General features: G+C 36.6%; 61 protein-coding genes and 1 pseudogene (1 of these 62 running past the window's edge). 14 read left to right on the top strand and 48 right to left on the bottom strand.

Annotated elements, in window-relative coordinates; genetic code table 11:
- The 4 genes from ACYQ73_RS26175 to ACYQ73_RS26160 all read left to right on the top strand — a co-directional run.
- Positions 1–273, top strand: partial view of a Ger(x)C family spore germination protein gene (locus ACYQ73_RS26175; protein ID WP_460015136.1) — the end only. Its footprint begins 885 nt before the window's first position; only the last 273 of its 1,158 coding nucleotides appear in the window; its start codon lies off the left edge, out of view; its stop codon occupies positions 271–273.
- A gap of 832 nt (positions 274–1,105) precedes the next feature.
- Positions 1,106–1,867, top strand: a complete 762-nt coding sequence (locus ACYQ73_RS26170; protein WP_460015135.1) for a TerC family protein — start codon at positions 1,106–1,108, stop codon at positions 1,865–1,867.
- A 189-nt stretch (positions 1,868–2,056) separates the two neighbouring features.
- Positions 2,057–2,689 carry a Bax inhibitor-1/YccA family protein gene (locus tag ACYQ73_RS26165; RefSeq protein WP_460015134.1) on the top strand — a complete coding sequence of 211 codons (633 nt, stop codon included), beginning with the start codon at positions 2,057–2,059 and terminating at the stop codon, positions 2,687–2,689.
- Between the two features lie 106 nt (positions 2,690–2,795).
- A complete protein-coding gene (locus ACYQ73_RS26160) occupies positions 2,796–3,305 on the top strand; it encodes a ferritin (protein WP_100543800.1) in 510 nt (169 codons plus the stop codon).
- Between the two features lie 52 nt (positions 3,306–3,357).
- On the opposite strand, the gene ACYQ73_RS26155 is transcribed toward ACYQ73_RS26160, so the two are convergent.
- From ACYQ73_RS26155 to ACYQ73_RS26125, 7 genes are all read right to left on the bottom strand, one after another.
- The gene (locus tag ACYQ73_RS26155; protein ID WP_460015133.1) at positions 3,358–4,665 is read right to left on the bottom strand and encodes a DUF4179 domain-containing protein; all 1,308 of its coding nucleotides are present in this window, start codon (positions 4,663–4,665) and stop codon (positions 3,358–3,360) included.
- On the bottom strand, positions 4,666–5,175 hold the full coding sequence (locus ACYQ73_RS26150; protein WP_460015132.1) for a sigma-70 family RNA polymerase sigma factor: 510 nt from the start codon (positions 5,173–5,175) through the stop codon (positions 4,666–4,668).
- A gap of 376 nt (positions 5,176–5,551) precedes the next feature.
- The gene (locus ACYQ73_RS26145) at positions 5,552–7,090 is read right to left on the bottom strand and encodes a M56 family metallopeptidase (RefSeq protein WP_460015131.1); all 1,539 of its coding nucleotides are present in this window, start codon (positions 7,088–7,090) and stop codon (positions 5,552–5,554) included.
- Between the two features lies 1 nt (position 7,091).
- Positions 7,092–7,460, bottom strand: a complete 369-nt coding sequence (locus ACYQ73_RS26140; RefSeq protein WP_460015130.1) for a BlaI/MecI/CopY family transcriptional regulator — start codon at positions 7,458–7,460, stop codon at positions 7,092–7,094.
- Positions 7,461–7,673: 213 nt separating this feature from the next.
- Positions 7,674–7,892 carry a helix-turn-helix domain-containing protein gene (locus tag ACYQ73_RS26135; RefSeq protein ID WP_460015129.1) on the bottom strand — a complete coding sequence of 73 codons (219 nt, stop codon included), beginning with the start codon at positions 7,890–7,892 and terminating at the stop codon, positions 7,674–7,676.
- 10 nt (positions 7,893–7,902) lie between these two features.
- On the bottom strand, positions 7,903–8,388 hold the full coding sequence (locus ACYQ73_RS26130) for a DUF2975 domain-containing protein (RefSeq protein WP_460015128.1): 486 nt from the start codon (positions 8,386–8,388) through the stop codon (positions 7,903–7,905).
- Positions 8,389–8,586: 198 nt separating this feature from the next.
- The gene (locus tag ACYQ73_RS26125) at positions 8,587–10,014 is read right to left on the bottom strand and encodes a beta propeller repeat protein (protein WP_460015127.1); all 1,428 of its coding nucleotides are present in this window, start codon (positions 10,012–10,014) and stop codon (positions 8,587–8,589) included.
- Positions 10,015–10,292: 278 nt separating this feature from the next.
- Between ACYQ73_RS26125 and ACYQ73_RS26120 the strand changes: the two genes are divergently transcribed.
- Positions 10,293–10,901 (top strand): transglutaminase-like domain-containing protein, encoded by a 609-nt coding sequence (locus ACYQ73_RS26120; protein ID WP_460015126.1) that lies wholly within the window; start codon positions 10,293–10,295, stop codon positions 10,899–10,901.
- Between the two features lie 116 nt (positions 10,902–11,017).
- Here ACYQ73_RS26120 and ACYQ73_RS26115 read toward each other — a convergent pair whose 3' ends face one another.
- The 13 genes from ACYQ73_RS26115 to leuB form a co-directional block, all read right to left on the bottom strand.
- On the bottom strand, positions 11,018–12,199 hold the full coding sequence (locus ACYQ73_RS26115; RefSeq protein ID WP_460015125.1) for an iron-containing alcohol dehydrogenase: 1,182 nt from the start codon (positions 12,197–12,199) through the stop codon (positions 11,018–11,020).
- A gap of 17 nt (positions 12,200–12,216) precedes the next feature.
- Positions 12,217–13,062 (bottom strand): AhlS family quorum-quenching N-acyl homoserine lactonase, encoded by an 846-nt coding sequence (ahlS, locus tag ACYQ73_RS26110; RefSeq protein WP_460015124.1) that lies wholly within the window; start codon positions 13,060–13,062, stop codon positions 12,217–12,219.
- Complete coding sequence (locus ACYQ73_RS26105; protein ID WP_460015123.1) at positions 13,019–13,177, bottom strand: hypothetical protein; 159 nt, start codon at positions 13,175–13,177, stop codon at positions 13,019–13,021. The genes ahlS and ACYQ73_RS26105 overlap by 44 nt, the downstream gene beginning before the upstream one ends.
- A gap of 13 nt (positions 13,178–13,190) precedes the next feature.
- Positions 13,191–14,612 (bottom strand): aldehyde dehydrogenase family protein, encoded by a 1,422-nt coding sequence (locus tag ACYQ73_RS26100; RefSeq protein ID WP_460015122.1) that lies wholly within the window; start codon positions 14,610–14,612, stop codon positions 13,191–13,193.
- Between the two features lie 106 nt (positions 14,613–14,718).
- Positions 14,719–15,690, bottom strand: coding sequence for a LacI family DNA-binding transcriptional regulator (locus tag ACYQ73_RS26095; RefSeq protein ID WP_460015121.1), 972 nt, complete (start codon positions 15,688–15,690; stop codon positions 14,719–14,721).
- A gap of 108 nt (positions 15,691–15,798) precedes the next feature.
- Positions 15,799–17,031: an RtcB family protein gene (locus ACYQ73_RS26090; RefSeq protein WP_460015120.1), complete on the bottom strand. Its 1,233-nt coding sequence runs from the start codon at positions 17,029–17,031 to the stop codon at positions 15,799–15,801.
- 140 nt (positions 17,032–17,171) lie between these two features.
- Positions 17,172–19,022 (bottom strand): dynamin family protein, encoded by a 1,851-nt coding sequence (locus tag ACYQ73_RS26085; RefSeq protein WP_460015119.1) that lies wholly within the window; start codon positions 19,020–19,022, stop codon positions 17,172–17,174.
- A gap of 232 nt (positions 19,023–19,254) precedes the next feature.
- On the bottom strand, positions 19,255–20,136 hold the full coding sequence (gene rbsK, locus ACYQ73_RS26080; protein WP_460015118.1) for a ribokinase: 882 nt from the start codon (positions 20,134–20,136) through the stop codon (positions 19,255–19,257).
- Between the two features lie 92 nt (positions 20,137–20,228).
- Entirely contained in the window at positions 20,229–20,402 is a 174-nt protein-coding gene (locus ACYQ73_RS26075) for a hypothetical protein (protein ID WP_427505557.1), read from the bottom strand.
- A complete protein-coding gene (locus ACYQ73_RS26070; protein ID WP_460015117.1) occupies positions 20,399–21,610 on the bottom strand; it encodes an MFS transporter in 1,212 nt (403 codons plus the stop codon). Before ACYQ73_RS26070 ends, ACYQ73_RS26075 begins: the two co-directional genes overlap by 4 nt.
- A gap of 533 nt (positions 21,611–22,143) precedes the next feature.
- Entirely contained in the window at positions 22,144–22,734 is a 591-nt protein-coding gene (gene leuD / locus ACYQ73_RS26065; protein ID WP_460015116.1) for a 3-isopropylmalate dehydratase small subunit, read from the bottom strand.
- A gap of 30 nt (positions 22,735–22,764) precedes the next feature.
- Positions 22,765–24,174 carry a 3-isopropylmalate dehydratase large subunit gene (gene leuC / locus ACYQ73_RS26060; RefSeq protein ID WP_460015115.1) on the bottom strand — a complete coding sequence of 470 codons (1,410 nt, stop codon included), beginning with the start codon at positions 24,172–24,174 and terminating at the stop codon, positions 22,765–22,767.
- A 16-nt stretch (positions 24,175–24,190) separates the two neighbouring features.
- A complete protein-coding gene (leuB, locus tag ACYQ73_RS26055; protein ID WP_460015114.1) occupies positions 24,191–25,291 on the bottom strand; it encodes a 3-isopropylmalate dehydrogenase in 1,101 nt (366 codons plus the stop codon).
- A 27-nt stretch (positions 25,292–25,318) separates the two neighbouring features.
- On the opposite strand from leuB, the gene ACYQ73_RS26050 reads away from it, so the two are divergent.
- Positions 25,319–25,447: a hypothetical protein gene (locus tag ACYQ73_RS26050; RefSeq protein WP_460015113.1), complete on the top strand. Its 129-nt coding sequence runs from the start codon at positions 25,319–25,321 to the stop codon at positions 25,445–25,447.
- Positions 25,448–25,480: 33 nt separating this feature from the next.
- On the opposite strand, the gene ACYQ73_RS26045 is transcribed toward ACYQ73_RS26050, so the two are convergent.
- The 7 genes from ACYQ73_RS26045 to ACYQ73_RS26015 form a co-directional block, all read right to left on the bottom strand.
- Positions 25,481–27,019: a 2-isopropylmalate synthase gene (locus tag ACYQ73_RS26045; RefSeq protein WP_460015112.1), complete on the bottom strand. Its 1,539-nt coding sequence runs from the start codon at positions 27,017–27,019 to the stop codon at positions 25,481–25,483.
- A complete protein-coding gene (gene ilvC / locus ACYQ73_RS26040; RefSeq protein WP_100543809.1) occupies positions 27,006–28,040 on the bottom strand; it encodes a ketol-acid reductoisomerase in 1,035 nt (344 codons plus the stop codon). Before ilvC ends, ACYQ73_RS26045 begins: the two co-directional genes overlap by 14 nt.
- Before the next feature lie 98 nt (positions 28,041–28,138).
- Positions 28,139–28,654, bottom strand: a complete 516-nt coding sequence (gene ilvN / locus ACYQ73_RS26035; RefSeq protein ID WP_049664470.1) for an acetolactate synthase small subunit — start codon at positions 28,652–28,654, stop codon at positions 28,139–28,141.
- Entirely contained in the window at positions 28,651–30,417 is a 1,767-nt protein-coding gene (gene ilvB / locus ACYQ73_RS26030) for a biosynthetic-type acetolactate synthase large subunit (protein ID WP_460015111.1), read from the bottom strand. The genes ilvN and ilvB overlap by 4 nt, the downstream gene beginning before the upstream one ends.
- A gap of 463 nt (positions 30,418–30,880) precedes the next feature.
- Positions 30,881–32,551, bottom strand: a complete 1,671-nt coding sequence (ilvD, locus tag ACYQ73_RS26025; protein ID WP_460015110.1) for a dihydroxy-acid dehydratase — start codon at positions 32,549–32,551, stop codon at positions 30,881–30,883.
- A 344-nt stretch (positions 32,552–32,895) separates the two neighbouring features.
- On the bottom strand, positions 32,896–34,218 hold the full coding sequence (locus tag ACYQ73_RS26020) for a D-arabinono-1,4-lactone oxidase (RefSeq protein WP_460015109.1): 1,323 nt from the start codon (positions 34,216–34,218) through the stop codon (positions 32,896–32,898).
- A complete protein-coding gene (locus ACYQ73_RS26015) occupies positions 34,206–35,381 on the bottom strand; it encodes an amino acid deaminase/aldolase (RefSeq protein WP_460015108.1) in 1,176 nt (391 codons plus the stop codon). Before ACYQ73_RS26015 ends, ACYQ73_RS26020 begins: the two co-directional genes overlap by 13 nt.
- Before the next feature lie 415 nt (positions 35,382–35,796).
- On the opposite strand from ACYQ73_RS26015, the gene ACYQ73_RS26010 reads away from it, so the two are divergent.
- From ACYQ73_RS26010 to ACYQ73_RS26000, 3 genes are all read left to right on the top strand, one after another.
- A complete protein-coding gene (locus ACYQ73_RS26010) occupies positions 35,797–36,342 on the top strand; it encodes a cysteine hydrolase family protein (RefSeq protein ID WP_460015107.1) in 546 nt (181 codons plus the stop codon).
- 192 nt (positions 36,343–36,534) lie between these two features.
- On the top strand, positions 36,535–36,792 hold the full coding sequence (locus ACYQ73_RS26005) for a GlsB/YeaQ/YmgE family stress response membrane protein (protein WP_460015106.1): 258 nt from the start codon (positions 36,535–36,537) through the stop codon (positions 36,790–36,792).
- A 171-nt stretch (positions 36,793–36,963) separates the two neighbouring features.
- Positions 36,964–37,176 carry a hypothetical protein gene (locus ACYQ73_RS26000; protein WP_460015105.1) on the top strand — a complete coding sequence of 71 codons (213 nt, stop codon included), beginning with the start codon at positions 36,964–36,966 and terminating at the stop codon, positions 37,174–37,176.
- Positions 37,177–37,184: 8 nt separating this feature from the next.
- Here ACYQ73_RS26000 and ACYQ73_RS25995 read toward each other — a convergent pair whose 3' ends face one another.
- Positions 37,185–37,880, bottom strand: coding sequence for a lytic transglycosylase domain-containing protein (locus ACYQ73_RS25995; RefSeq protein ID WP_460015104.1), 696 nt, complete (start codon positions 37,878–37,880; stop codon positions 37,185–37,187).
- Positions 37,881–38,053: 173 nt separating this feature from the next.
- Between ACYQ73_RS25995 and mscL the strand changes: the two genes are divergently transcribed.
- Entirely contained in the window at positions 38,054–38,443 is a 390-nt protein-coding gene (gene mscL, locus ACYQ73_RS25990; protein WP_460015103.1) for a large conductance mechanosensitive channel protein MscL, read from the top strand.
- Positions 38,444–38,509: 66 nt separating this feature from the next.
- Here mscL and ACYQ73_RS25985 read toward each other — a convergent pair whose 3' ends face one another.
- On the bottom strand, positions 38,510–39,040 hold the full coding sequence (locus tag ACYQ73_RS25985; RefSeq protein ID WP_460015155.1) for a Rossmann-fold NAD(P)-binding domain-containing protein: 531 nt from the start codon (positions 39,038–39,040) through the stop codon (positions 38,510–38,512).
- A gap of 206 nt (positions 39,041–39,246) precedes the next feature.
- On the opposite strand from ACYQ73_RS25985, the gene ACYQ73_RS25980 reads away from it, so the two are divergent.
- Together ACYQ73_RS25980 and metC are read left to right on the top strand one after the other, a co-directional pair.
- Positions 39,247–40,380: a methionine biosynthesis PLP-dependent protein gene (locus tag ACYQ73_RS25980; RefSeq protein WP_460015102.1), complete on the top strand. Its 1,134-nt coding sequence runs from the start codon at positions 39,247–39,249 to the stop codon at positions 40,378–40,380.
- Complete coding sequence (gene metC / locus ACYQ73_RS25975; RefSeq protein ID WP_460015101.1) at positions 40,364–41,530, top strand: cystathionine beta-lyase; 1,167 nt, start codon at positions 40,364–40,366, stop codon at positions 41,528–41,530. The genes ACYQ73_RS25980 and metC overlap by 17 nt, the downstream gene beginning before the upstream one ends.
- 82 nt (positions 41,531–41,612) lie before the next feature.
- On the opposite strand, the gene ACYQ73_RS25970 is transcribed toward metC, so the two are convergent.
- On the bottom strand, positions 41,613–42,041 hold the full coding sequence (locus ACYQ73_RS25970; protein ID WP_460015100.1) for an NUDIX hydrolase: 429 nt from the start codon (positions 42,039–42,041) through the stop codon (positions 41,613–41,615).
- A 90-nt stretch (positions 42,042–42,131) separates the two neighbouring features.
- Between ACYQ73_RS25970 and ACYQ73_RS25965 the strand changes: the two genes are divergently transcribed.
- Positions 42,132–42,599 carry an N-acetyltransferase family protein gene (locus tag ACYQ73_RS25965; protein ID WP_460015099.1) on the top strand — a complete coding sequence of 156 codons (468 nt, stop codon included), beginning with the start codon at positions 42,132–42,134 and terminating at the stop codon, positions 42,597–42,599.
- Between the two features lie 45 nt (positions 42,600–42,644).
- Here ACYQ73_RS25965 and ACYQ73_RS25960 read toward each other — a convergent pair whose 3' ends face one another.
- From ACYQ73_RS25960 to ACYQ73_RS25905, 12 genes and pseudogenes are all read right to left on the bottom strand, one after another.
- The gene (locus ACYQ73_RS25960) at positions 42,645–42,983 is read right to left on the bottom strand and encodes a cupin domain-containing protein (protein ID WP_460015098.1); all 339 of its coding nucleotides are present in this window, start codon (positions 42,981–42,983) and stop codon (positions 42,645–42,647) included.
- Between the two features lie 17 nt (positions 42,984–43,000).
- A complete protein-coding gene (locus ACYQ73_RS25955; RefSeq protein ID WP_460015097.1) occupies positions 43,001–43,525 on the bottom strand; it encodes an N-acetyltransferase family protein in 525 nt (174 codons plus the stop codon).
- Between the two features lie 12 nt (positions 43,526–43,537).
- Positions 43,538–44,173 carry a YwqG family protein gene (locus ACYQ73_RS25950; protein WP_460015154.1) on the bottom strand — a complete coding sequence of 212 codons (636 nt, stop codon included), beginning with the start codon at positions 44,171–44,173 and terminating at the stop codon, positions 43,538–43,540.
- Positions 44,112–44,417 carry a DUF1963 domain-containing protein gene (locus ACYQ73_RS25945; protein ID WP_460015096.1) on the bottom strand — a complete coding sequence of 102 codons (306 nt, stop codon included), beginning with the start codon at positions 44,415–44,417 and terminating at the stop codon, positions 44,112–44,114. Before ACYQ73_RS25945 ends, ACYQ73_RS25950 begins: the two co-directional genes overlap by 62 nt.
- Before the next feature lie 143 nt (positions 44,418–44,560).
- The gene (locus ACYQ73_RS25940) at positions 44,561–44,713 is read right to left on the bottom strand and encodes a YpzG family protein (RefSeq protein ID WP_082172689.1); all 153 of its coding nucleotides are present in this window, start codon (positions 44,711–44,713) and stop codon (positions 44,561–44,563) included.
- Positions 44,714–44,803: 90 nt separating this feature from the next.
- Positions 44,804–45,589 carry a nucleotidyltransferase domain-containing protein gene (locus ACYQ73_RS25935; protein ID WP_460015095.1) on the bottom strand — a complete coding sequence of 262 codons (786 nt, stop codon included), beginning with the start codon at positions 45,587–45,589 and terminating at the stop codon, positions 44,804–44,806.
- A gap of 28 nt (positions 45,590–45,617) precedes the next feature.
- Positions 45,618–47,267, bottom strand: coding sequence for a sensor domain-containing diguanylate cyclase (locus tag ACYQ73_RS25930; RefSeq protein WP_460015094.1), 1,650 nt, complete (start codon positions 47,265–47,267; stop codon positions 45,618–45,620).
- Positions 47,268–47,529: 262 nt separating this feature from the next.
- Positions 47,530–47,778, bottom strand: a complete 249-nt coding sequence (locus tag ACYQ73_RS25925) for a hypothetical protein (protein WP_460015093.1) — start codon at positions 47,776–47,778, stop codon at positions 47,530–47,532.
- Positions 47,771–48,274: pseudogene (locus ACYQ73_RS25920) on the bottom strand (RNA polymerase sigma factor). Before ACYQ73_RS25920 ends, ACYQ73_RS25925 begins: the two are co-directional and overlap by 8 nt.
- A gap of 7 nt (positions 48,275–48,281) precedes the next feature.
- A complete protein-coding gene (locus tag ACYQ73_RS25915) occupies positions 48,282–48,665 on the bottom strand; it encodes a group-specific protein (RefSeq protein WP_460015092.1) in 384 nt (127 codons plus the stop codon).
- A gap of 8 nt (positions 48,666–48,673) precedes the next feature.
- Complete coding sequence (locus tag ACYQ73_RS25910; RefSeq protein WP_460015091.1) at positions 48,674–49,423, bottom strand: ABC transporter permease; 750 nt, start codon at positions 49,421–49,423, stop codon at positions 48,674–48,676.
- Entirely contained in the window at positions 49,420–50,142 is a 723-nt protein-coding gene (locus tag ACYQ73_RS25905) for an ATP-binding cassette domain-containing protein (RefSeq protein ID WP_460015090.1), read from the bottom strand. The genes ACYQ73_RS25910 and ACYQ73_RS25905 overlap by 4 nt, the downstream gene beginning before the upstream one ends.
- A gap of 266 nt (positions 50,143–50,408) precedes the next feature.
- On the opposite strand from ACYQ73_RS25905, the gene ACYQ73_RS25900 reads away from it, so the two are divergent.
- On the top strand, positions 50,409–50,996 hold the full coding sequence (locus tag ACYQ73_RS25900) for a hypothetical protein (protein WP_460015089.1): 588 nt from the start codon (positions 50,409–50,411) through the stop codon (positions 50,994–50,996).
- 276 nt (positions 50,997–51,272) lie between these two features.
- On the opposite strand, the gene ACYQ73_RS25895 is transcribed toward ACYQ73_RS25900, so the two are convergent.
- From ACYQ73_RS25895 to ACYQ73_RS25870, 6 genes are all read right to left on the bottom strand, one after another.
- Complete coding sequence (locus ACYQ73_RS25895) at positions 51,273–52,376, bottom strand: C45 family autoproteolytic acyltransferase/hydolase (RefSeq protein ID WP_460015088.1); 1,104 nt, start codon at positions 52,374–52,376, stop codon at positions 51,273–51,275.
- A gap of 87 nt (positions 52,377–52,463) precedes the next feature.
- Positions 52,464–53,312 (bottom strand): MerR family transcriptional regulator, encoded by an 849-nt coding sequence (locus tag ACYQ73_RS25890; protein WP_460015087.1) that lies wholly within the window; start codon positions 53,310–53,312, stop codon positions 52,464–52,466.
- A 239-nt stretch (positions 53,313–53,551) separates the two neighbouring features.
- Positions 53,552–53,932, bottom strand: a complete 381-nt coding sequence (locus ACYQ73_RS25885; protein WP_460015086.1) for a hypothetical protein — start codon at positions 53,930–53,932, stop codon at positions 53,552–53,554.
- A gap of 380 nt (positions 53,933–54,312) precedes the next feature.
- The gene (locus tag ACYQ73_RS25880; RefSeq protein ID WP_460015085.1) at positions 54,313–55,596 is read right to left on the bottom strand and encodes an alpha/beta hydrolase; all 1,284 of its coding nucleotides are present in this window, start codon (positions 55,594–55,596) and stop codon (positions 54,313–54,315) included.
- A 12-nt stretch (positions 55,597–55,608) separates the two neighbouring features.
- The gene (locus ACYQ73_RS25875; RefSeq protein ID WP_460015084.1) at positions 55,609–56,688 is read right to left on the bottom strand and encodes a DUF1648 domain-containing protein; all 1,080 of its coding nucleotides are present in this window, start codon (positions 56,686–56,688) and stop codon (positions 55,609–55,611) included.
- A gap of 7 nt (positions 56,689–56,695) precedes the next feature.
- Positions 56,696–57,073 carry a GntR family transcriptional regulator gene (locus ACYQ73_RS25870; protein WP_460015083.1) on the bottom strand — a complete coding sequence of 126 codons (378 nt, stop codon included), beginning with the start codon at positions 57,071–57,073 and terminating at the stop codon, positions 56,696–56,698.
- Between the last annotated feature and the right edge of the window lie 598 nt (positions 57,074–57,671).

Here is a 57,671-nt window from a genome sequence, read left to right as displayed (position 1 = left end):
TTCAAAACTAATATTTCAGAAGATGAAATTAGAAAAAAGATTATAAAAGAAGTGAAAAAGGAAATTAGAAGAACATATGAAGAAGCATTAGCGAAAGATATTGATATTTATCGCCTTTCTGAACATCTATACAGAAAAAATGTGAAAGTATGGAAAAAACTCGAGAAGGATGGAAAGATCCCATTAACACCCAGTACTATCAGTAAATTAGAAATAGACGTTCACCAAGTAAATTCTGGCCGTAAAACATTTACAGGAACAATTAATGAATAAACTAGAAATATCCCCTTAAATGTACATAACTATTTAAGCGGATATTTTATTTTAAAGATTAAACTTTATTTATTCATTTTCGCATTCCAATTTTTCGGGTATTCACCAAAGGTTGTGCTCATCATAACGTATGGCTGATTTCCATTCCGACTGGGCGCTTTCGCACAGAAAACATCCGCTTCGTTGCAAGGTCTCCGGTCAACAGATGTTTTTTGCGCGTAAGCGAAGCGGCAGCAACGTGTTTTGACTGTGCGAAAGCAATGCGACAGCAACAGCACGATGTTGCTCCTAAGGCGTTATCATAGGACGTGATTTTAGCCTTCTTTCCTCTATCGCTATTCCTAGAAGTCGCCCAGCCGGAACGAAGATCAACTTATGGCAATATCCTGCGATATTGTCTTAATAATTATAGTTCATAAGGAATGCTTATTTATATCCAATCCTCAAAAAATTATATTAAATAGCCTTCCCAGACAACAACCATCAAAACATTTAACATATCTTCACATTTTGATTTGCAATTGACAATCAGCATGCTATAATTCATATATAAAGAATTGAATAGCTTTTGACAGTTATGTCAAAGGGGAGTAGCTAGCAGATGTAAACAAAGCATCTGATTTCACATTCGTCATTACATGGTTATTTACCATCGGGTGTGAAGGCATATCTTGGCGTACAGATATTTTTCTGTGCAATAACCAATTAATTAGCTTAGCAAGACCTTTGCCTATTTTTTAGGCAGGGGTCTTTTTATTTTGCCTAAAAAAGCAAAGAATAAGTTAAAAGCAGTTTATTCATTTCTGTTCAAAGTATAAAGGAGGAAATACATTTGGAGGCAATTATACTAGAATACGCATGGGTCCTCGTCGTATTAATTGTACTGGAAGGTTTATTAGCTGCCGATAACGCCGTTGTTATGGCCGTTATGGTTAAGCATTTACCAAAAAATCAACAGCAAAAAGCATTGCTATATGGTTTAGTGGGAGCATTTGTCTTCCGCTTTGCTGCACTATTTCTGATTACAACGCTCGTTAACTTTTGGCAAATTCAAGCTCTAGGTGCTGCTTATTTATTAATTATGTCAACGAAGCATATTTATGATTCGCGAAAAGCTGCACAAAATCCCGAGGAAATTCAGGAGACTAAAAAACAATCTGGTTTCTGGATGACCGTATTGAAGGTTGAGTTTGCTGACATTGCCTTTGCCATAGATTCAATATTAGCTGCTGTCGCCATTGCAGTTACACTACCTCATATCGGAAATTTCGATGTTGGCGGTATTAATGCCGGGCAATTCGCAGTGATGTTTTTAGGTGGTATTATCGGTGTTATTATGATGCGTTTTGCTGCTCGTTGGTTCGTGAAAATACTCGATAATTATCCATCACTTGAAACAGCTGCCTTCTTAATCGTTGGTTGGGTTGGTGTAAAGCTGGCTGTTCTAACATTAGCACACGAAAAACTAGGTATAATTCCACATGAATTTCCACACTCAACAGTATGGAAGGTCATTTTCTGGACTGTCTTAGTTGGAATTGCCCTTGGTGGTTATTTAGTCGGCGTAAAAAATCAAAGGAAACATGCAAAATAATGCCTGAAAATATTACTCGGTCCTAGCGAGGACCGGGTAATATTTGTATCACTATACCGTGGATACTTGGTAACCAATCAGTAACACTTTATGGAAATAATACATATTTTTTTATGGTTGAATCTTTTTCAAAGTTGATTCGTATGTTACTATATAAAAGTTATTTTACAAAAGAAAGGATTCTTCTATATGGCGTATGCTAAAAACCAAAACTTAAATAAGATTTTAAGACACTTTGCTTTTATGTGGGTATTGACAGTTGTCGGAATGTACATAGCAACTTTATTACCTCCAGCGATTGTCATGCCGCTATCTATTATTACTATTATACTTCTTATCATTGCCTGCTTTGTGAGAAGTATGAAGCTTGCTAATTCCATTATGTATACAATCCCCTTTTTAATGGGAATTTTACTATTTTGGACAACACAATTTTACATTGTGGAGCTAGGACAACAGCTTGTTTTACTTGTTTTCGTAGCAACCGTAGCTATTTTCATTGTGCTAGCACTGATTGGTATGATGATGAATAAAGACATTTCAAATTGGGGAAGCTATTTATTCACTGTCCTAATTGTCGTTATTGTATTTTCATTAGTCTTTATGTTTTTCCCTGTTAGCAACTTGGTCGGATTGATTATTGCGGGAATTACTGTACTACTTTTCAGTCTCTATACTGTTTATGACTTTAACCAAATCCGACATAATCACGTTTCAGATGCTGAAGTAGTAGGCATGGCTTTAAATCTATACTTAGATTTCATTAATTTATTTGTCAATCTTTTAGAAGTCATTTGGCGTTTTAAAAATGAATTTGATTAAATATCCTAATTGAGAATAAAAATCAATTAAATTGCAACACTACCCTTCTTCGCTGTATACTATAAGAGATGCAGAAGGTATTTACTGCAAAGGGAGGAAAACTTTTATGTTATCTGAAAAACTACACACAGCACTAAACGAACAAATGAATTTTGAATTTTACTCTGCACATGCTTATATGGCAATGGCGGCATACTGTACAGATCAAGATTACGATGGCTTTGCCAACTTCTTTTTAGTACAGGCTGAAGAAGAACGCTTCCATGCGATGAAATTTTATAATTTCCTAAGTGATATGGGCTACCGTGCAACAATCCATGGCTTCGACAGCCCTGATAATCATTTTGAGTCTATTTTACATGCCTTCAAAACTGGCCTTTCACACGAGAAAGAAGTGACTCGCCGTATTTATCATTTATCGGATATCGCTTTAGATGAACGCGAGCACGCGACAATGGCTTTCTTAAAATGGTTCATTGATGAGCAAGTAGAAGAAGAATCAACATTCGACACGTTAATTCGTAAAATAGAACGCATAGAAAATGATTCTAACGCTATCTTTATGCTAGACGCTGAATTAGCAACACGTTCATTTACACCAGATGCTGAAGCTTAAAATTTAATGTAAACAAAAAAGAATCTGTATGAGCAGATTCTTTTTTGTTTGACTATTTTAATGGAATATCAACTGTTTGAGTTCCATCTAAAAAGTTTTCATAATGTGAGAAATAGATGCGGACTGGATTGACAACTCCCTTTATGTCATATGTTTCTGTTTGTTCGATTTCATATTCATCAGGTCTATGATAACTTCCTGAATTACTATAAATAGTTTCGCCATCTGCATCTATTGCTGTACCAAGTAAACTGATATTTTTATTTTCATAAGAAGTTGGAACATTTAGTGTTACCATGTGCTTATTAACTTGAACATTTAAGCCTGGGAGAGGTGGTTTAGATAGCACTTTCTTTTGATTAAAATCTACCTCGATAAAATCCTGACCTTTTGGCAATGCTTTTACTTTACCAATGGATAAGGTCAACTTTTTGGGCTCCCTAAAATAATTACTTTGCATAAAGAATGTTTCTTCTTCATCTAGTAGATTACCTGTAGCTGTTAAGCCATTATTGATTGTCGTCCATTCCTCCCCTTTTTCATCCAATAGACGAATATCATCAAATCCTAAAATACGCTGATCATTATGTGGATTGAGAGCGATTGTTATACTTGTACGGAGCGGTGAAATAGAGACAGACTTAATGGTGATTTGCTGACCTTCAAAGCTCATTTTTTCATTCAATACATAGGTCTTCGTTTTCGCTATTGGCTTTTTAAGTGAGAATGGGATCGTAAACTCAGTTTGTTTTTCGTCTGCAAATTGGATATATAATTCAAAATTAGCATTGTCATAATTGATAGGATTTTTAAATGAAGCCACAAATTTATCTTCAATCAAAGTTGTTTCTTTTTCGCTATACCAGCTGTAACTTACTCCAGCGGGTAATACCTCACCATTTAAACGGAGCTCCATTTTCTTAGTTTTTACATCATGAACATCGAACGGCGCTGAAAATGTATAAGGCAAAATCATACCTGTTTCATCAGCAATAACTCCTTGAAGTGTAAATGATAAACCATTTTTCGTTTGTGACAGTCCTAGTTCCTCATAATAGTTATTATGGAGTATATCTTTGACCCCTTTATCATACGTAATCATCTCAACTAATGGAGCAAAGCCTGGGATTTTTGCGATAGCACTAGCAAAAGCTGGAGAAACACGGATGGACGTTACAAAAAATAACAGTAATGCACATGTAACAGCAATGCTTTTCCATGTACGTTGTCGATTACGCTTTTCTTTTCGAAAGCGTATGACACTTTTCCTACGTGACTCTTCTAATTGCTCATGTGGTATGTCTATTTTCGCTAGTTCCTTGACAAAAATATCATAGTCATGCTTTTCTACCTGTTTCATCTATAGCTCTCCCCTCTCCGTAAAATATAGTTTTAGTTTTTTCAATGCTGCATGTAACCTTGACTTCACAGTTCCTTCAGGAATATTTTGAAGCATAGCAATATCTCGATTTTTATAATCTTGAAAATATTTTAGAAAAATAAGCTCTTGCTGCTCTTTTGGTAGCTTTGTAATGATATCTGTCATTTCAAAGCGCTCGTGATTGGGGGCATTATCGCTGATTTCTATGTCTTCCTGTAAATCAAGACGTCTTCTTCTTTCACGCATATCATGACAAATATTGAGTAAAATTCGGACAAGCCACGTACTAAAATAACCTGGTTCTTTTACGGTATGTATCTTTTTTAGGCTTCGATATGTAGCTTCTTGTACCGCTTCAATGGCATCATGTTCATTTTTTAAATAAGTAAATGCCATACGGTACATCGTCTGTTCATATTGTTGTATTAGATGTAAAAAAGCATCTTCGTCCCCAGCTATCGCACGCTTCACCAATGCTTGTTCATCCATCACATTCACTCCCTTCTACTTATTAGACAGTCGAGCTGACATTTTCGTTCGATTTATTTTCAACAATTTAATCAATTGTAACAAATTTCATTTTCATCATAATTTTACATTCTGTATCCAAAACCACTTCATAGAAATATTGAAAAATTCTTCTAAATGATTGTTGCTGTTAAAACCTACAAAATGTGTAGAATCAACTCTGTTTTTATGTTTCGTAAATCGAATATTTAACTAAAGCACCCCGTTAGCCACACATGTAGCGCAAAAATTAGCACTTCACCACAGAAAATGAAAGATGATTAAGTTGTTTCATGGGAGTTGAACAAGATGAACACAACCTTTTTGCTATTTTACCTAAATTTATCCTTCTCAATTTCTATGGTGTAGACTTCATATATCGTGGTGTAGTACCTATAGGATTCTGACTTGAGAAAGGCAGATGCTCATTGTTCGTTACCCAGCCACCAAAACGAAATGTGAATTCCACTCGTGCGTCTGTATTCTGTGTATCAATATCTCGTATATAGTCTTTCAACCTATTATCTAGGTAATTCGGTGTGATGAAATCTGCATAGGGTATAGACTTTAACTCATTAAAAGGCAACAAATAGGCTTCGATAAGGGTATTGAGCTCATCAGATTCGACAGGTGCTAGTAGCTCATAGTCATATTCAATATGAATTACCGTTGTATATTTTTGTCCATTCTGTTTATGAACAATTTCAATCGGGTATTGGTATCTTGCTTCAGTTCCAATGACACCCGCTGAAAACACATCACGATAGAGCTCTTTGTTTATAGTAGGCTCAGGTGGCACAGTTTTTCTATCCCTCATATTCTTTGGGTAAATAATAAATTTGTCTGTTGCAAAGTTGCCTCTTGATGCACCATTTATAATGGATTCTTTCATAAATGGTGCGTCTAAAGAGTTCAACGGCTTACTGGAAATAGCACATGCTGAACTGACAGCCATTCCACCTGTAGAAAGTAAAATTAATAGTGCCATCACAACGATTCCGGATTTCTTCTTACGCATATCCATAATGGAGAGTATTCTCTTTTTTAGAATTTGTATACTCCCTAGAAAATTTGTAGATAAAACACCTTCTCCTCTTTTTAATTTCTCAGCATGTAGTATCGTCTGACTATACGTTTTTCTAAGTTGGATGTCAGTATTTTTTACTACTTCTACATCACAAGCGTGTTCACAAAGGTTGTCCAGTTCTTTAGCGAATAGATAGAACAATGGATTGAACCAATGAATACTACTAATCAGCAATACAAAAGCTTTATACCATAAATCCTTTCGTTTAAAATGAACTAACTCATGCTTCAATATTATGTTTAGTTCTTCTTCTCGATAAGCATTATTAGGTAGCCAGATAGTATTTTTAGTAAATCCCACTAACATGGGGGAATAGATAAATCTACATTCTTTCAATGTGATTTCCTTAGTGATATTCATTTCACTTTTACCTTTTTCAAGCAAATGAAGGGTTTTCGGTTCAGTTATCGTTTGCCCCCATCTTTTCACCATGTACATAAAACGATAATGTCTTACAAGACAAACTGCCAAAAATACAACGATTCCTAAAATCCAAATTATCATCACCATCTGCCAAACAGAAAGTGCTGTCACTGTATCTACAGATGATGACACAAGCGTTATCTGACTACTGTTAGTTGGAACAGGTTCTTTAAATGGTACTTGCACCGATTCTGATAGATTGACAACTGGGGTCGATATATTGGTTGTAAATGGTAAAATAAAACCTGCAAGGATAGCGAGCCAGCCATAATAAAGCCATCTAGCACTGTATCGTTTTAAAAGGAAAGGTGTTACAGCTATAAAGAGTAGTCCAATAAAGGACATAACTACTGATTTAAAGAATAAACCTACCATGATACTGTGCATATTAATCCCTCTTTTCTTCCACCCATTTAATTAATGAAGCTAAATCTTCATTAGAAATAGGATCGGATTTATAGAGTGTACCCACTAAATTCATAAAGGAGTTTTTATGATAGAGCTTCATAAAATGCTCTGTTTCAAAACTTAGATAGGCATCTTTTTCTACTATAGGGTAATAAAATCTCTCCTTACCTTTTTTCTCACTGCGAAGAAATCCACGTTCAGTTAATCTTTGCATAAGGGATACTACGGTTTGGATTTTCCAACCTTTCTCATTTCCTATTTCTCTCATTATTATACCTGTAGTAATTGGAGGATTACTTTCCCAAACTATCTTCATAATCTCAAATTCTGCTTCAGGCAATTTTTTCATATTTACTCACCCCTTCCATTTAAGTCAATTGTCTTACTCGTATAATATATCTTTTTTGAAACAGCGTAAAATTTTGTTATAGATGGTGGATCTCACCTTTTCTTCTATTATATTTCTTAGAATTTATCAATTTATTAGATGATTTTTTAGAAACGCAAAAATAACCTCTAAAGGGCAAAACCCAAAGAGGTTAAATAAATTTGTTGTCTGTTTTTATTGAGTGTCTTCGTCACCTTTGTACTCCAAAATATCACCTGGCTGACAATCCAAAGTCTTACATATCGCTTCTAATGTTGAAAAACGAACCGCTTTTGCTTTCCCATTTTTCAGAATAGAAAGATTCGCCATAGTAATTCCAACCCTTTCCGAAAGCTCCGTTACGCTCATTTTTCGTTTTGCTAACATCACATCAATATTAACAATAATCGCCATACTTTCCACCTCAGACCGTCAAATCATTTTCTGATTTTATATTAATCGCTTCTTGTAAAAGCCGTTGGAGGATAGCAGCAAATACAGCGATAATCAACGAAGCAAAAATGATGATGAGTCCCATTATTCCAATAGGAGGGTCAACTTTCTTTGCTATAAAATGGAAGAGTGGCAAACCTAATACATACAAACCACTGATTATAATCGCACAGCACTTTATGTTCTTTAACGCCTTTACAGATAATTCCGAGAACGCTGTGTTCTCGTCAATGTACCGTAAAAGATTAAAAGCCTGATAGAGAGCAAAGTAAAAAGGCACAGCCGATCCATACATCACGATGAAAATGAGATATTTCATTAGGGAAATATTTGGATATAATTTTGATGCGAAATTCCCCATATGGGGTACTAAAAATATACATAAAGCAAGAACTGCAATTCCAGCCAGAAAAATAATTACCTTCAAGAAAGTTGTTGAACCTCGTTTAACATTCATATTAAGCACCTCACTTATTTAATAACATTATAAATTTACCACAAATTTTATCGTTTCGCGATAAATCCGTATTGTTTTTAATTATATTATTATTGTTATTTATATATCCTTTTAATTTTGACATTCATTAAAATATTCACAATAAAAAACTCGACCCATAACTAATGGATCGAGTTCATGGATATACACTTCAAACTTTTACCGTCTCTGCGGAATCGTCATTTCTTCCCACGAATAATCGGGTATAGTTGCAATCCATAAAGTATCACCCATGATATCCACATCCCAAACGATGAAATCCCTCGCATCAAACACTTTTTCAGATTTTCTTTCATCTTTCGTGTTGATGAAATAAATAGCTTCACCTCTATGTGTAGCTCCGAATAATTTCTCTCCTTTTTTAACGAATTTAACTACCTCTTCATCAACTTTAATTTTTCTCCAGTTTCCCTCTTGAAGATCTCGGATCCAAATTCCACTTTGTGTGGTAATAAATAGCCTATTATTAATCATTTTCATATCTAGAGGTTCATCATTTCTATTCGGCATAGTTATCTCGTTCCACTCATCATTTGTCTTTTGAAGAATCTTCCTTTCTTCTGTAAGTCCTACCAAATCACCATCATCCGATATTTGAACAACATAAAATAGTTTAGGTACTATAGCTTGTTCCCAACTCTTCCCTTGATTGGTCGTATAGTAAACCTTTCCATTTGATAGCACAGCTATATGGTTGTTGATTGAATAATCGATTTTCTCGATCGATTGGTCTAATGAAAGAATTTTCGTTCCTTTACTTTTTGATGTACTACCTGCCCATAATTCTTTTTCCGTAGCTACATATAATTGATCGTTTATATCAAACCACGCGTGTGTTACATAATTATTAGCTTGGAGTTCTGTCCATGTTTCTCCATTGTTATGGCTCCATTCAATAAAAGGTTGCTTGGTTGTACTAAATTGTGTTGGCTTTTTGTCTCCCCATACCACTAAATTGTTGTTTCCAGCGACAACCCCCGTAATCGCCATCCCTTTTTTTGTTAGGTTATCGATGCCAATGCGTTTGGATATTAATCCTCCACCGTATGGTAATTTATGAATGGCACTGACCACATCTCCGTTTTGGGCATTGAATAAAATTCGAGTAAAACGGTTATCTCGATCATTTCCAAACACTGTTAGAATAGGCATACCATCGATACTATCAAGTGTAAAATGATATCCTGTTGCCCAATCTTTTCCTTGTTTTAGTCCGAATTTATCCTTTGCCAGTTGGATAACATCAGAGCTATCGAACTTAATCTCATCATAGGGTATTGTTGGAACCTGAGATTGCTTGCTCGGTCTAAACACAGTAATTTTCTTTTCTGAGATACCGATTAGTACATAATCCTCTGTACCTGGAACCATAAAGATCATAAACCAATTAAAGCGTTTCCCTTTTTCTCCTCTCGAGCCTCCCATCTTTTCATCCACACTGTTTACACTTATAAGTGTTGCTTTTTCATTCCATTCTTTTGCTCTCTGTAATCCAATAGTAATCGCTTCTTTTAACGTAATTTCACCATCTGAAGCGATTCCTTCACTACCAATCAAATTTACAAAAACTAAAAAAACAATTAACAAACAGGAGATTTTTTTTAAGAAGCTCAAATTAACACCATCCCATAACTAAATAGGTATATTAATCATATGATCAATATGCCTATTTAGGATGGAGTAAATTCTTTGTTATATGCCCTCTTAGAACCGATATAACAAACAAAATACTCCATTTATCAGAGAATCCATCTTGCACTAACCTGCACCGTTAGTTGGAAAAAAATATATACTAATTACCTCTCTTTGTTGTATATTAATACTTAACTACAAATAAAAATACAATGAAAAGGGGTTGATGGTTTATGGGGTTTGTATTTGAATCTGAAAATTTAGGTGATTATTTACTTGAATTAGATGTGGTTGATTACTCTAATTCAATTATGAAAGAAAAAATTGAGGAACTATTTAACTCAACTCACACAGAAATTCAAAAAACAAAAATTGCTTTTGAATTTGTTCGTGATGAAATATCACATTCTTGGGATATTCAAGGGAAAAAAGTTACTTGTCTCGCATCGGATGTATTGAAGTATAAACAAGGTATTTGCTATGCAAAATCAAACCTTTTGGCAGCACTATTACGCTCGCAAGGAATTCCAACAGGTTTTTGTTATCAGCGTTTAATGTTGTTTGATACTCCAAAAAAAGGATATTCGATTCACGCTTTGAATGCTGTTTATGTAAAGTCCCATAATAAGTGGATACGATTAGATGCTCGCGGAAACAAAAAAGGTGTTAATGCTCAATTTTCATTAGATGAAGAAAAATTAGCTTTTTCAATTAACAAGGAACTTAACGAAGAGGATTATTCTATTATTTTTGCAAAACCAAACCATAAAACCATTGCTGTATTAAAAGAGCATACTGATGCATTGGAAATGTATAAACATTATTTGCCTGAAAGTATATAGTTATTTCACTAACAAGGACTTTGTTAAATTTTAGATTCGAGAAATATCCATATAATCTTTGTGAAAACAGCCTAAAAAAAGAGAAACGCCCGCAATCAACGTTTCTCGTTTCTTCTTTATAGTCGCTGAGGTTCTCGAACTTCTCCATCAAATGCAGCTCGATAAATAGTATAAATGTCTTTTCGTTCAAGCGGCATCGGACTACGTGCTAAGATTCTTGTTTGCTTTGTCGCATCATCAGTTAGTAGTTCCAGTGCTAATTCTGGTATATTAAATCCTTTTAATGTGGACGGAATATTAACATCTTGAACAAGTTGCTTTAATGCATCTACACATTTATAGGAAGCCTCTTCTTGCGATAAATACGTAGATGAAATACCCATGGCATCTAAAATATCTTTCATACGTTTTTCGCAACTTTGACGAATATAGCCCATTACATATGGTAATAGCACTGCGTTGGAATCTCCATGAGCAATATGGAACTGGCCACCAAGAGGATAAGCTAAAGCATGTACTCCTGCAACACCAGCATTAAAAAAGGCTAAGCCTGCCAAATAACTACCATAACTCATATCCGAACGAGCCTGCTTATTCTGACCGTCATGCACTGCAGTTCGAATAGAGCCACTAATTAATTTAATGGCTTGTAATGCAAGTGCATCCGTTACTTCATTGGCATTTACAGAAACATAAGCCTCTATTGCATGTGTTAAAGCATCTACGCCTGTAGCGGCGGTCACTTTTGGTGGTAAGGAAATCGTTAACGCAGGATCTACAATGGAGATATCTGCTAATAAGTAATCATGTGTAACAACATCCTTAGTTGTTTCAAGTGATAGTACGGATATATTTGTCACTTCTGAACCTGTTCCAGATGTAGTTGGAATTAAAATCTTAGGTAACCCTTTATTTTCAAGATTTTTTGTTCCCGTTAAGTTTAAGTACTCTGCCACTTTTCCATCATGTGTTGCTAAAACAGCGGCAAGCTTCGCTAAGTCTAATGCACTTCCTCCCCCTAGACCAATGACTAAATCAAACTGATGCTTTCTTGTAAAATCAACTAGTTTTTCACCAATTGCGAGCGGTGGCTCAGGAGCAATATCGGTATAAATAGTTGTAGAGTACCCATTGTCTAGTAAAGGCTTTTCAATACTATCTGTTAAACCTAACTCTTTTAAAAATGGATCCGTGATAATTAAAATATTTTTCACCTTTAATTTTTCTACTTCTACTAATAACTGATTCAAACAACCCCAGCCTGTATAACTTGCTGGAGTAAAAGTTAATTTATGCATAATTGTTATGCTCCTATCTATTCATAATAACCTTCTGTCGATTTTCTAAATGACTTAAATTGGACGGAATCATGGCCAAACCAAACTTGTGAATTTGTTTCATTTGCTAATCTTCTAATTCGTTCAACCGTAGAATTATAGCCAACAGAATCATATAGTATTCCAGGTGGCTTGACAGGTGGCCCAAAGCTTTCAGCAGTATAAATGGCATCTGAAGCTAAAATAATTCCACCCGTTTCTGGCATATTAATATGCAAACCTAGCATCCCCCAAGCATGACCGCTACCAAAATTCAAAACTTGGATTCCTTCTGCAAGCTTCACATTATCCTCACCACGCTTAATTAAGCGCCATTGTAAGTTGTTCTTTATCCACATATCAATGTCACTCCAAATATATGCACCTTCTTTTACATTTCTCGCATACGTTTGTAAAGTTCCATTGAATTCATCTTCCTGCACAATTATTGTTGCATTCGTAAAAAGTTCTAAACAGCCTGCATGATCTAAGTGTAAATGTGAAGCAACAACATATTTAATATCTTCTGTACGCACATTTAACTCTTCTAAACGATGATGTAAATAGCATTCTTCTGGCATATTAATTGGGAATGCTTTTTGAGTAAATTCACCCCAGCGTCCTTCAGGTCCCATTGAGTTTGGGTTACAAGCTGTATCAAACAATATTTTTCCTTCTGGATGATCAATTAATACTGTATAAACTGGAAATTCAACAAACTCATTTGGCTCGTTTGGATGATCAATCGTTGCAGGGTTATGCATGGCAATCATATAGTTTTTATCCATTCGCATTGTTCCATTATCTATAACATACAATTTCGGGTGCTGTTTGATTATGTTCATTTACAACCATCTCCATTTCCGAATCATTTATGCCTCGACATAATTGTACCTGTCGCTTTGCTTTCGCTACATAAAACATTTGTAGCTGTCGCTTTGCTTTCGCTACATAAAACATTTGCTGAAAGAAGTTAATTGTTATTCCAAATCACTAGCTTCATTTCTGTCATTTCTTCAACTGCATATTTGATTCCTTCTCGACCGGTTCCGCTTTCTTTAATGCCGCCATATGGCATATGGTCAACACGGTATGTCGGAACGTCATTTATAATGACACCCCCTACTTGTAATTTCTTTGAAGCTTTAAAGGCCATCTCGATTGAAGGTGTAAATATTCCTGCCTGTAAGCCATAATTTGAATCATTGACAGCATCAATGGCTTCTTCTATTGAAGAAACAGTATTGACAATTACAACAGGTGCAAATATTTCCTCACATGATACACGGCTACGAGAGGATACGTTAAATAATACTGTTGGAAGTAAAATATTATTTTCAATACGCCCACCCGTCACTACTTCAGCACCTTCTGCTACCGCTTCTTCTATCCATGTGACAGCACGCTGTTGCTCTGTTTCTGAAATCATCATCGCTACATCTGTTGTTGCATCTAGTGGGTCACCTATTGTTAGTTGTTCTATTTTTGCTTTTAGTTTTTCTAAAAATATATCCATTATATTTTCTTTTACATATATACGCTGTAGGGAGATGCAAACTTGGCCTTGATTTGAAAAAGCCCCCATAACAATTCGGTCCATGATTTTATCAAGTTGAATTCCTTCATCAACAATAACACCAGCATTCGAACCAAGTTCTAATGTGACTTTCTTTAAGCCAGCGCGGTTACGAAGAGAAATACCTACAGCAGGGCTCCCAGTAAATGTAATCATTTTTACTTTTGGATGTGCTAAAAATGCATCCCCTACTAATTTTCCCTGCCCAGTTACTAAGTTAAATGCACCTGCTGGTAAATTTGTTTGTGCCAATAAATTTGCTAGAAAATGAGCAGATAAAGCTGTTTGTGTTGCAGGTTTTAAAACAATCGTATTTCCGGCTGCTAATGCTGGTCCAACTTTATGGGCTACTAAGTTTTGTGGAAAATTAAAAGGTGTAATAGCCGCAATAACGCCTAATGGTTCGCGCATTGTATAGGCAAATCGTCCTTCCCCATTTTTAGAAGCATCCATTGGAATCATTTCACCAGATAGCCGTTTCGCTTCTTCTGCTGCAAATTTGTAAGTTTCAATCGTTCGATCAATTTCAGCATACGCATACTTCAAAGGCTTTGCTGACTCTAATGAGATAATATTAGCTGCCTCATCTCTATTTACTGCAAATAGTTCCGATAATTGTTCTAAAATTTCTGCTCTTTGGAATGCTGTTAATGCTGCCATTTCAGACTCTGCTGAATGAGCACTTTCAATCGCACGCTGTACATCGTCTTCAGTTGCCATAGCAAATTGAGCAATGACCTCTTTTGAGTAGGGGGCTTGAACCTCCATAAATTCATCTGTCATTTGCCATTGTCCATTAATAAATAAGCTCTTTTTCAAGACCTGACTCACTCCTCTTTCAGAATGGTTACGTATTCATTTCTGAAAATAAAAAAATGAATACGTAACCATTTTAGGTTTTAAAAAATAAACTGATAACCTCAGTTTATTTTTTACAAGTTGTATTTCTCGGGAAAAGTTTAACAGATTCTGTTTGTTGGATGCAAGCACTTTTTTTCTCCATTACCTCAAATAATTTTTCAATAGCAATAAATCCAAGGTTTTTTTCGGATTCTAAACCTACTGTTGTTAAAGCAATTGAATGGTGCTTACTGAGCTCAACATTATCAATGCCAATAACATTAAAATCTTTAGGAACATGAAAGCCCCTCTCTAAGCAAAGGTTTAAAATTTCAATAGCAATTGCATCTGTTGCGGCACAAATAGCGGTAGGTCTCGTAGAAAGCTTAAGTATTTCTTCAAATATTCGTTCAATATCGTCTTTTTTAGTATTTGTAAAAAATGCTGGCACTGTATTTATATCTATACCGCTGTCCTTTAATGCATCTTTAAAGCCTTTGTGCCTTCCATAAAAAGTACTTATTTCATGTGGACCGCCAATCCAGCATATGTCACGATGACCTAAAGATAAAATATGATTCGTCGCTATATAACCAGCTTCCACATTATCAATTTCTACAAAATACCTGTTTTCTTGATGCTTGCGATTATACATGATAAAAGGTATGCCTCGTTTTTCAAGCTTAAAAAACAAGTCATCTTCATATAACATAGACGATAAAATAATCGCATCAGCCTTGGTTTCCAAGACAGAATTATAAATAGAATCTAAATTATCTTCCGTACCAAAATAAACATTTACTTTATAGCCCTGAGCATTAACATAATTGACGATTGCAGTTGTTGTATCAACAAAGAAAGGATTATGTAAAGGCCCCGATATCAATGTAATAATGCCTGTTTTTTTCTGGACTAGCGATCTTGCAATATCATTTGGAATATAGTTTAATTCCTCAATTGCTTGCATCACTTTTTCAACAGTCTTCGGCTTTACAAGTTCAGGAGTATTTAACACCCTTGAAACCGTTGTTTGAGAGACACCCGCATACTTTGCCACATCTTTTGAAGATACCAAAAAACCACCCACTTCATCTTTGTAAGCCTATTTTATATCATTACAGATATATTGTTAATAGATAACCGCGAATGCAAGTACTTTCAATTATTAGGAATTATTTTTATTTTTTCGCTCATAAGGCTTAGCTGCTTCGCTAGCTTTAAAATTATAAACAGGTGTAATCACTTTTAATATATCTGCTGTTTCCTCAAGAACTGATGTAATTTCTGACATTGGCTTATATGCCATTGGGGCTTCATCTAATGTTTCTTCGTTTACGGATGTTGTCCAAATACCTTGCATCATTTCTTTAAAATCTTCCATCCTTAGTGCTTCTTTTGCAGCACGGCGAGAATACATCCGCCCTGCCCCATGTGGTGCTGAGTAATTCCAATCTGCATTCCCTTTCCCCATACAAATGAGTGAGCCATCTCGCATATTCATAGGAATAACGAGCTTCTCCCCTTTATTTGCTCGAACGGCTCCTTTTCTTAATGTCATTGTTTCTGTATCAATATAGTTATGGATTGTATCGAACGTTTCGTTAAAATGCCAGTTCATATGCTTGGAGATTGTTTCGGCAATTGTCCAACGATTCATCCGAGCATATTGCTGAGCAATTTTCATATCGTGAATATAATCATGGAAAAACTCACCCTCTAAATAGGCTAAATCTTTTGGTACAATAGGATTTTGCTCTTTAAAAGCTTTAATCATCGCTTGAATTTCTTTTTCGCGTCCCTGATTTTTCAGCACGGCAATTTTTTCTTTTAAATCTTCTTGTTGTAATGTTTCATAAGCTCTTTTTTGATGCCAATTCGCTACCTTAGCTCCGACATAACGCGACCCAGTATGGATAAGTAAGTAATGTGTGCCTGCTTCGTCTTTTGCAAGCTCGATAAAATGATTGCCTCCCCCAAGTGTACCAAGGGATAAATTCGTATAGTCATCTTTTAAGCCACTCGCTACAAACTGTCTCCCCTCAAATTCAACAAAATGACGTGCAGAAGATACTTCCTGATGGATATTCTGTCCGCTTGGTATATGTGCTCGAATTGTAGCATCAAGTTTCGAAAAATCGATATCCGTCTCATTTATCTCAGCTACAAATACACCACAACCAACATCAATGCCTACAAGATTAGGCACTACACGAGTTTGAAGTTGAATCGTTGTGCCAATAACACAACCCTTCCCTGCGTGATAATCTGGCATAATCCGTATTTTTGTTCCTTCCATAAAGGCTTGATTTGCCAATTCTTTAATTTGATTGATAGCTGATTGTAAGGCTGTATTTGAATAAATTTTCGCTTCAGTAAAACGACCTTTAACTTCTATCATTTTAATCCCTCCTACTATCTATACGAAAATCGTCTTATTTAGTTTCAATTTTTGCCAATTAATCCTAATTTATAGAAAACTAAAAAATACATAAAAAAATGTTCTAAAATTATTAATTAATTTTAGAACATTTTCCTTTTTTATTCCTCATATTGAATATCTAATTTTTTCGGTATTTCTGGTATATCGTTTGATTTCACATCTACTTCTGCTAAAGCTAACATATGTAATGGATATGTTTTCTGAACATCGAAAGGAATCGCAGTGCTCTCCATTTTATTGTTCATTTGACTACGTGCAAGTAGACCATTATTCGTCAGGTCAATGCTGATGATACTGTTAATCGTTTCTTTTAGCATTGCAATATCTTTTTCTTTTAGCGGCATTTGTTCGTCCATTAAAAATGCTTGAATATTATCTTTAATATATCCCTGCGCTTCAATCAAACAAGAAAATTCATTTAATTTATTCGCGTATAACTTTAATTGGCGCTTTTCTTTTGAACGTTGGTGATTTAGCTCTTGCACTTTTTGCTCAATACGTACCAAACGTTTTTCCGTTAACTCCATAAGATGACTTTGAATGGAATAAATGGACTGAAGCATCATTGCCTCCGCTTCTTGCACTTTTTCATATTGTGCAATACAAGCAACTTGCTGCTCATTTAACTTGCTGACACGTTCCTTGAAAAATCCATTTTGTGTATGCTGACCAAAGATAGCCTTCATAAGACCTTTTCCGTGAATTTTTTTATGCTGAGCGTCCAATCGATCATATTCACGTATATAATCGCTATGCATATTACGATATTCACGTAACATTTGTTGATAAAAAACAGCCTTTTCTGTAAAGCTTTCCACAATTTCATCTTGTAAATAATCATTTTGTGAAATGGTTTGTAAAAGTTGGTATAATGTTTGAACATTTTTAAATACATTGGCAACCTGCTCATATTCTTGCTCATATTCAGTCACAATCGCTAAATCACGTTGATAGCGTGAAAATTCGTATTGTGTATCGCCTGCATATTTTTCAATGTTCTCAACCGCAGATTGGAATGGATCTCTTTGTGGAATAACAGTTAATTCGAAGCGGAATCGTTCAAGCCATTGCAAGAAGCGAATTAAAATGCCATACGTTTTCTTATCACTATTTTCTGCAACTCGATGAATTTCTGAAATTAATTGCTCATACTGACTTTTCTCCCAAAGCTCATCACTATTAGTCTGTTTAGCTTCAATCGCTTCTCTTGCGGAGATAGCAACAAAATCACTTATTAAATGTCCAATTTGTTCTCTCTCAGCATTAATAAACGCCTGCGTATTTTCATTTGAATCTATGGCATTGATGACACAAAGAGGCTCAACACCTTTGTTTTTTAAAGTTTCCATCAATAATATTTCAGGATAAATAGCCATCGAACCTGAGCGTAATACCCAAAAGATTTCGTCAACACGGTTCATCAATGCTTCTGGGAAGTAAGCCATTTCTCCTCCCCCAGCTTCCAATGACACAGAATCAATAATTGTTACTGATTTTAATAAATCGTTTTTCAAATATACTTCTAAGTAATCTAAATGTTCTCGTAGTATTTGAGATGCAAAAGTATCGCTAGTTGTCAATAATTCTAGCTTGCTCATATCGAATATTGCTACGACACCATCTAAAAAATACGCTTTTATTTCTTCATGTTCACCGTATCGCAAAAATGTATTTACCCCTGTTGGATGCTGATCACTAACAGGCAAAACTTGACGTCCTAAAAGTCCATTTACAAGAGTTGTTTTTCCAACACGCTCTTTCCCAACAATAAGAATCATCGTTTCGTTATTAGCATCTTGAATGATACGATTTAAATGTTTAGCTGTATCTTTTACATATGTATTTTGTACAATAATGCCATGTAATTGTCGCAAATGATCAACAAGCTGTGGCAAAATATTATTCGCTGAGGCTGTATATTCGATTGGCACATTATCAATATTTGTCATCCTCAAAACCTCTTTTCTATGTATCTAAAGTTATTATAAATGAAAATATTCACTTATTAATACATAGTACTAAGAAACAACTGCAAAAAAGGACAATATACTTAAATTCAACTGTCACAAATAGGTAAAAAATCTTATACTTTTGAAGGAGCTATCTCAAATATTATTACTCATTCAGACTAAAAGAAATAATAATTATTATTATAAATTCGTAAGAGTATTAGTTTTTTCTTCATTCTTCAATTCCAGCCATACGTGAGTATACTGCTCCAAGTGTTGGCATTCCACCTTGAGCACCGAATTTCTCCACCGATAATGATGCTGCAATATTGGCAAAATACACTGCCTGATCCAATGATTGCCCTTCTACTAAAGCAAAAGCGAGTGCACCGTTAAACGTATCACCTGCACCTGTTGTATCTACCGCTTTCGTCAAATAGCCAGGAACATGAATAGGATATTCACCATCAAAATAGCGTGCGCCATTACTACCTAGCGTAATAATCATTTTATTAGGATACTTTTCTAATACTTGCTCAACATCATCTCCAAAAATTTCGGCACACTCCGTTTCATTTGGTGTGATATAGGTAATATCCTCCATCCATTGCACATCAAAATTAGCCGCTGGTGCTGGATTTAATAAAACAGGTACATTCGCTTCTTTACATAGTTTTATTGCATATTCGGTCGTTTCCGTAGGGATTTCTAGCTGCATAATTACCATCTGACTTTTTTGAATGATTTCTTTCGCTGCCTCTATATGCGCAGGCATTAGTTCATAATTTGCCCCAGGCACTACTATAATACGGTTATCATTATTGTAGATTAAAATATTAGCAATCCCAGTAGGTGCCGATACACTTGTAATAGTTTCAGTTTGAACATGCTCTTGCTGTAAAACAGTGCGCAATGTTTCCCCAAAACTATCGGAGCCTACACGGCCTATCATTGTCACTTCACTTCCAAGACGTGCCGCTGCAATTGCCTGATTAGCCCCTTTTCCTCCTGGAATCGTTTGAAAATCTTTACCGAGGATCGTTTCGCCTTGCTTTGGAAAAACCCCCATTTGTACAACTAAATCCATATTTATGCTACCTATAACTGTAATCATCTTTTGACCTACCTTCCATCTTATTTTTCCATTTTAACTGAGAAAACAATAGAAGGATAGGTCATTTACATTTGAAAAATATGGGGTCATTTTCAATTAAGTTTTCCCAATAAACCTTTCCTTGCCTCTAACTCAATTTTTCTATCACAATCTTCACAGGAAAATTTTCCGTTCATATTTTCTTTATATAGTTTATATTTCCTTGTCCCTTCTACAACTTCAAATATTTTCTTACAAAAAATACAATGAACTTTATAGCTAATCATGATACTTCCTCCTTTAACCCGATGTAGTTTTTCGGGGAATATAGCACAAAATATAATGAGATCGACAATAAAATACTTATAATACCGAAAATAATTGCAGTCATTTGAAGCGTAAATAATTCTGCAAACAAACCTAATAGTAAAGTAAAGGTGATTTGTAAAACATTTTGGAAAATAATAGAAATACTACCAAATATCCCCATCATTTCAGGTGGTACATTTTGCTGATAAAACGTTTCATAACCAGTATTACTAAATGCCATAAAAAAGCCTAAAAAAACGAAACTTACTAATGTCAGAATACTCGATGTCGAGGCATAAAAAGCTGTATAAAACAGCATTGTCAGGAACAAGCCAAAAGCCATATATGACCGAGTGGACCATTTTTTGGCGAAGCTTGCAGCAACCATTCCACCTAAAATTGCTCCAGCTCCTGCGCTACTCACAAAGGCTCCATATAAGCTATCGGATAAAGCCAAATCTTGTTTTATAAATGTTGTTTCTTGAGAATCAAGCGCAAAAGCAATCATTAATGTACTTTGAAACAGTAAATAAATCATTATAAATAATGAATTTTGTCGAATGAAAACTATTACAGCTAAATAATCACTTTTTAATATTTGCCAAGTAATACGTTGCAGTGAAGTTTCCTTCACATCATCTACATCAGGTAATAAGTAAATGATCAAAGCACAAACAAAAAATGTAAAACTGTTAAACCAAATCGTAATTGTTGTATTAAAAAGCATGATGAGGAGTCCTGCAAGTGCTGGACCTACTAAAAACGAACCTGAATTGAACGTGCCAAGTATTGCGTTGAATCGTTGTCTATCTTCTGAAGGAACAAACTTTGTAATATAATATGTACTACTAGGCCCAAAGAAACTACTCGCTATATTCGCTAAAAATAACAGCATATAAATGAGCCAAATAGATTCCATAAACGGCATACAAAAAACGATGAAACCTCTTATAATATCAGTTGCAATCATCAACTTGCGTTTATTCATACGATCAATGAAAGACCCAGCTACCAAACTTGTTAATACTCTTGCTATTGGTCCGACAATAAAGATTCCAGCCATCGCTGCAGGCGATTGTGTTAAATGCCATATTAATAAATTTAGCGCAACAAGGTAAATCCAGTTCCCTAAATTAGAAAAACCTAAGCCCCCAATTAATAAGCTGTATTTTCGAAGGATTTTCATTCTAGTTCCCTCCTTATTTTCGCTTTTCATAAAAGCTTTTTTTGATAAATAACTATCCATCACCATTGTGTGGCGTTGATTTCCTTTCCGACCGGGCGCTTTCCTAGAGGCGTTTAGTCAGAACAGAAATCAACTTATATACATGTCATAGCTTTTAACAAATGTCATGCTTAACTTACAGCAACAAGCTGGATACATTCCATTTATTAACTATACCTCTATTTATATATTATCAAAATATTACATCAATTAGTTATGCTTTTTTTACAAAAAATAAACATTATAATAACTAAAGCTGTATTTTTATTATGTAAAATGGTAAGGACTAGTCATTTGCCAATATTCTTCACTACCTGAGCAGTTTTGGCCCTTACCTGATCACTTCTTTCTCTACTCGAGCAGTTTCTGCCCTCACCCGATCACTTCTTCTCGCTACCTAGCATTCTCCCTTCACTCAAAGCACCCCCTTCTTTAAGCAACAAAAACTGAAGACAACAAATCTGTCTTCAGTCAAAAGGTAAACCCTCCATCTATTAAAATACAATACGTTCTGCTTCGTAAGCAGCAATTTGTTCTTCGTATTTGAAGGTTAGCGAAATTTCATCCCAACCATTCAGCAATGTTTCCTTATAGTAAGAATCGATGCTAAATTTATAAATTGCACCATCTTCACCCGTTACTGTTTGTGCTTCTAGATTGACTTCCATTTTGTACGGATTTTCTAAGCCTTTCGCTAGAACTTCATCACACTCTGCTGCAGTTAGTTTGATTGGTAAAATCCCATTTTTAAAGCAGTTACTATGGAAAATATCTGCGAATGATGGTGCAATTACTACATTGAAGCCATAATCTAAGATTGCCCACGGTGCATGTTCACGAGATGAACCACAGCCGAAGTTATCTTGAGCTACTAAAATTTTAGAGTCTTTAAATTCAGGTTTGTTTAATACAAAATCCTTAATTTCAATGCCCTCTGCATCAAAGCGCCAATGGTAAAATAAATACTGACCAAAACCTGTACGCTCAATACGCTTTAAAAACTCTTTTGAAATAATTTGGTCAGTATCGACATTTTTACGATCGAGTGGTGTTATTACACTATTTACGATATTAATTGGTTCCATTTGCAATCATCCCTTCCGTGTAAATGGCATTTACACAGTTTCCTTTACGAATTCACGAACATCTACAAAGTGACCAGCAATTGCTGCAGCTGCTGCCATTGGTGGTGATACTAAGTGTGTACGAGAACCAGCTCCTTGGCGTCCTTCAAAGTTACGATTTGATGTTGATGCACAGCGTTCACCCGCTGGTACTACATCATCATTCATCGCTAGACACATTGAGCAACCTGTCTCACGCCATTCAAAGCCAGCGTCTGTAAAGATTTTATCTAATCCTTCTGCTTCTGCTTGTTTTTTCGTCGAATATGAGCCTGGCACAACGATTGCTGTTACTTTTTCATGTACCTTACGCCCTTCGATGACATTTGCAGCTGCACGTAAATCACTGATCCGTGAGTTTGTGCAAGAACCGATAAATACGTGTTGGATATCGATTGAAGTTAATGGCTGACCTTCCTCTAAGCCCATATAGTCAAGTGCTTTACGAAGAGCAGCTTTATCTGACTCATCCTCATAATCCGCCTGTGTCGGAACATTATTTGAAACACCTGAACCCATTGACGGATTCGTTCCCCAAGTGATGATTGGCTCAATTTCTTCCGCTTGGATAATTCGAACTGTATCATATGTTGCATCTTCATCGGATGCTAAGCTTAACCAATAATTTGCTGCTTCCTCAAACTTTTCTCCTTGTGGTGCATGTTTGCGTCCACGGATATAGTCAACAGTCGTTTGATCAGGAGAAATTAACCCTGCCTTTGCACCTGCTTCGATTGACATATTACAAATTGTCATCCGTTCTTCCATAGAAAGCTTGTGGATAGCCTCTCCAGTGAATTCCACAATATGTCCTGTACCGACACCGATACCGAATTTCGAAATAATCGCTAAAATAATATCTTTAGCAGCTACACCTACAGGAAGCTCACCTTCTACACGAATTTCCATTGTTTTCGGCTTATTTTGCCATAATGTCTGTGTTGACAATACATGCTCTACCTCAGATGTACCAATCCCGAAGGCAATCGCTCCGAACGCACCATGTGTAGACGTATGGGAGTCACCACAAACAATCGTTTTACCAGGCTGCGTTAAACCTAGCTCTGGTCCAATTACGTGAACAATCCCTTGATCTGGATGCCCCATCCCTGCAAGCTCAACGCCAAATTCTTCAGCATTTTTAGCTAACGTTTCGATTTGGTTACGCGCAATCGGATCATGAATCGTTGGTAGATTTTTTGTAGGCACGTTATGATCCATTGTCGCAAAGCTTAAATCCGGGCGACGCACTTGACGTCCGTTCATTCGTAGACCTTCAAAGGCTTGGGGAGAAGTTACTTCATGAATTAAATGGAGATCAATATATAACAGGTCCGGTTTGCCCTCTTCCTGATAAACTACATGTTTATCCCAAATCTTTTCAATTATATTTTTGCCCATTATCTTCACCTATTTCTTAAATGTATGTTGTCATAATGCTTTCTGAAACAAAACTTGTATCAATCTCGTTAATGACTTTATCTGTCCATTCATTCGTCGATAGTATACGACTGCCGTCACGTGCAAGATCTGCTGTGAAATAGCCATCATCAAATACTGCACTTACAGCACGTTCGATTTCTGCAGCCTCTTCTTTTAAGCCAAATGAATATTGTAGCATCATGGCAACTGAAAGAATGGTTGCGGCTGGATTTGCTACACCTTGGCCTGCAATTTCTGGCGCTGAGCCATGTACTGGTTCATATAGACCAAAATTATCTCCGCGAATGGAAGCAGATGGTAGTACACCTAAAGAACCTGTAATTACAGATGCTTCATCACTTAAAATATCTCCAAACATATTTTCAGTAACTACTACATCATAATAACTAGGATTTGTAATTAATTTCATAGCAACTGAGTCTACTAAATTGTGCTCCACTTGCACATCTGGATACTCTTTTTTCTTCGCTTCTACAACTTCGCGCCATAAACGACTTGTTTCAAGTACATTCGCTTTATCAACAGAGCATAATTTGCCTCCACGTAAACGTGCTAATTCAAAGGCATTTTCAACGATACGTTCAACTTCAGCAGTTGAGTAAACAGTTGTATCAATCGCGCCATTTTCAGTACGCATACGTGGTTCCCCGAAGTATACGCCGCCTGTTAATTCACGTACAATCATTAAATCGACGTTTTCGGCTACTTCACGCTTTAATGGCGAAGCATCTAGTAAACTCGGGAACGCCTTTACTGGACGTAGGTTTGCGAATAAATCAAAGTGTTTGCGAATACGTAGTAATCCTTTTTCTGGACGTAATTCAGGTGGATTATTATCCCATTTCGGGCCACCAACGGCACCAAGTATAACTGCATCACTATTTTCACACATCTCAATTGTTTCATCTGGTAGTGGATTATTGTGTTGGTCGATGGCAGCGCCTCCGATTGTTGCATAACCTAAATGGAATGTATGGTTGAATCGCTTACCAATCACCTGTAATACACGTACAGCAGAAGCAACAACCTCTGGCCCAATTCCGTCACCAGGAAGTACTGTAATTTTTTTCTCCATCGTCAAAACACCTTTCTTTGTATAGCGTTGAACTACGCTATTTTAGTAAGACTCTCACCTATTTTAATAGGTGAGGTCATCAATAATACGACTACACGTAATTGGCATCATTGCGTTTGGGATGTGAATGATGCTGAACCGATTCACTTCCATTAAAATTTGCGGTATCCACAAAAGCTTGATGATTGATTAACTTACAGGTTGTGTACGAAGGCTTGCTTGTATTAAATGACGGTTGATCGCATTTAAATAAGCTTTTGCCGATGCTTCTAAAACATCCTGTGATGAGTTTCGTCCGGTTGTTGAAATACCATCATATCGAATATTAATCACAGCTTCTCCTAATGCATCTCGTCCCTTACCAACTGACTTAACTCGATAATCAACCACATGAATATCTCCTTGAACAAGTTGCTCAAGCGTATTGAAAATAGCTTCCACCGAGCCTGAACCTGTTGCTACAACTGTCTTTTCCAAACCGTCTGGTGTTAAAACAATCGCTGTTGCTGTTGGTATATTTTCTGTACCATATTGCACCTGTACCATCTTTAATTCGTAGAGTGGAACATCTTCTATTTGAACTTGTTGCTCAGTAAGAAGCGTTAGTAAATCTTCTTCCGTAATTTCTTTTTTACGATCAGCAAGTTTTTTAAATTCAGTAAATGCTTTATTTAGTTTTTCATCCGAAAGGTTGAAGCCCATTGTTTCTGCTCGGTCACGGAATGCTGCGCGACCTGAGTGTTTACCTAGAACGAGTGGTACCTCCCCTTCACCAATAAGAGCAGGTGAAATGATCTCGTACGTTTCAGGATTTTTCAACACACCATCTTGGTGAATACCAGATTCATGTGCAAATGCATTTTTACCAACAATCGCTTTATTCGGTTGAATAACTACATTCGTAAGCTTACTGACTAATTGAGATGTACGCTTAATTTCTTGTAAATGAATACCTGTTTCTACAGGGTAGATATCTTTTCGAATATGAAGGGCAACTGCAATTTCTTCAAGCGCTACATTACCAGCGCGCTCTCCGATACCGTTAATCGTCCCCTCAACTTGTGAGGCACCATTTTCAATGGCTGCAATCGTGTTAGCGGTTGCCATACCTAAATCATCATGACAATGTGCAGAGAATTTTACCTTATCAGCACCTTTTACATTTTCAAGTAGGTATTTAAATAATGCACCATATTCTTGTGGTGATGCATAACCTACTGTGTCAGGTACATTTATGGTTGTTGCACCTGCCGCAACAACATCATTCATAATACGTACTAAAAATTCACGATCTGAGCGAAATGCATCTTCAGCAGACCATTGTACAAGCGGAAAGAATTTTTTCGCATATTTTACGGCTTCGACCGCTTGTTCTACCACTTGATCGGGTGATTTTTTTAGCTTGTATTCCATATGAATTGGAGAAGTTGCTAGGAAAATATGAATGTGTGGTTGTTCAGCCACTTTAATGGCTTCCCACGTTGTGTCGATATCTTTTTGTACACAGCGAGCTAAGCCTGTTACGATCGAGTTTTTCACTGTTCCTGCAATACGATTTACCGCTTCAAAGTCACCGGGTGACGAAGCAGGAAAACCTGCTTCAATAATTGTCACTCCAAGGCGCTCTAGTTGCTTGGCGATTTCAATCTTCTCTGCTGTGTTTAGATTAATACCAGCAGATTGCTCGCCGTCGCGAAGTGTTGTATCGAAAATATCAATTTTTCGCACTTGCAGCCACTTCTCTTACAACCTTTTCTTTACCTTCATTGATGAATGGCATCATAGCACGTAATTTAGCACCAACTTCTTCGATTTGGTGGTTTGCACCAGCTTCTTTGAATTTTGTATATTCTGGACGACCGTTTTCATTTTCTTGAATCCAACGGCGAGCGAATGTACCATCTTGGATATCTGTTAATACATCTTTCATACGAGCTTTAACTGAGTCATCGATAATGCGCGGTCCTGCAACATAGTCACCCCACTCTGCTGTATCTGATACTGAGTAACGCATTGTTGCCATACCACCCTCAAACATAAGGTCAACAATTAATTTTAGTTCGTGCAGTGTTTCAAAGTATGCTAGCTCTGGTTGGTAGCCTGCTTCTACTAATGTTTCAAATCCTGCTCTAACTAATTGTGTAGCACCGCCACAAAGTACAGCTTGCTCACCGAATAAATCAGTTTCAGTTTCTTCTTTGAATGTTGTTTCAAGTAAACCGCCACGAGCTGCACCGATTCCTTTACCGTATGCAAGAGCTAAATCTTTTGCTTGACCAGTTGCATCTTGATGAATCGCGAATAAGCCTGGTACACCAGCACCTTCTTGGAATTGACGACGAACTAAGTGTCCTGGACCTTTTGGAGCAACTAAGAATACGTCCACATCTGCTGGTGGCGTAATTTGACCGAAATGAATGTTAAAGCCGTGTGCAAACATTAATGCTTTACCCGCTTCAAGATGTGGAGCAATTTCAGCCTCATATACAGCTTTTTGGCGCTCATCTGGAAGTAAAATTTGGATAACATCTGCTTCTTGCGCTGCTTCAGCAACAGTTTTCACATCTATTCCATCCGCTTTTGCTGCATCAAATGATCCGCCTGGACGAACTCCTACTACTACATCGAATCCTGATTCTTTAAGGTTTAATGCATGTGCATGACCTTGTGAACCATAACCGATGATTGCGATTTTTTTCCCTTTTAAAACTTCCTCGTTGATGTTTTGTTCATAGTACATAGTAGCCATTGTTTGTTTCCTCCTAATTTTGGGTTTGTTTTTTCAACCTCGGATGCAAGTAAGCCAACAAGGGCTACGCATCCAAAGCTGTGAATTTTATATGCAAACTATTTTAAAATAGAGAGCTGCGTATTTGAGATTTTTTGTGTTTCACGAACAGATGCAGTAGCCCCTGTACGCGTTAATTCTTTAATACCATATGGTCGAATTAGTTCAATAAAGGCATCAATCTTATCTGGATCGCCTACTACTTGATATGTGACAACATTCTTTGCTGTATCAATAATTTGAGGACGGAATGGTTCAACTATTGAATTCATTTCCAGTCGTAAGTTTGGTGGTGAAATTACCTTCACAAGCGCTAATTCGCGTAGCACGATTGATTTATCTGTAATGTCATTGACCTTTAACACATCAATTTGCTTCGATAATTGCTTCACTAGCTGTTCAATTTTACGCTCATCCTCAACGTTGACAACAAAAGTCATTTTCGAAAAGTTTGGCTGTTCTGTATGACCAACTGTGATTGATTCAATATTAAATTGACGCTTCATAAGTAAGCCTGTTACGCGATTTAACACACCGCTTTGGTTAATCACTGTTACTGTAATTACTCGTTTCAATTCTTTTTCACCCCAATCATTTCATGTAAGCCTTTGCCTGGTGCTACCATTGGATAAACACATTGAAGCTGTTTAACACGACAATCGATTAGCGCAGGCTCATTAGAAAGTAGTGCTTCGCGGAAAATACTTTCCGCTTCATCGATTGTGTTAATTCGGTAGCCCTTAAGACCATATGCATCTGCTAATTTAACAAAATCTGGTTGAATCGGCATTAATGAAGATGAATAACGCTCCTCATAGAATGTTTCTTGCCATTGGCGTACCATTCCTAGACAGCTATTATTTAAAATCACTATCTTTACCGGTAAGTTGAATTCTTGTAGTATAGAAAGCTCTTGTGCAGTCATTTGGAATCCTGCATCCCCTACAATGGAAACAACTTTTTTGTCTGGCTTCGCAAACTGGGCGCCAATTGCAGCTGGGAAGCCGAAGCCCATCGTACCAAGTCCACCAGACGTTACCCATCCGTGATCATTGTTTAAGCGATAATATTGTGCAGCCCACATTTGATGCTGACCAACATCTGTAGTCACAATTGCGTCACCTTCTGTAATTTTATGCACAAGCTCTAATGCTTCCTGCGGTAAAACTTCTTTGTCCGCTGACTCCTTGCTGTACCATAATGGATATTCTTTTGCATGATTATTTAAGAACGCTAGCCATTCTGTTGTATCTGGGCCATCGAAGTCCTTTTTCAATAATGCTTTTAATGCTTCTTTAGCATCTGCAACGATTGGAATATCTGTCGGCACGTTTTTTCCAATTTCCGCTGGATCGATATCGATGTGTATGATTGTTGCATTTGGAGCAAATGTTGCTAAATTACCAGTTAGACGGTCATCAAAGCGAGCTCCAATATTCAACAATAAATCTGATTTTGTAATAGCTGTGTTCGACGTTGCAGTTCCATGCATTCCTGCCATACCGAGGAATAATTCATGCTCTCCATGAATTGAACCAAGTCCTAATAAAGTGTTTGCTACTGGAATTCGATATTTTTCAGCGAATGCAGTTAACTCTTCTTTAGCATCTGCAAAGAGGACACCAGCTCCAGCTAAAATGACTGGATTTTTGGCCAGTGAAATCGCCTGAATTGCTTTTTGAACTTGTAAATAATTCGGTTTATATGTTGGTTGATAACCCGGTAAATATATTTCGTCAGGAGCCTGTGGTGGATTCTCCACATCAAATAACATTTGAGAAACGTTTTTCGGGAAATCCACTACAACAGGACCCTTTCGACCCGTGCTTGCAATATGGAAAGCCTCTTTAACAATACGCGGGATATCATTAACATCTTGTACCTGATAATTGTGCTTCGTAATTGGTGTCGTAATTCCCATAATATCCGCTTCTTGGAAAGCATCTGTCCCAATCACTGATGTTGAAACTTGACCTGTGAATACAACTAATGGGATGGAATCAATCATCGCATCAGCAATACCAGTTACTAAGTTTGTTGCCCCTGGGCCGCTTGTTGCAATAACAACACCAGTTTTATTAGAAACACGCGCATAACCTTCTGCTGCATGGATTGCGCCTTGTTCATGTCTAGTTAAAATATGTCGGATCGGATTTTTATACATTGCATCATAAATTGGTAGTACTGCTCCACCTGGATAACCAAAAACAATTTCAACACCTTGTTCATGCAGTGCTTGCACTAATACGTCAGCACCATCTTTCGCTTGATAGGTTTGTTCAACTTTTGCTGTTGTTGCTAATTCTTCTTTCTCATTGATAGAAACATTCGTACTCATCAATTATGCCTCCTTCTTATCATTCAATTTCACATCAGTAATGCGCATCATTGAAGTGTTACAAGCTGGTTATCTCCTTGAAAAGAGACGACAGACTCTTTGTAACGTCCTAAAAAAATAAAAAGCCTTTTTCTCCACACGCAAAGAATTACCTTACGTAGGGATGAAAAAGACTTTCCATGGTACCACCCTTTTTTATAGCAAATAATTGCTACCTTGTGAATAAATATAAGCATTTATGCACCAATGCGAAATCATTCGCATCCAATACGGCGTCATAAATTATTTATTCATTAATAACGAGCACTTTCGATTATGCCCGGAGCTATCTAATGGCGAACACGCGTTTAATAGCTCACTCAGAGGGGATGTCGGATCTAGTTGTATTGCCGGCTTCCAGCACGACCGGCTCTCTGGTAATACAAGGCTCTAGAACCTTTAACCTCATCAACGCTTTAACTTTTTAAATTTTCATAACGCCACCTGTAGAGGCGCTTGTTACTAATTTTGAATATCTTGCTAGCCAACCGCGCTTAATTTTCGGTTCAAATACCGGTAGTTTTGCACGACGTTCAGCTAATACTTCATCTGAAACTTCTAAATTGATAGTACGGTTTGGTAGATCAATTGTGATAATGTCACCGTTCTCTACTAAAGCGATTGGACCGCCTTCAGCTGCCTCTGGTGAAATATGTCCAATTGAAATACCACGAGATGCACCTGAGAAACGTCCATCTGTGATTAACGCAACCTTTGTACCAAGACCACGACCTTGAATCGCAGACGTTGGTGCAAGCATTTCAGGCATCCCTGGGCCACCTTTTGGTCCTTCGTAGCGAATGACGACTACATGCCCCTCTTTAACTGTCCCGTTATCGATATTTTCCTGTGCCGCTTCTTGTGATTCGAAGACGATTGCTTCGCCTCTGAATACTTTGATAGAAGGGTCTACAGCTCCTACTTTAATAACAGAACCATCTGGCGCAATATTTCCAAATAACACGGATAATCCACCAACTGGACTATACGGATTATCTTTCGTTCGAATAACTTCAGCATTTGTAATATGATAATCTTTTACAAGCTCACCCATTGATACTCCTGCTACTGTTTGTCGATCTGGGTGAATGGCACCTGAAATAGATGCTAATTCATTAATAATGGCACTTACGCCACCTGCTTTATTAATATCATCCATTGAAATATCTGAAGCAGGCATAATTTTCGCTAGATATGGCACACGCTCTGCAACTTTATTAATATCTTCAATGTTATAATCGATTTCAGCTTCATTTGCGATTGCTAATGTATGGAGGACTGTATTTGTCGAACCACCCATCGCCATATCAAGTGCAAATGCATCATCAATTGCTTCTTTAGTAATAATGTCACGAGGTTTGATGTCCTCTTTAATCATACGGACTAATTGTTTAGCAGCTTCTTTAATAAGCATATGACGCTCTTCAGAAGTAGCTACGATTGTTCCATTACCTGGTAAAGCTACTCCTAGCATTTCCATTAAGCAGTTCATAGAGTTTGCAGTAAACATTCCTGAACATGAACCACATGTTGGGCATGCATTGTTTTCAATATCTAACAGCTCTTCAGCTGACATTTTGCCTGATTTATGAGCCCCTACACCTTCAAAAACGGATGTTAATGAAAGTTGCTTGCCAGTAGCAGAAGTACCTGCCTCCATTGGGCCACCAGATACGAAAATTGACGGTACATTAGTACGAACTGCTGCCATTAACATTCCAGGTGTGATTTTGTCACAGTTAGGAATATAAAATACTCCGTCGAACCAGTGTGCATTAATAACTGTTTCCGCAGAATCTGCGATAATTTCACGACTCGGTAAAGAGTAACGCATACCGATATGCCCCATTGCAATGCCATCATCGACACCGATTGTATTAAATTCGAATGGAATTCCACCCGCTTCAATAATGGCCTCTTTGACAACATCAGCAAATGTACGTAAATGAACGTGACCTGGTATAATGTCGATATAAGAATTACAAACCCCTATAAATGGCTTGCCTAAATCTTTCGCTTTTACTTTGCCTGTTGCATATAAAAGACTTCGATGCGGCGCACGATCTACGCCTACTTTAATCATGTCACTTCTCATTTTAAACGCCCCTCATTTATTGCTATGTTCGTTGCTATATACGAAATGTTCTGTCTATTTCGTTTTTGCGTATATGTTAATCTCCTAGAAGATTACTAACTGCTGTAACGAACGTGTTAAATTGTTGTTATCATAGTACGAAAAAAAGCTCTAGTCAACAGTATTTTTAGAATTGTTTGAACAATTTAAATAATACACAAAATTTGAAATCGTTTTCATGCTGATTAAGCATCACTTTTATCTCGCTTTGGAGAATATTTTGACATTTCGTTCAAATTTTAATTTTTTTAATAATCTCTCAACAGTTTTTCCAAATCCTCCAAAAATATGGCATAGCTATTTCCTTACAATGTAAATAATTTTCTTAAGTACCCTGTCAAAAACACATGATCAGGATCGTATTGACTGCGAACGGCTAAAAATTTCTCGATATCCGGGTATAGTTCGTAGACATATTTAGCGGTTAAATGACTTAGCTTGCCCCAATGCGGTCGTCCTTTATATTTCTTCATCATCGTATGGACCCATTCAAAATAAGGCTCTTCCTGCATTCCTTTATACATATGAAAGGCAATAAATGCTGATTCTTGCCCTTGGGTAGGACTTAAAAAACCTGCTTCCCCTGCAGTCGTCCGACATTCTAACGGAAAATGTACATCAAAAACCCCACTTTTAAAGGTAGCGTGGATTTCCTCCATACATGCCTTAAATTGTGCTAATGGAATAGCATATTCACTCTCTTGGAACTTTACGCTACGTGGAGACGGGTAAATTTCATAGCTTATCCCCGTCTTCTCCCCCTCCACAACATTGGCTGCTGCTAATTTACTCATAGCGCCACTTAATGAAGGCTTCCATTTGCAAAGCTCAGACATCGCAAAAAAAGCACCGTTCTCTACTATTTGAAGCTTCAATGTTTCGATTCTCTTATTCCAATTACTCTGATAAACAGGCGCTATAGCGTTCATACGCTTCACTTGAATGGTTTCACTACCCGGAAAATAAAACCACTCAACATGTCGATTTTGTCGAATATCTTCAGCAAATATCGCCAGCCCATTTTCTAACGTATCTCTTGTACTTATATAATGTAAGCTATATAGAGGTATCACCTTAATCGTTACTTCCACAAGCACACCCAGCATACCTAGTGAAACGTGCAAAGCTTCAGATAAATCATCCATTTCTCTCATATGCTCCCTATAAGTACCTGTACCATCTACAAAACCCCATCTTGTTACTGCAGAGGATACCGAACCGAGTGTTACACCTGTTCCATGAGTACCCGTTGACACTGCTCCTGCAATCGTCTGTTCTTGAATATCTCCCATATTTATAAGGGCAAATCCATGCTTCGCAAGCAATGGACCTATTTCATATAAATACGTTCCGCCCCAAAGTGTCGCCTCTTGCTTCTCTTCATTTACAGCTATGAGCCCACGCATATTATGTAAAGAAAGTGCTATATGCTCAGGCATAGCAACGGCGCTAAAGGAGTGAGCTGCACCTGTGACACGAATCGTTTTTCCTGATTCACGTGCATGCTTCACGATTTTCGTAACCTCTTCAATAGATTGAGGCAAGTACATTTCAGACGGATACGAGATGACATTACCTGCCCAGTTTGTCCACTTCTCACCATTTTTCCACCTATCTATAGAAAACATTGACCATCCCCCCTATAGGTTGAATAAGCTCCTACATACTTGTCTCCTCTAATCCCATGTAGTTGTTGAAATCTTTCACAAAGTTCCCCAGCCTTCGCATGTCGAAAATATAGCGTGTCCCCTATGTTAACTTTTTTACGCTTTACTTTAACGGGTGTTTGAACTTCTCCTGCTCCTTCTAGACTAAGATATGAAAAAAAGGTAGGCTCATAGAATACCGGTAATCGATCAGCACTAATTGCCCCAGATGCCGTATAACCTCCACCATGGCAAACAACAATATTTTTTTCTGGCTTCCTTGTTACACGTAAAGCAAACCCAGCTGCCTTTTCTAGCTGTAGATGTGTAAATTGGTCAAACAAAGCTGGTGCATAAAATGCAGAGCCAACTGTCATTTCTGTTACTTCCTTCTGTTGTGCCGTGTAAGCCATACTTCCTGAACCACCACCATTTACAAAGTGCAAGCTCGGAAAATACGCTTTAATATGCGCGATTGCTAATCTACGAAACTGGGTAACTTGCTTTTTAGCTTGCAATTGCATTACTTCAATTAGTTTTCCTTTAACAGCATTGGCTGGACGATTACCGACTCCTGCAATTTGAGCCTCATAGCCCATCGCTCCAACAACCTCAATAAATGCTTGATTTTTAATATATTCGAGGAATGGTGTAAGTGAATCAAGTGAATGGAGCGAAGAGCGTTTCGTACCAAAATAAAGCAGCTTAAAATCAATGGATACATTAATATCAATACATACTTGCACACGAACACCTAGTTCTTGCCCTAGCTTCGCCAAAAATTTAACATGTTCCCGCTTATCCACCATAAAAGTGACAGTTTTCCCCACCTTTACGAAATGTAATAACTGACGAACAGCAGCTTCTTCCATCACCGGATATCCTAGTAATAAATCATCAAAATGCTGTTGCAGTAAAAATATTGTTTCTGCCGCTGTAAACGTCATAAATCCCGTCACATTGGGTAGATTTTTTTGTAAATATCGTAATATCTCCACAGAGCGGACTGATTTCGTTGCAATACGTATATTTTTTTCTCCACAAGCGTTGTGTACGGTTGAAATATTGTGATCCAATGCATCAAAGTCCAACCAAGCAAATGGACGCTCTAGTTCATGAAACGCGTGATCAAATCTAGTGGTCATGCTATCATTCCTTTATTTGTACTTTGTCTTTGATATTCATGGTAAAAATTATATTTAGACAATAAAAAACAACCGTGGACATGTAATCAAATTTGCCTTCACGGTTGTTTTTAATAATGGACAAGCATTTAACTCACCTTTCTATTATTTTAAGAGATTACGAGGACAATATGAAATCCGCTGCTAAATTTAACAATACTAGCAGATGTAAACCTGCAATAAGTAATCCTTGGCGATTTAAACGTTTCATAGCTGTCATATTCATATAGACCACTCTCCTTTTTTTCACATTATACTCTCAGAAAAATCAATTTTCAAACTATTCGTAATATTAAAATCGAATCATTTTTCTGACAAACAGGCCCAAATATGGCATGATAAAAGTGAAATTATACCTATAGGGAGAGTGAAAAGGTTGAAAAAGGCTTTATTAGTCATTGATTACACGTATGATTTTGTCGCTTCTGATGGAAAACTAACTTGTGGAGAGCCCGGTCAAGCATTATATAAAAAAATTTCATCCTTAATTCAAAAATTTATTACTGAAAACGAATTTGTCGTTTTTGCGAATGATTTACATGAGGAAGATGATCCGTTCCATCCTGAAACAAAGCTATTTCCTCCTCATAATATTCGCGGCACTAAAGGACGTCATTTATTTGGGCAAGTTGGCGAAATTTATAACCTTCACAAGGATAAAGTTTTGTGGCTCGATAAAACTCGCTATAGCGCATTTGCCGGAACCAATTTATCGATTTTATTGAATGAGCGAGGAATCAAAGAAATTCATTTAGTTGGCGTTTGTACTGATATTTGTATTTTACATACAGCAGTTGATGCTTATAATTTGGGCATTTCAACAGTTGTTTATGCAGATGGTGTTGCAAGTTTTGATGCTGCAGGTCATGAATGGGCATTACGCCATTTTGAACATACATTAGGCGCAACAGTTGTTAAGTAATTAATTTCGCCTTCCACCTGGCGGGAATCTTCTGTATGTCGCTACACATTCGGTACAAAAAACAATGCTGAATGAAAAACATTATCGTGAATTTGTAATAATTACTAAAGAAACGAGACGCGGTTAATTTACTTCATTCAGGGCATAACTAAGCAATCGCCATTATATCTTAATTTTAAGGAGATGAAAAAAATGATTAGCTTCATTTGGTATTTAATCATCGGCGGAGTATTAGGTTGGTTAGCTGGCGTAATTTTAGGTAAAGATGTACCTGGTGGCATTATCGGAAATATTGTTGCAGGGGTTGTCGGTTCTTGGGTCGGTAGTATGATTCTTGGCAACTGGGGTTGGCGAGTTAGTAACTTTTACGTATTCCCAGCATTAATCGGTGCGGTCGTATTGATCTTCATCGTAAGCATTATTCTAAAAAGTATGCGAAAAGCAACCTGAATATGTAATAAAGAGCCATCATTATTTTGATGGCTCTTTATTTGTTATTGAAAAAAATTGTGTCCATAAAAATGGCTCTTAGCAAATGAGTGGTTGATTTCCGTTCCGACTGGGACGCTTTGTTGCTGACGCTACGCTTTCGCACAGAGCAGAGCTTCCTAGGGGCGTCCGATGAGCCGCTTCACTCGCGCTGCTCGCTCCAGGGTCTCGGGCCAACACGATGTTGGTCACGAAGGCGTTATCACAGGACGTGATGGTTTTAGCCTTCGTTCCCCTATTGCTAATCCCCACGGAGTCGCCCAGTCTCCACTCCAATCAACATTCATAAATCTTCTAGTAAGGCACCTAATTTTTGGTAGAAAAGCGTTTTTCATGCAAAAATAAAGCGCCATTTACTTTTCTTTATACAGGATTGCTTCCTTTAGCTCATCATGATAGTCATTATACAAATTGAAATAATATAATACCTTTTTCACATATTCATCACTGTGATTGTACGTAAAAACAGCTTGCTTTATATGACCATCCGCTGCACCATTTTTCGATAAATAATTCGCGGCACTAAAGATAGCATCCTCAATATTATAAGGATCTGCTATGCCATCTCCATTAGCATCTACACCATATCCTCCATATTTTTTAATGGATTCTGGATTCATTAATTCAGTCTTAGATATATCCCCTTTTCCTAAACCCGAGCAGGAAGGATGTTGCCAGCCGACAAAAGTACAAGGCATAAATTGCATAGGTCCTTCTGCGCCAGCTGGTGAAACGAGCGACTTCATTGAGGAAAATCGTGTTTCAATTCGATGATGGGCGGCAAGTAAAGTCCAAGGTACGCCGTATTTCTCTTCTGCTGCTACATAGATCGGAATATATTGCTCAGGAATTTTCATATCGAAATTTTGTTGAATTTCTTCTAGTGCTTTTTCCCGTGCTAATTTTTCAAATATAGGTAATGTTTGTAGCTCCTTCCATGCAAAAAAAGCGAAAACACAAACAGTTATCGCTATTGGTATTAATAAAGCTATCATGCCTAATTTAGCGGAATGCGATAGCATCAGTTTTTTCTTCTTTTTTTTCGCCATATGTCACACCTAATCTTTTATTCTATTTCTATATTACCAAAATTTTCGATTATATAGCAGATTTTTTCAGTATATAATTACCACTACTTGAATAGTTGAAAAGGAAGGGGAAAATATAGTAAAATATAATTCGATTATTTTAGATGGATAATAATAATAGGAGGAATTTGGTTTTGTGGAAAGACTTTAAAGAATTTGCTATGAAAGGTAATATTGTCGATCTAGCAGTAGCCGTAGTAATTGGTGGTGCTTTCGGTAAAATTGTTACCTCTTTAGTTGAAAATATCATTATGCCATTAGTTGGTGTCTTAACTGGTGGTATTGATTTAACAGAAAGTTTTAAGTATGGCTCAGGTGACGCTCAAATAAAATTAGGCGTATTTTTACAGTCAATTCTTGACTTTTTAATAATCGCATTTGCAATTTTCATGGCATTACGAATTATGACTAAGCTAACTCGTAAAAAAGAAGAGGCTGCTGTGGAAGAATCAACACCAGAATTAGATACTAAAGAAGAGCTTCTAAAAGAAATTCGCGATTTATTAAAAAAAGAACAAGCTTAAATTATTAAAAAAGAATCTGTCTATTTCCCGCGGATAAGCCGCGGTAATAGACAGATTCTTTTTTCTTTAAGGACGCAAATTCCATGGTTCAAATACGCCTACGTGTTTTTTCGGTATTTCTTGTTCTATTGCATCAATAATGCCTTGGGCAATTTCGCTATTTGTTAGCCATCTTGAAGAGTTGTTGTCTTCTATAATAAATCCAAGTTTCACCTCTCTATAATTTATATTAGAAGGTATATAACTTTTTGTACTATCATTATTTATGTAAGCACTACTCCATTTAATATGGTATAAAACCACATTTTTTGAGTTGGGAATTGCTTGGAAAAGCGACTCCCAAACTCTTGTATCAGAGCCATCAATCCAAGCAATAATACAATCAAACGAACCATGTGTTTCTTGAGAATCCATTAACGCCGTTTTAAAGCTATTATAGTTCGTATAATCAACTATTAACTGTGACAATTCCGAAGAATATTTAGCTTCATTTATCAAACTTTGCATTTTCTTTCGTTGTCTCCCGATAACAGTTACATAATTACCTTGCTGTATAAGCCATAAAGAAACATCCTTTAGCATTCCTGTTCCGCCTATTACTAACTAATGTTTCATCGTTTCTTCCTTCCTTTCATATTTCCTACTATCCCTAGATGATTTAATTTAAACAATCTCGCTAATTTTCTGAAATTATCTTGTTCTTCTTTAGTATACATGTTAAATTGGTAACAATTATTTAGAATATGGGGAAATGAAGGTCTAATTGACTCCCCTTTTATTATGATGAAGAAAAGAGTGACGACATGACAAACAGCAGAAGTATTGAAACAAAACTAGTACAACTTGGGAATTTAAGTGATCCTAGAACAGGCGCTGTCAGCCCTCCTATCCATTTATCGACAGCTTACAAACATACAGGTATCGGAGAATCCACTGGTTTTGATTATGCACGTACAAAAAATCCAACTCGTGCTCTATTAGAAGAAGGAATTGCAGATTTAGAGGGTGGAGATGCTGGCTTTGCCTGTAGCTCTGGGATGGCTGCTATTCAATTAGTTCTATCATTGTTTAAGCCAGGTGATGAATTAGTGGTGCCTGATGATTTATATGGTGGTACATATCGACTTTTTAATTTCTTTGAAGAAACATATAATATTAAGCCTGTTTACTCAAAATTTGAATCAGTTGAACAGGTAGAAGCATTAATTAACGGCAATACGCGTGCTCTATTTATTGAAACACCAACAAATCCGCTTATGCAGGAATTTGATTTGCAAGTATATGCTGAATTAGCTCATAAGCATGGAGCATGGTTAATTGTAGATAATACGTTCTATACACCATATTTCCAACGTCCAATAGAATTAGGTGCAGACATTGTCATTCATTCGGCTACAAAATATATCGGTGGTCATAATGATGTGTTAGCTGGTTTAGTTGTCGCTAAGGGTGCCGAACTAGCAGAACGCATTGGCTATATTCATAATGGTAGCGGTATGGTTTTAGGAGCGATGGATTCCTGGTTACTTATTCGCGGATTAAAAACAATGCATCTTCGATTAAAGCAGCACGATGCGAACGCCAAAGCAATTGCCGCATATTTAGAGGAAGAAGAGCTTGTAACAGACGTGCTCTACACAGGAAAAGGTGGCATGCTTTCATTCCGCTTGGAAAAGGCTGAGTGGATTGACCCATTCCTTCGAAACTTGAAGCTAATAACTTTTGCTGAAAGCCTTGGTGGTGTTGAAAGCTTTATTACGTATCCTGCTACTCAAACACATGCAGACATGCCTTATGAGGAGCGTATTGAACGTGGTGTTTGTGACCGATTACTACGCTTTTCTGTTGGCGTTGAAGAGGCTGAAGATTTAATAGCGGATTTAAAACAAGTATTCGATATCCTTAGAAAAGAGGTTAAAAATGAAGCAGCATATTGAAACAAACCTAATTCACGCAGGTGTCCGTGACGGCTATGAAAATAAAAAAGGTGCAGTCAATGTGCCTATGTATTTATCATCTACTTTCCATCAGGAGAGTATCGATGAATTCGGTGAATATGATTATGCACGTTCTGGCAATCCTACGCGGGATGCATTAGAAAAAGCAGTCGCTGAGCTCGAAGGCGGAGTATGGGCTCATGCATTTTCCTCTGGGATTGCTGCTGTATCTGCAGCATTAATGCTATTATCTCAGGGAGATCATATTGTCATTACGGAGGATGTTTATGGTGGAACATACCGCTTCGTCTCCAAAGTATTACCACGCTTCGGTATTTCTCATACTTTCGTTGATTTCACGGATTTAGCAGCGGTAGAAGCAGCCATTACACCAGCTACAAAGCTACTTTATATGGAAACACCGTCAAATCCAACACTTGGCATCACAGATATTCGCGGAGTAGTAGCACTTGCCAAGCAACATAATTGCTTAACGTTTTTAGACAATACGTTTATGACACCTTTACATCAACGTCCTCTTGAGCTAGGTGTCGATGTTGTTATTCATAGTGCTACAAAGTTTTTATCTGGGCACTCTGATATTATCGCGGGCTTGACAGTCACAGCTGACGAGAAGCTTGGTCAGGATCTATACTTTATCCAAAATTCATTTGGCAATATATTAGGTGTACAGGACTGCTTTACTCTATTGCAAAATATTAAAACAACAGATGTGCGTTTTAGTCGTTCTGCTGAATCGGCACAAAAGATTGCGGAGTTTTTAGCTACAAATTCCCTTGTCGAGCAAGTATACTATCCGGGGCTTGCATCACATCCTGGTTATGAGATTCATCATAGTCAATCAACTAGTGCAGGTGCAGTACTATCCTTCCGCCTACCAAGCTATGAAGCTGCAAAAGCGCTAGTAGAAGCGATGAAAATTCCAGTTTTCGCTGTCTCTCTTGGTGGCGTTGAATCGATTTTATCCTACCCTGCTAAAATGAGTCATGCAGCAATGGAGCCTGAGGAGCGTGCAAAACGTGGTATTACTGATGGACTATTACGTTTCTCAGTAGGACTTGAGCATGTTGACGATCTGATCGCCGATTTCGCGCAAGCATTAGAAGTGATTGCTGCAAAGGCTATATAAACAACAAAACAACCGCGTTACCTATTTACGGAAACGCGGTTTTCTTCATTAAATGTACCTTCTATATGTTTATGCTTAACAATCAGTTGTTCACACGAGCTAGTACTCGATATAAATAATCTCCATGGCCCTTAGCTAATGTTACTTCTTGTTCATCTGTTATCCAGTAAAATGAAAACTCTAAGCCTGCCTCATTAACACCTGTCGGACAATGCTTCCAAGAATCTTGTTTTTCATTTGTCGTTAAATGATAAAAATAGCGTTTTTGTAATAGTCCTGAATGATGATTAAAATAATCCTGGGCAATTAACCCCTTTACTTCTAAATAGGATAAACCTGTCTCTTCAAACATCTCTCGTATTACTGCCTCTAGCGGCGTTTCCCCTTCCTCTACCGTGCCTTTAGGAATTTGAATTCCTGCTCCTTCTGTATTTTGCTCAAATACTAGCACTTGTAACTGACCCTCATGCTCTCTCGTAATATAGCCAAATGCCTTTTCAACAACTTGCATGAAGTCATCCCCTTTCGCGCGATTTAATGTTACAATAAATAGAAAAATTGGAATTGCAGGTGAAAAGTATTGATATCAATTATACGGCATATGCAAAAGAATGACATCATTTTTGTGCAAGAAATTGCCAAAAAGAGTTGGCATCAAACATACAAAGGAATTATCCCAAATGAGATTCAAGATCGTTTTTTAGAAGCTGCTTATAGTAGTGATCGATTACTAAGTCGTTTAGAAAAAAGTTTATTTTTAGTTGCTATACTTGAAGAATCAATAGTAGGCTTCGCAAATTTTTCAAATGTTGTAGATGGTGAAGCAGAACTTTACTCAATATATTTACTTCCTGAAACACAGGCCAAAGGAATTGGTACAGCCCTATTACAGGAAGGAATCAAAATGCTTCCAGATTTAACAACACTTTTAGTTTGTGTAGAAAAGGAAAATACGATTGGCATGAACTTTTATCAAGCGAAGGGCTTCAAGAAATTGGAGGAGTTTGATGAGTTATTTGATGGTCATTTATTAAAAACAGTTAAACTTAGCTTAAAAATAACTACTTAGTGTAACGGAGCTATAACTTACTCCGTTACACATTTTTTATGTAATCTATGCAAGATTGATTTGCTCGGATTGGATGACAAGTGCTGTTAACCCTGAATTACTCCCAGATTCATGTGCTTCTCCTGTTTGCCAAAGAACACCTTCTCCAGCTTTTATAAATACTTTCTCTTGATCCTCACCGCAAACCCATCCTTCACCCTGAATCACAATAAATAACTGTAGGACAGGCGCCTCATGCATCCCAACAACACCACCAGGCTCTATGTACATGAAGCCAATATTTGTAGGCTCCTCCGTTTTCATGATTTTCGTATAAAAAGCATCTATCGATTGATAATTATTAATTTGATTGGCCAATTCTTGTGTGAAATTATATATTTTCATGTCAGCATAGTTCCTTTTCAAACTTTTAATACCATCCTGTACATTAAAACATCATCTATATATTCATTGTCATGTAGTTTAATTTCATTTATTTTTCTTCCTTCTTCAACAAATCCCATCTTTTTATAGAGCGAAATAGCCCTTTCGTTTGTTGAAAATACGCCAAGACTAATTTTTTCAATATAAGGGTTGTTCTCTGCCCATTCTAGTAATTTTTCAATTAAGAGTTTCCCAATCCCTAGACCACGATATTTATTAAGCACCATCATGCCAAAGGTACCTGTATGTGCTAATCGTTTTCTTTGTGGCGATTGAAATACAAGCCAACCAACTATTTCTTCTTGATATTGTGCGATAAAAATTGTTTCTCGTTCATTTGTTATTTTCGCTTGTATCCATTCTCTTTGCTCATTTATCGTTTGCTTAAATTCTTCTACTGTAGTGATTAAGTAAGTTTCTTCTGCTAACACTTCTTTCTGGATTTCTAGCATAGTTGCTGCATCCTCTTCGATAGCAACGCGAATTTTAATTTGTTGTTCCATTTCTCTCCTCCTTTAAAAGCACTGTAACACGACCCATGCTTTATCAAATTGTTTATTTTTACAATCTTCCTCACGAACCCAGAAGTACAATCTGCCACTATCGCCCCACATAAACCCTAGATCATCCTCCGAATCAATTTGGAGTAATAATCGCCAATCAGTTGCTCCTGCCTCTAATTCCTTTCGTAAAGGATCGCTATATCCTGTTGAGTCACCACAATATAAACCATTTGTTACCAGTTGACATTCCAAATACATGTCACCTTGAATCGCATCTGGATAACCGTTTATGCGGTGAGTAGTCCTAGACGAATCATCCTCCTCCATCCACTCGTATTCAAAATCCCTATAGCTATCAGCCTCCTCTTCATTTAATATTTCTTGTAAATACATCGAGTATGGCGAGTCCCATGATGGAAGTGTCAATTCATTTTCAAATTGTAGCGCCGCGCTGTCGATGTTACCATGCTCGTGTAATGATGCGGGAATCTCCATTCTATTCAGGCTACTAGTCTCTTGAGAGAAATAGAAAACGCTAAAGCCATCATGATCTTTCGGGTCGTATCCCCAAGGTTGCTCGACAGCATCATAGAAAAAGGATAGCACACCATCTGCAGGTAATAAGCTGTTTGTATCGTAAGGCTTGATTTCTATTAGATTTAGTTGGGCAAAGAAAATACAACGGTCTATTGTCGTTTGTATGTGGCCATAAGAAATCAGATGGTACATCCGGACAGCCACCAATTTTTGAGTTGCCAATCTGAATTTTTTCTTCAGGTATTTGACTTACCATCATTCGAATGGATTCCTTTGCGAGAGGTAATAATTCCTCCGCTTTATGTTCTAAGCCAAATTCCTTTAATCCCTTTTTTAGTTTTTCTACGTTGCTCATTTACTTTCCCCTCCCAAGATCCGTATTTTTTCCATATAGTCATTTTATCAAAACAAAAATAAAAAACCCATAAATTAACAATAAACAATATAAAAAAACCCAGAATATTTTCTGGGCTTGATGACACTTACTTTTCTAGCTGATTAAAACTGACGGGCTTTTGCTTCACTTCTCAAGATACGGTTATGGAGGGTAATCTCCGTTTCACCATTTACTTGAGATTTTGAGCGTTTAATCCTTGACCAGTTGCGGTGGATTTTTTGAGATTTTGGGTCTAATTGTTCGAACCTACTCATTTGCCATCCTCCTCATCAATATAGATTTCATAAGTGAAACCTTTTTTAGTATGACCTTGTAATAAAATATTATTCAGTTTTCTATTACCATTAATCCCAAACTTCTTGTAATGTACTTCTAAATAACGCATCTAATTTTTGTGTAGGATCATCGACTTTAACATAAAGATTTTTACAGTATGTCTCAATATGCATTATTTCTTTATCTAAATATTCATTAATACTGTCAATTCGTGGCTCCATATTTAGTTCATCACCAGCCATCTTTCTCTGCAAAAGTTGCTGAATTTCCGTTTTTAAAGGGCCTTCAGAAATTATTTCATTTAATAATTCCTGAAAATCAATTGGTGGAACCGTATTTTTTTGTTCTATCCATTTACATGCTAAGATTGGTCTGAGGACATAGAAATATTTTTTTATTTTTACTTCTGAGCCCTGTAAATACTCACGATAATTGTTTTTTGCCATATTTAAATAGTGATATAAGCTTGCATTTGGATAAAATACTTCTTTTTCTAATGAACGTACATTGTCAATAAATGAATATTGTTGGTCATAAATAATATTGCTTCGTAACCATTCTAAAAGAGGTGGATTACTTTTGCGGAATAGCCTTAATGCTTTTGTTATTTCCCAACCACTAATATCCAACAAATCATTAATCGGCACTTCTATGACATCCCTCTTCGCGCCAATTCCTTGAGGGTCGATTGAAAGATACCATTGAGGTTGATGAATATATATGAAACGAACATCATAATCACTATCCTTAGAAGGAAATCCCCAAGCACGACTACCCGATTCTACAGCATATAAAATTTTCACTTGATACTCATTTTCAATTTCTTTTAATTTACTTAGTATAATTTCCTTCATGTAATTACCACTTTCCAAGTTTAGTCTTTTAAAGCATTTGTCCTACATCAACAATGCCTGTATTATCATATACTCTAAGTTGGTTTCGACCACTTGCCTTTGCCATATAAAGTGCTTGATCCGCCTTGTCAAGCAGCTCGTAAAACGTTGAAATGTTTTCAGAATGACCGTATCCTGCGATGCCAATACTCACTGTCACATTGATCTCAAAATCATCCGCAATATAAGGATTATTTTCAACATGTTGCCGAACTCTTTCCGCAATTTCCACTGCACTCTCTAGCGTAGTATTTGTGGATAAAATGACAAATTCCTCTCCCCCATACCTTGTAACAATGTCGATTCTTCGTACAGAATTTGTAATGGTGTTTGCGACGTGCTTTAGTACTTCATCACCGATTAAATGTCCATATGTATCATTGACCTTTTTGAAAAAATCAATGTCAATCGCTATACATGAACAATGTTTTTGTTCTTCTAAACATTTCTGAAAAGCAAGCTCCCCCTGCTCAATTAAATAACGACGATTATACAGCTTGGTCAATTGACAGGTAATCGATAATTCTTTCAGTAAAATAGTATCTTTTCTCACCTTGTCGCTCATTTCATTGAAGGACGCACAAAGCTCCTGAAATTCTTGCGCATATGGTGTCAACTGTTGGTCATTTATTTGATATTCATAAAAACCTTGTTCTACCTTTCTAACACCTGTAAGAAGCTGCTGAATAGGTTCTTCAATTCTTTTTGAGAGATGTAACATCATTTTAATCATACAAAATGACCCTACTACTAAACAAATGGTTATCCATAAAAATCTATTGATTAATGGTTTATAGGCCTCTAACAGACCAATTTCTGATATGATAAACCATTTCCCTCCATTTATAGGCTTACTTTTAGCAAGAACCCACTTATTATTCGCATCTTTATAAAGCTCGAGACCGCTTGTTTTATTTTTTAAAGCTGCGTTTAGAACATGCTCATCAACCAAATAATTTCCAGAAGATCGTTGTTGTTTATTGTTAAATTCAGAGAGCATAGTACCTTCTTGATCTATAATATAAGCATGACCTAAAAAACCCACTCTCGATTCTTGTAGCAGTTGATTGATGGTGTCTAAATTTACTGCGCCAAAAACTACACCATTGAATTGTTGCTGTGCATTAAGAATCGGTGAAGCAAATGCAATAATAGGCTGCTTTGTAACTTTACTTATTAAAATATCTGTTATATATGGTTGTTTCGTTTTTTTAGCAACCTGAAAATACTTACGGTCATTTACATCCACGCTAACACCATTTTTACTGTATTCAGTCACTGTATCAACTTGCACGATGCCCTCTTTATTAACAAATATTAAGTCTGTGAAATTTGTTTTTTCTTTAAAATCTTGAAAAAATGCTTGCGATTTTTGAAAATTATAGTCTTTTACAAAATCAAAATTAGCTATTGTATGTATATCACTGGATCGCTCTGATAACCAGCTTTCAAAAAAATATGATTGAGCATCCACATAATGTGTCATTTCTTCATTTTGATGCTGAATGGTTTGTCGATATTCAATATAAAGCGTTGGAATAAAAATACATAGACCAATAATAAAAGTAATCCATACAAGTGCTCGATGAAGCTGACCTTTTATCGTGTTTGGCCGTGGGAATTTTGTCAAAACATTCAAAGCATTAACCTCCGAATTAATCTAAATACTCCCTTAATATGGGCAAAAAATAGTATTATGTTCATTAAAAATACCACAACCGGAAGATTGTGGCAGTGAGAAATTTAACTTCTTTCAGCAATTATTTTCTGTAGCGAAAGCGAAGCGTCAGCGGCAAATATTTTGTGTAACGTGTGTGAAACGGGAGTTACAATTATTTTCTGCGCGAAAGCGAAGAGTCAGCATCAATTATGCCGAGGCATAATTGCTTAGTTGATAAAATTTATTGTAATAAAACTTGAAGAATTGTAATGCATACTGCCGCGACAATAGGCACTATCTTCAAAGAGGTATAGCCGATTGTAGATGTGCATATTGGCTCTATCGGATCCTTCGTCGGTGAAGCTAAATACTGAAGAAAACGTTGCCAGCGACTTTTCTTATGTGTCATTAGCTGCTGGGGAATCTGTACTTTATCGTCATCTAAGCTGTCTTTTAACCACTGCTCCTTTTGAAATTCATCCTTAAGCATCGAAATCCTCCTTTAGCTCTTCCTTTAAAGTCCTTATCGCATTATGTAGCCTTGATTTAACTGTGCCAAGTGGAATGGACAAAATTTGTGCAATGTCCGCCTGCGGTAAATCATGATAATAAACAAGCAAAATAACAGCTCGTTACTTTTCGGGTAATTGAAGTATCGCTTCTTGTATCGTTAATTTCTCGTCAGCAGACATCCGATAACTTGACATCGGTACTAAAAACGGAAAGAGCGTGCGCCATTTTTTGCGCCGATTCAATTTATTAATCATTAAGCGATAGGCGATTTGAAATAAAAAAGCTTTCACCGTTCCCTTTTGCTCATCAAAATCTTCTTTTATATATTGTAAACGCTCAAAGGTATCTTGCACAATATCAATGCTTAACTGATCTTCCCGAGTATAGCGAAATAAAAAGCAGTACAGAGGTTCATACAAACGACTATAGAGCTGTTCAAAGCCCTCAACATCGCCGTTTTTATAGACCTCCATCCACTCCTCATTGCTCATCATCTAGCTCATCCCCCCAACGAGCCTTAATGGACTTTATCGTATTTGAGATACGAGTTACCAAATAAATGATGACAACAATAACCCATGCCAGTGATTGAGTTGAAAAAAACTGTACATATGGATTTTCCATTGTTTGTCGTCCGAAAGACAAGAGCATATATAATGCCTCTACACAGAGCATCGTATAAATCCCTAAGACGAGCGTAAGCGTATCGAATACATTCCATCGTAAAAAAAGTGTTGTTTTTTTGTAATCTATTTTTCCATTTTCTTTTACAAGATATTTTCTATGCACAGAAAACATTATAGAAAAAATAACAATCATCCATATTCCTGCCACAATGAATGAAACAATAAATCCAATTCCCATAAAATCACCTACTTACTGTTATATACTTTTTTAGCGATGGCTGCTAGCACCAAGCTAATAACTGTTAAAATCATAAAATACTGATATTGTGGAAGCCATGTTTCGTCCAAAACATTTAAAGACACTTGCAAGCTATCAAATAAATATAACATCGGATTCCATATTAAAAAAATAAAGTAATCTTGAGGATTTTTTTCCGCAAGCGTTAAAAACAACGATGTCATCTGTATTGAAAACATACATAGTAACATAAGCGGCACTAGCATGCTTTGAGCTACTTTCTCGTTTTTAAATAGACCTGCTAATATAAAACTCAATGGATATAATGCCAGTAAAACAAAATTACTAATCAAAATAATCATAAAATATAATGAAAGTGAAATATCAATGATGAAGGAATAGCCAATGAGTAGTAACACTAAAAATACATTTAATAATGTAAAGACACCGATTCCCATACCAATATAGTAAGTGTGTTGCTTAACGCCTGTTCGCTGTATCCATTGGAACGTTTTATTAGCCTTCAAATCTGCCAAATATATAGTTGCGCTAGAAAATGCAAATGAGAAAATTAACATTAAAATTGAAATTGGTAAAAACTGACCTTTAATCACAAAATCAATTCCTTCTTCGTTCGTCATGCTTTTACAAATAACTGAGCTAATCATTAACATAAAGGCTGTTAGTACATTTCCAAAAACCATTCCTGGGTTGCGAATATTTTCTAACATATACATTTTTGCAATTTGTTTCATCATCCCGCTCTTCCTCCTAAAATTTGACCTGTCACTTCATAGTAGAGACCTTCAATTCCTGGTAATTTTGCCTCAGTGTATTTTCTATAAAGTTCATCCTGTGTGCTATTTTCAATAAGCTTTCCGTCTTTTAAGATCACTACATAATCAAATAACGATTCTAATCCTGCTACCTCATGACTAATAATAATAATGATTTTGTTACGTTGACGTATTTCATATTGTAAGTAAAACATTAATTGCTTTTTCTTTGTTAAATCTAAATCAGCAAACGGCTCATCTAATATGATAATTGGTTTATTTAATAAAAATGAAAGGAAGATGGATACTGCTTTTCGTTGACCGCCTGATGCATTTTTCAGCAGTATGTGGTCATAAGTTGGCAATCCTAATATTTCATATAGCTCTCCCAAATCATTTTTATTGTTCGTCAATGTAGTAAACAGAGCCAACACTTCACGAATTTTAAGATGCTGATAACTCGAAAAAATTTGGTACTGCAGCGCAACTTGCTCATGCACATGTTGAGACGAATCATTGAATAGAATGGAACCATCATCAGGTTTTTCATCCCCGGCTATACATTTTGATAATGTAGATTTACCTGCTCCATTCTGACCTAATAATAAATAACAATATCCCATTTTAAATGTGGCCGACACACCATCCAAAACGTTCACACCATTATATTTTTTCACAATATCCTTCACAATAAGTTCCAAAATAAACCCTCCCTTTATATATGTTCAATGACTATACAAACGGGAATTGCAAAAGGTTCATTTTATTTTTAAAAAATGAAAGAAAAATATATGTTTCTATATAAAGTTTTTTTATGTAAAATAAATAATTATTGGAAATTAAGTAAAAATAAAGGGATATCATCTTGACACGGCTTCTACTGACGACGTTCGCTGAGTGGTTAGGCCCAATTTTTTCTTATTTTTACTTCACGATTAATAGAATACTAATTAAGGGAGTTACCGAAGTGAGCGATTTTGAAGAACTTAAGTATTTTTTAGGACCACATTTTGGTCCAGAGCTAGACTGGGAGCTAATCGAATACGCTGTTATTGATTATCGTCAATTAAGTAAAAAAGAACGATTCAAATTTAAAGAAGAGCTACTTTATATACAACAACTATTAGAACAAAATCAATATGATAAATTACAGCAGATTATTGAGAAGCATGATTTTGAAGATACAAAGCTTTACGATATAGAAAAAATACAAAGATTTATTGATAAGGTTTTACCTATTATTGAGAAATATGAGTATAAGAAAGGTATTCCTTATGTCCCTTTTAAAGCTTTAAATTATTTATTTGATAAAATTATCAACCCTACTAAAACATTTTTATCTTTTGACTTTATTGCTATAGATATCAAAAGAGAAGGAGATACATTTATACATCATATTTTGCAAGATTTACAAAATGTAGAAAAAGCTTTTATAGAGCAAGATGAAGCAAAGATTCAAAAGTTACAACAACTTTCCAGAGAAAAAGGTGTTACTATTTTTGAATCACAATATCGAGATGAATTTATCCAAGTAGTAACAAACGAATTAAGTTAATAAACAAGTATGTCCTTTTTAAAGAGAATTGACTACGAATAATAGCCACTATATAGCTTATTCAGCCCCCATAATATATTTGATCCATAAAGTAAAATTTCAATTAATAGTGATTTTTCTACTGATAATAAGTAAAGATTATCGAGCTAATACGCTTTAGTAAATGTCAACACCTAACGTTAATGCGGAACGAATTTGGCGAGTTTTATTTCTTTCTCTTTTTAACAATCGAACACGACAAGAAGACCGCTCACAAAGGAAAGGTCTTTTTGTTGTTTAAGATTTTATTATTTTCCAAAAATCTGCTCCATAGCTTTTATTATTAAATTCAACAGATGTTTGTGCTTTCACAAAATTCTCACCAACGTCTATCTTGTTGACCTGATTTTGTAATGGTGAGCCAAATGAAAATTCCAGTTGCAAATCAGTAAGGTTAAACAAAATTGAATGCACTGTCCCAAAACTTTCTTTGTAATTATGGACAGATAATCCTTTAGGGAACTCTGTTAAAAGAAGTTCTTGGATATCATCAATAGATCTTTTTCCACTTTCCTTAAATTTCTCCTCTAAAATATCATACCTTAATTGAGAATGCTCAAGCTTGCCAGGCTCCATTTCTTGTATTGCGGAAAATAGGCCATGGTTAGTTGCAATAAGATATTCAAGTTCTGCACGTTTTACTTCTTTAATGCCGTCATATGTTCCAATCAAAGCCGCGTCACCATTTGCATCAGCCAAGAGTAAATTCATATTCGTTCCTACTGGCATATTGTTAACCATATAGATTGCTTCTTCGACATTTTTACAATTTTCTAATAGTGCTCTAACAATAACCATAAACTGTAACCCAGGTACTACTGGTGGTCTCATACCAGGATATTTGCCAATAGGCATACCACAAGATGCATAGGCAACACATAGCCCCTTCTCATTTAAACCTTCACTTCGACCGAATGTTGAAACCGAAAATCCTGTATGAGTATATTTCCCTTCAACACGAGTAGTACATAAGCGCATATCCGAAATATCAGGTGATAAATCATAATTTCTTAAAACATATGTTTTACCATCTGCCATCTTTCCAGGTAAAATAGCCCCTAAACTACATCCCCCAGGAATTAACCACGCATTTTGATAAAAATTTAGTTGCTCAGGCGCATAACCAAAGCCTCCTGCAAAGCCTTCTAATTCTTTATTTAAACCTGGGCAAAACTGCTCTATTTGTGCTTTCATTTCAAAATAAGCGTTGTCAGAAGTTAAATTTTCCGTAAAGAATAGCGATTTTGCAAAAGGATTTTTTTGAAATTCTCGCGCTTGTTGTTGTCCAATCTCATATGAACTACCTTTAAGCAATGCAAACTGTCCTGTATTTGTTTTCATCGATATACCCCATTCTATATTTTTGTAGCAAGACATTTCTTACCTTGCTAAATACAGAATAAAGTCTCCATCTACTGGAGAGTTTAGCTAGTTTCTTAGTTTCACAAATACTTTTGTCAAAAAATCATTTGGATGTAGCTCAATATTTGGTTTAATATTAATTGGATTTACTACTTCAGTTGGGATTAACCCCTTTATGTACTGCTCCATAAACGTTCCTTCTGCCTGGAGGGATTGCTCAGTCAGCCATTCCTGCAAGCGACTATAGCCAAAATGCAACTCTGAATACGGTCCCTTTACATTTATACAAGCATACTTGCCTTCTGGTATTACTTTCATATACTCCACTTGTTGAGTTGCTTTTACTGGTAACAGTAGTTCAACATCTGCTATGTTTTGGTTCCTATCCTGTTGGTGGAGAATTGCAACAAGCTCCCCATCTATCTCAAATTGATACGCATATATTCGTTCAAATAATTTTTGTACTAGCTGATCCATTTCAATAATATGTATCTTTTCACGGATGGAAAGCACCTGTGTTTTTGGTCGTTCTTCTATGTAACAACTTGATAATATTGGCTTTGGATTAAACGTCTCAGTGTTCCTTATAGAATTTTTCACTTGGACAATATTTTGAATTTGTTCAGCGATTACTTCTTGTTGGTGCTCTAATTCCTGAACTTTTTTATTTAATCTCATCTCTAAATCTTGCTTATCATTTTTCCCTTTAATAATCTGTTCAATTTCGTTTAATGAAAAATGGCACTGTTTAAGTACCTGTATAGTATTCAGCTCTTTCATTTTATCGTAATCATAATAACGATAGCCTGTCACCTGATCTATAAAGGATGGTTCAAGTAACCCCATATCGCTATAATAACGAATCGTTTTTATAGGAACATTGCACAGATTCGAAAACTTTCCAATGCTATACATAATAAAACCTTCTTTTCAAATATTGTTGAATTTGATTAACCGCTTAGTTATTACTATACCGTACGATAGAAATGTGGTAAATGTTTCAAATTCAATGCTCATTATCATAACATGGCAAACATTTTAACTATTGTCCTTCATAGCCTAAAAAGAGTATGCTCTGATTTGAGCATACTCTTTTTGTTAAATATTATTTATGAGCATTTCTAATTAAATTACTGCAATGAATGATTGCACTGTTAGTTCGTATGTGCATTGTCTTCCTTCCTCGGGTGTTCACTCTGCTTCCGCGGGTATTTACCTTGCTTCCGCGGGTATTCATCCTGCTTCCGCGGGTATTTACCCTGCTTTCGCGGGTATTTACCTTGCTTCCGCGGGTATTTACCCTGCTTCCGCGGGTATTCATCCTGCTTCCGCGGGTATTCGCTCTGCTTCCCTCCACGGGTATTCGCCCTGCTTTCGCGGGTATTCATCCTGCTTCCGCGGGTATTTACCCTGCTTCCGCGGGTATTCATCCTGCTTCCGCGGGTATTCGCTCTGCTTCCGCGAGTATTCGCTCTGCTTCCGCGAGTATTCGCTCTGCTTCCGCGGGTATTCGCTCTGCTTCCGCGGGTATTCATCCTGCTTCCGCGGGTATTCTCCCTGCTTCCGCGGGTATTTGCCCTGCTTCCGCGGGTATTTACCTTACTTCCCGGGTGTTCGCCCTGCTTCCGCGGGTATTTGCCTTGCTTCCGCGGGTATTTGCCCTGCTTCCGCGGGTATTTACCTTACTTCCCGGGTGTTCGCCCTGCTTCCGCGGGTATTTGCCCTGCTTCCGCGGGTATTTGCCTTGCTTCCGCGGGTATTCGTCCTGCTTCCGCGGGTATTCTCCTTGCTTCCGCGGGTATTTGCCTTGCTTCCGCGGGTATTCGTCCTGCTTCCGCGGGTATTCTCCTTGCTTCCGCGGGTATTTACCCTGCTCCCGCGGGTAATTTCCCTTTTCGCGCGGGTAGCCTAGTTTCTACTTTTCATTTAGAATAAATTGCTGAATGGCTGGCAGCAGTTCTTTATGAAGTGGTAATGATGGGTCTGAATACGTCGCTATATTTTTCTCGCGATCTGCTGGAGCATTTTTTAACACATGATTCATTCCGTCCATATATACAAGCTTGGCATCTGATTTACCTTTCTTTAAGGCTTCCGCATCCGTTGCAACTACTTGTAAATCGGTTGTTCCTTGAAGAATTAAAACTCGGCGATTCACTTTTGCTAACTCACTTGCAGGGTTATATTTTAACCATGAAATCATATACGGTTGAACGGAAGAACGGAAGAGTGATTGTAAATCTGGAGAAACGTTCTTCACTAGCTCGCCTTTTTTCAAGGATGCAAGTGCATCTGTTGATTCTTTTAGAAGCTCTGGCGATAATTGACCTTTTAATTGCTCTAACAAAATTTCATCTGCTGGTCTACCAGTGCCTGCTATAGAAACAAAGGACTCTACTTTTGTTTTTTGTGCTGCTAGTAAACCGATCAGTGAGCCTTCGCTATGTCCTATAATATGAACACTCGAATATGCTTTATCGGCTAAAAGAGTATTAATCACTTGAACTGCGTCATCTACGTATTGGTCAATCGTGATATCCTCTTCCTTAGTTAAAAGAGACTGATTATCGCCAAGTCCACGTTTATCATAGCGAACAGTAGTAATACCGTCTTTTGCTAACCCTTCCGCAATCATTTTTAAGCTGTCATTTTTACCAGCTATTGCTGAATTTCCATCCTTATCAGTTGGACCAGAGCCTGCTATAATAAGCGCTACTGGAGATGGCTCCTTGTTTGCCTTTTGAAGAGCCACTGTTAACTCACCATCTTTAACAGGAATCTTTAACGTTTCATACGTAACTGGTTGCTCTTTGAATGGCTTTAAGACAAGTGGAAGTTTGCCATCATTTTGTTGGAACGTTGCTTCAATTTGCCCATCTTTTAATGTGCCGTTAATTTCAACTACCGAGCCATTTAAGTTGATTGAAACATTCACTTGATCACCATTATATTTAATGCTTTTAAATGGATAATTGGATAATCCTTGCGCTGGTACTGATAATTTCCCGCTATCCTTCTGCAATTCAACGATAATTGGAAGTGCTCCGTTTGGTATCTCAATATTCCCTTCCCATTTTCCTACTAGCTGTTCATTCATTTTATTGTCCCCTTTCGTCTCTTTCCCTTTTGTGTTGTCTTCCTTCTGACCGCATGCCGCTAATAATAAGAGTGCACAACATAAAATTAATAGTTTTTTCATAAAATCTCTCCTCTATATAAAAATGACTAACAAGATTGGCAAAAATAGTACAAGTAAAATGAAATAGCTCCATTTATTCGCCATATTCACAGTCCAACCAACGCCGTATTTCTTTTGTACTAATAGTGAAGGATCATTTTTATTGATGTAAACAATACCCCATTTCCAATATCGATCATCGGCTGCAGCTGTTTCGTTTGTATGTAAATCTGCAAAGCGCTCATTACTTTTACTTAACTTCCAAATGAAAAGGGTAAGTCCCCCTAAAGAGACGATCATAAAAACGATAATAAGCGGGAAGAAGTATGGAGCTGTTTGATTTTTTAAAATTACTGTCGTGTAATGTAAAACAACAAAAAGAATGGTCATACTATAATTAATCGCCGCTAAATACCAGCTGCCATATTTACGCTGTGTAAGCTCCCTATTGGCTGAAGCTTCTTTCGCCTGTGCACTCAATTGTATTTTGGCACTTTTCATACCTATACTGATGATGAAACTGCTAATTTGTGTCCCTAGTAAAATAAGTGGCATTTCAATAATTGATAGCCATGTTTTTTCAGTCCAACCGTCTACCTCACCTGCCGCATTCCAATGGGTAGCAAATACATCCGGGATGGTAGTGTAATTCATATAGGTAAAGGTAATCAATGCTAAAGTGATAATAATTGGTAATGCGAAAAATGTAGGAGAGAGTACTTCATCTCGATCTCTTAGAGATAAATCCATCACATAAACAGTTTTTACATGCGCTTCCCAATTTTCTTGTTTTTTTAGTTTTTTTGTTTTTATATGGTAAAACATATAAAGTCCAGCTGATATGAGCAGTAAAACATAAAGCAAGATAGAGGATAATATAACAAATGTCTCTTCCTGAATGGATGTTAATAGAAGTGAATTTTGGCCTATCAGAAATGCAACTGCTATGCTCCCGACCATCATGCTGTAGTGTTTTTTTAATATACGTAATTGCTGATGTTGCACATAAGGTTCTGGAATTGAAACACCAAACACAGTTGTTTTTCTTGCCAAATACGGTGTTAACGTTTCCAGTACACCTACAAAGATAAAGATGCTTAATATAAAAAGCATATTTCCCCTACTTCCATTGTTTTAGAATTCGATGAAACAAACTTGTCATCTGATCTTTTTCGAGACCACGTGCAAATGCCTCTGCCATAATTGGTTTTAATGCATTTTCTACTTTTTCAACTTCCGTCTCTTCCAGTTCTTTTTTTTGAACACCGATAATGATTGCCTTTGCTTTCGGCTTTAATTCGATTAACCCTTTTTCTTCAAGTTCATGATAGCTCTTACTAACGGTGCTTACATTAATACCCAAATCCGAAGCCATTGAACGGACTGAAGGTAATGTGTCACCATTTTTTAGCTTTCCCTTAGCAATTAACTCAATTAACTGATTCGCTAACTGTTTATAGAGCTGTAATTCACTGCTTGGATCTAAATGAATATTCATTTTATCCCTCCCATCTGTATTGCTTATCACCAAACAGAAATCTGTCATACTTAGAGTAATACAGTTTTCTTGAATAGTCAAATTCTTCTATAAAATGAAAATTAATCAGTTTATCTTCTTTAGGGCAATTAATACAAAATCAAAAGGACCCAGAAAAAATCTGGATCCCAAGAACACTTATTTCTATTTGATTTGATCTGTATCGGTTTTTGCTTCTTCTTAAGATACAGCAAAACAGAATATCCTCTGCCTCACCGATTCCTTAAGATTTTAGAAGCTCACCCTATACAGTTGTGGCGGACTTTCCTGAGATTCCTGGTCTTTGGGTGTTTGACTACTCATTCTACATCCTCCTAATCATTTTAGATTAATAAGTGATTCCGCTCTTAATATGAACCGTTTCACAAGTGTTTATTCATGTGAAGAGCATTTTTATTAATAATGGCTTGTTAAAGAATAAAACTCCACGAAAATTGAACTGCACCCCAATTGTTAGACACATCTAACAATTGGAGGTGCAGTTTTTCTATGGCTAAATATACTGTAGAAGATAAATTACAAGCAGTTGAGCGTTACTTAAATGGAAATGAAAGTGCTA

This window comes from Lysinibacillus sp. CTST325, from assembly GCF_054665055.1.
This window is presented reverse-complemented; position numbering and strand designations above follow the sequence as displayed.

What these genes read in the sequence shown, in the direction of transcription:
- ACYQ73_RS26165 (WP_460015134.1), top strand. Translation starts at nt 2,057, where the DNA reads ATGGCGTATGCTAAAAACCAAAACTTAAATAAGATTTTAAGACACTTT.
- ACYQ73_RS26160 (WP_100543800.1), top strand. Translation starts at nt 2,796, where the DNA reads ATGTTATCTGAAAAACTACACACAGCACTAAACGAACAAATGAATTTT.
- ACYQ73_RS26155 (WP_460015133.1), bottom strand. Translation starts at nt 4,665, where the DNA reads ATGAAACAGGTAGAAAAGCATGACTATGATATTTTTGTCAAGGAACTA.
- ACYQ73_RS26150 (WP_460015132.1), bottom strand. Translation starts at nt 5,175, where the DNA reads ATGGATGAACAAGCATTGGTGAAGCGTGCGATAGCTGGGGACGAAGAT.
- ACYQ73_RS26145 (WP_460015131.1), bottom strand. Translation starts at nt 7,090, where the DNA reads ATGCACAGTATCATGGTAGGTTTATTCTTTAAATCAGTAGTTATGTCC.
- ACYQ73_RS26140 (WP_460015130.1), bottom strand. Translation starts at nt 7,460, where the DNA reads ATGAAAAAATTGCCTGAAGCAGAATTTGAGATTATGAAGATAGTTTGG.
- ACYQ73_RS26135 (WP_460015129.1), bottom strand. Translation starts at nt 7,892, where the DNA reads ATGGCGATTATTGTTAATATTGATGTGATGTTAGCAAAACGAAAAATG.
- ACYQ73_RS26130 (WP_460015128.1), bottom strand. Translation starts at nt 8,388, where the DNA reads ATGAATGTTAAACGAGGTTCAACAACTTTCTTGAAGGTAATTATTTTT.
- ACYQ73_RS26120 (WP_460015126.1), top strand. Translation starts at nt 10,293, where the DNA reads ATGGGGTTTGTATTTGAATCTGAAAATTTAGGTGATTATTTACTTGAA.
- ACYQ73_RS26115 (WP_460015125.1), bottom strand. Translation starts at nt 12,199, where the DNA reads ATGCATAAATTAACTTTTACTCCAGCAAGTTATACAGGCTGGGGTTGT.
- ahlS (WP_460015124.1), bottom strand. Translation starts at nt 13,062, where the DNA reads ATGAACATAATCAAACAGCACCCGAAATTGTATGTTATAGATAATGGA.
- ACYQ73_RS26105 (WP_460015123.1), bottom strand. Translation starts at nt 13,177, where the DNA reads ATGTTTTATGTAGCGAAAGCAAAGCGACAGCTACAAATGTTTTATGTA.
- ACYQ73_RS26090 (WP_460015120.1), bottom strand. Translation starts at nt 17,031, where the DNA reads ATGATAGAAGTTAAAGGTCGTTTTACTGAAGCGAAAATTTATTCAAAT.
- ACYQ73_RS26085 (WP_460015119.1), bottom strand. Translation starts at nt 19,022, where the DNA reads ATGACAAATATTGATAATGTGCCAATCGAATATACAGCCTCAGCGAAT.
- rbsK (WP_460015118.1), bottom strand. Translation starts at nt 20,136, where the DNA reads ATGATTACAGTTATAGGTAGCATAAATATGGATTTAGTTGTACAAATG.
- ACYQ73_RS26075 (WP_427505557.1), bottom strand. Translation starts at nt 20,402, where the DNA reads ATGATTAGCTATAAAGTTCATTGTATTTTTTGTAAGAAAATATTTGAA.
- ACYQ73_RS26070 (WP_460015117.1), bottom strand. Translation starts at nt 21,610, where the DNA reads ATGAAAATCCTTCGAAAATACAGCTTATTAATTGGGGGCTTAGGTTTT.
- leuD (WP_460015116.1), bottom strand. Translation starts at nt 22,734, where the DNA reads ATGGAACCAATTAATATCGTAAATAGTGTAATAACACCACTCGATCGT.
- leuC (WP_460015115.1), bottom strand. Translation starts at nt 24,174, where the DNA reads ATGGGCAAAAATATAATTGAAAAGATTTGGGATAAACATGTAGTTTAT.
- leuB (WP_460015114.1), bottom strand. Translation starts at nt 25,291, where the DNA reads ATGGAGAAAAAAATTACAGTACTTCCTGGTGACGGAATTGGGCCAGAG.
- ilvC (WP_100543809.1), bottom strand. Translation starts at nt 28,040, where the DNA reads ATGGCTACTATGTACTATGAACAAAACATCAACGAGGAAGTTTTAAAA.
- ilvB (WP_460015111.1), bottom strand. Translation starts at nt 30,417, where the DNA reads ATGAGTACGAATGTTTCTATCAATGAGAAAGAAGAATTAGCAACAACA.
- ilvD (WP_460015110.1), bottom strand. Translation starts at nt 32,551, where the DNA reads ATGAGAAGTGACATGATTAAAGTAGGCGTAGATCGTGCGCCGCATCGA.
- ACYQ73_RS26020 (WP_460015109.1), bottom strand. Translation starts at nt 34,218, where the DNA reads ATGTTTTCTATAGATAGGTGGAAAAATGGTGAGAAGTGGACAAACTGG.
- ACYQ73_RS26015 (WP_460015108.1), bottom strand. Translation starts at nt 35,381, where the DNA reads ATGACCACTAGATTTGATCACGCGTTTCATGAACTAGAGCGTCCATTT.
- ACYQ73_RS26005 (WP_460015106.1), top strand. Translation starts at nt 36,535, where the DNA reads ATGATTAGCTTCATTTGGTATTTAATCATCGGCGGAGTATTAGGTTGG.
- ACYQ73_RS26000 (WP_460015105.1), top strand. Translation starts at nt 36,964, where the DNA reads ATGAGCCGCTTCACTCGCGCTGCTCGCTCCAGGGTCTCGGGCCAACAC.
- ACYQ73_RS25995 (WP_460015104.1), bottom strand. Translation starts at nt 37,880, where the DNA reads ATGGCGAAAAAAAAGAAGAAAAAACTGATGCTATCGCATTCCGCTAAA.
- ACYQ73_RS25980 (WP_460015102.1), top strand. Translation starts at nt 39,247, where the DNA reads ATGACAAACAGCAGAAGTATTGAAACAAAACTAGTACAACTTGGGAAT.
- metC (WP_460015101.1), top strand. Translation starts at nt 40,364, where the DNA reads ATGAAGCAGCATATTGAAACAAACCTAATTCACGCAGGTGTCCGTGAC.
- ACYQ73_RS25970 (WP_460015100.1), bottom strand. Translation starts at nt 42,041, where the DNA reads ATGCAAGTTGTTGAAAAGGCATTTGGCTATATTACGAGAGAGCATGAG.
- ACYQ73_RS25965 (WP_460015099.1), top strand. Translation starts at nt 42,132, where the DNA reads ATGCAAAAGAATGACATCATTTTTGTGCAAGAAATTGCCAAAAAGAGT.
- ACYQ73_RS25960 (WP_460015098.1), bottom strand. Translation starts at nt 42,983, where the DNA reads ATGAAAATATATAATTTCACACAAGAATTGGCCAATCAAATTAATAAT.
- ACYQ73_RS25955 (WP_460015097.1), bottom strand. Translation starts at nt 43,525, where the DNA reads ATGGAACAACAAATTAAAATTCGCGTTGCTATCGAAGAGGATGCAGCA.
- ACYQ73_RS25945 (WP_460015096.1), bottom strand. Translation starts at nt 44,417, where the DNA reads ATGAGCAACGTAGAAAAACTAAAAAAGGGATTAAAGGAATTTGGCTTA.
- ACYQ73_RS25940 (WP_082172689.1), bottom strand. Translation starts at nt 44,713, where the DNA reads ATGAGTAGGTTCGAACAATTAGACCCAAAATCTCAAAAAATCCACCGC.
- ACYQ73_RS25935 (WP_460015095.1), bottom strand. Translation starts at nt 45,589, where the DNA reads ATGAAGGAAATTATACTAAGTAAATTAAAAGAAATTGAAAATGAGTAT.
- ACYQ73_RS25925 (WP_460015093.1), bottom strand. Translation starts at nt 47,778, where the DNA reads ATGCTTAAGGATGAATTTCAAAAGGAGCAGTGGTTAAAAGACAGCTTA.
- ACYQ73_RS25915 (WP_460015092.1), bottom strand. Translation starts at nt 48,665, where the DNA reads ATGGGAATTGGATTTATTGTTTCATTCATTGTGGCAGGAATATGGATG.
- ACYQ73_RS25910 (WP_460015091.1), bottom strand. Translation starts at nt 49,423, where the DNA reads ATGATGAAACAAATTGCAAAAATGTATATGTTAGAAAATATTCGCAAC.
- ACYQ73_RS25895 (WP_460015088.1), bottom strand. Translation starts at nt 52,376, where the DNA reads ATGAAAACAAATACAGGACAGTTTGCATTGCTTAAAGGTAGTTCATAT.
- ACYQ73_RS25890 (WP_460015087.1), bottom strand. Translation starts at nt 53,312, where the DNA reads ATGTATAGCATTGGAAAGTTTTCGAATCTGTGCAATGTTCCTATAAAA.
- ACYQ73_RS25885 (WP_460015086.1), bottom strand. Translation starts at nt 53,932, where the DNA reads ATGAATACCCGCGGAAGCAGAGCGAATACCCGCGGAAGCAGAGCGAAT.
- ACYQ73_RS25880 (WP_460015085.1), bottom strand. Translation starts at nt 55,596, where the DNA reads ATGAAAAAACTATTAATTTTATGTTGTGCACTCTTATTATTAGCGGCA.
- ACYQ73_RS25875 (WP_460015084.1), bottom strand. Translation starts at nt 56,688, where the DNA reads ATGCTTTTTATATTAAGCATCTTTATCTTTGTAGGTGTACTGGAAACG.
- ACYQ73_RS25870 (WP_460015083.1), bottom strand. Translation starts at nt 57,073, where the DNA reads ATGAATATTCATTTAGATCCAAGCAGTGAATTACAGCTCTATAAACAG.